The sequence below is a fragment of the Vibrio sp. 2092 genome, assembly GCF_033339635.1.
Lineage (GTDB): Bacteria > Pseudomonadota > Gammaproteobacteria > Enterobacterales > Vibrionaceae > Vibrio > Vibrio alginolyticus.
In genome coordinates, this window is the sequence record NZ_JAWOUY010000003.1 from 402,149 (window position 1) to 446,304 (window position 44,156).

General features: G+C 44.3%; 39 protein-coding genes, 1 tRNA gene and 1 pseudogene (1 of these 41 cut by a window edge). 14 read left to right on the forward strand and 27 right to left on the reverse strand.

Going from position 1 to position 44,156, the window contains the following annotated elements:
- From R7P80_RS08310 to gap, 3 genes are all read right to left on the reverse strand, one after another.
- Positions 1 to 1,889: the 5' portion of a methyl-accepting chemotaxis protein gene (locus R7P80_RS08310; protein ID WP_225491490.1), read on the reverse strand. It extends 148 nt beyond the left edge of the window; the window shows 1,889 of its 2,037 coding nt (coding positions 1–1,889); its start codon is at positions 1,887 to 1,889; its stop codon lies beyond the left edge, outside the window.
- 197 nt (positions 1,890 to 2,086) lie between these two features.
- A complete protein-coding gene (locus R7P80_RS08315) occupies positions 2,087 to 2,971 on the reverse strand; it encodes a D-hexose-6-phosphate mutarotase (protein WP_005384929.1) in 885 nt (294 codons plus the stop codon).
- Positions 2,972 to 3,126: 155 nt separating this feature from the next.
- Positions 3,127 to 4,122 carry a type I glyceraldehyde-3-phosphate dehydrogenase gene (gene gap / locus R7P80_RS08320; protein ID WP_005380697.1) on the reverse strand — a complete coding sequence of 332 codons (996 nt, stop codon included), beginning with the start codon at positions 4,120 to 4,122 and terminating at the stop codon, positions 3,127 to 3,129.
- Between the two features lie 337 nt (positions 4,123 to 4,459).
- Between gap and msrB the strand changes: the two genes are divergently transcribed.
- On the forward strand, positions 4,460 to 4,867 hold the full coding sequence (gene msrB, locus R7P80_RS08325; RefSeq protein WP_005380698.1) for a peptide-methionine (R)-S-oxide reductase MsrB: 408 nt from the start codon (positions 4,460 to 4,462) through the stop codon (positions 4,865 to 4,867).
- Between the two features lie 117 nt (positions 4,868 to 4,984).
- On the opposite strand, the gene R7P80_RS08330 is transcribed toward msrB, so the two are convergent.
- Positions 4,985 to 5,806: a DUF2989 domain-containing protein gene (locus tag R7P80_RS08330; protein ID WP_203345864.1), complete on the reverse strand. Its 822-nt coding sequence runs from the start codon at positions 5,804 to 5,806 to the stop codon at positions 4,985 to 4,987.
- 101 nt (positions 5,807 to 5,907) lie between these two features.
- On the opposite strand from R7P80_RS08330, the gene R7P80_RS08335 reads away from it, so the two are divergent.
- On the forward strand, positions 5,908 to 6,192 hold the full coding sequence (locus tag R7P80_RS08335; protein WP_005380700.1) for a YeaC family protein: 285 nt from the start codon (positions 5,908 to 5,910) through the stop codon (positions 6,190 to 6,192).
- A gap of 95 nt (positions 6,193 to 6,287) precedes the next feature.
- Here R7P80_RS08335 and ansA read toward each other — a convergent pair whose 3' ends face one another.
- Both ansA and sppA read right to left on the reverse strand, forming a co-directional pair.
- Entirely contained in the window at positions 6,288 to 7,301 is a 1,014-nt protein-coding gene (gene ansA, locus R7P80_RS08340) for an asparaginase (RefSeq protein ID WP_054577621.1), read from the reverse strand.
- 164 nt (positions 7,302 to 7,465) lie between these two features.
- Positions 7,466 to 9,316: a signal peptide peptidase SppA gene (gene sppA, locus R7P80_RS08345; RefSeq protein ID WP_064368684.1), complete on the reverse strand. Its 1,851-nt coding sequence runs from the start codon at positions 9,314 to 9,316 to the stop codon at positions 7,466 to 7,468.
- A gap of 224 nt (positions 9,317 to 9,540) precedes the next feature.
- Between sppA and R7P80_RS08350 the strand changes: the two genes are divergently transcribed.
- Complete coding sequence (locus R7P80_RS08350; protein ID WP_005380708.1) at positions 9,541 to 11,553, forward strand: NADPH-dependent 2,4-dienoyl-CoA reductase; 2,013 nt, start codon at positions 9,541 to 9,543, stop codon at positions 11,551 to 11,553.
- Between the two features lie 60 nt (positions 11,554 to 11,613).
- On the opposite strand, the gene R7P80_RS08355 is transcribed toward R7P80_RS08350, so the two are convergent.
- Positions 11,614 to 12,930, reverse strand: coding sequence for an MFS transporter (locus R7P80_RS08355; RefSeq protein ID WP_064368683.1), 1,317 nt, complete (start codon positions 12,928 to 12,930; stop codon positions 11,614 to 11,616).
- 173 nt (positions 12,931 to 13,103) lie between these two features.
- On the opposite strand from R7P80_RS08355, the gene R7P80_RS08360 reads away from it, so the two are divergent.
- Positions 13,104 to 13,652: an NAD(P)H nitroreductase gene (locus tag R7P80_RS08360; RefSeq protein WP_005380711.1), complete on the forward strand. Its 549-nt coding sequence runs from the start codon at positions 13,104 to 13,106 to the stop codon at positions 13,650 to 13,652.
- A gap of 103 nt (positions 13,653 to 13,755) precedes the next feature.
- Positions 13,756 to 15,723, forward strand: a complete 1,968-nt coding sequence (locus R7P80_RS08365) for a DNA topoisomerase III (RefSeq protein WP_225491489.1) — start codon at positions 13,756 to 13,758, stop codon at positions 15,721 to 15,723.
- 44 nt (positions 15,724 to 15,767) lie between these two features.
- On the opposite strand, the gene R7P80_RS08370 is transcribed toward R7P80_RS08365, so the two are convergent.
- Together R7P80_RS08370 and R7P80_RS08375 are read right to left on the reverse strand one after the other, a co-directional pair.
- The gene (locus R7P80_RS08370; protein WP_005380717.1) at positions 15,768 to 15,974 is read right to left on the reverse strand and encodes a hypothetical protein; all 207 of its coding nucleotides are present in this window, start codon (positions 15,972 to 15,974) and stop codon (positions 15,768 to 15,770) included.
- 183 nt (positions 15,975 to 16,157) lie between these two features.
- Entirely contained in the window at positions 16,158 to 16,847 is a 690-nt protein-coding gene (locus R7P80_RS08375) for an SDR family oxidoreductase (RefSeq protein WP_054575561.1), read from the reverse strand.
- Positions 16,848 to 17,118: 271 nt separating this feature from the next.
- Here R7P80_RS08375 and R7P80_RS08380 point away from each other — a divergent pair, with 271 nt between their 5' ends.
- The gene (locus tag R7P80_RS08380; protein WP_064368681.1) at positions 17,119 to 18,042 is read left to right on the forward strand and encodes a histone deacetylase; all 924 of its coding nucleotides are present in this window, start codon (positions 17,119 to 17,121) and stop codon (positions 18,040 to 18,042) included.
- 194 nt (positions 18,043 to 18,236) lie between these two features.
- On the opposite strand, the gene R7P80_RS08385 is transcribed toward R7P80_RS08380, so the two are convergent.
- The 3 genes from R7P80_RS08385 to R7P80_RS08395 all read right to left on the reverse strand — a co-directional run bounded on the left by R7P80_RS08385 (position 18,237) and on the right by R7P80_RS08395 (position 20,542).
- Positions 18,237 to 18,327: transfer RNA gene (locus R7P80_RS08385), tRNA-Ser, on the reverse strand.
- Between the two features lie 156 nt (positions 18,328 to 18,483).
- Positions 18,484 to 20,292, reverse strand: a complete 1,809-nt coding sequence (locus R7P80_RS08390; protein WP_005380721.1) for a DUF3413 domain-containing protein — start codon at positions 20,290 to 20,292, stop codon at positions 18,484 to 18,486.
- A 22-nt stretch (positions 20,293 to 20,314) separates the two neighbouring features.
- Positions 20,315 to 20,542 carry a YejL family protein gene (locus tag R7P80_RS08395; RefSeq protein WP_005380722.1) on the reverse strand — a complete coding sequence of 76 codons (228 nt, stop codon included), beginning with the start codon at positions 20,540 to 20,542 and terminating at the stop codon, positions 20,315 to 20,317.
- Positions 20,543 to 20,627: 85 nt separating this feature from the next.
- Here R7P80_RS08395 and yejK point away from each other — a divergent pair, with 85 nt between their 5' ends.
- The 3 genes from yejK (at position 20,628) to R7P80_RS08410 (ending at position 24,305) form a co-directional block, all read left to right on the forward strand.
- On the forward strand, positions 20,628 to 21,626 hold the full coding sequence (yejK, locus tag R7P80_RS08400; protein ID WP_005380723.1) for a nucleoid-associated protein YejK: 999 nt from the start codon (positions 20,628 to 20,630) through the stop codon (positions 21,624 to 21,626).
- 82 nt (positions 21,627 to 21,708) lie between these two features.
- Positions 21,709 to 23,037 (forward strand): Hpt domain-containing protein, encoded by a 1,329-nt coding sequence (locus R7P80_RS08405; protein ID WP_225491488.1) that lies wholly within the window; start codon positions 21,709 to 21,711, stop codon positions 23,035 to 23,037.
- Positions 23,038 to 23,141: 104 nt separating this feature from the next.
- Positions 23,142 to 24,305, forward strand: coding sequence for a chemotaxis protein (locus tag R7P80_RS08410; protein WP_182039060.1), 1,164 nt, complete (start codon positions 23,142 to 23,144; stop codon positions 24,303 to 24,305).
- Positions 24,306 to 24,395: 90 nt separating this feature from the next.
- On the opposite strand, the gene nhaC is transcribed toward R7P80_RS08410, so the two are convergent.
- Positions 24,396 to 25,829, reverse strand: a complete 1,434-nt coding sequence (gene nhaC / locus R7P80_RS08415; RefSeq protein WP_005380726.1) for a Na+/H+ antiporter NhaC — start codon at positions 25,827 to 25,829, stop codon at positions 24,396 to 24,398.
- A gap of 431 nt (positions 25,830 to 26,260) precedes the next feature.
- On the opposite strand from nhaC, the gene asd reads away from it, so the two are divergent.
- Positions 26,261 to 27,376 carry an aspartate-semialdehyde dehydrogenase gene (gene asd, locus R7P80_RS08420; RefSeq protein ID WP_005380727.1) on the forward strand — a complete coding sequence of 372 codons (1,116 nt, stop codon included), beginning with the start codon at positions 26,261 to 26,263 and terminating at the stop codon, positions 27,374 to 27,376.
- Positions 27,377 to 27,433: 57 nt separating this feature from the next.
- On the opposite strand, the gene R7P80_RS08425 is transcribed toward asd, so the two are convergent.
- On the reverse strand, positions 27,434 to 28,297 hold the full coding sequence (locus R7P80_RS08425; RefSeq protein WP_005380728.1) for an ion transporter: 864 nt from the start codon (positions 28,295 to 28,297) through the stop codon (positions 27,434 to 27,436).
- A gap of 35 nt (positions 28,298 to 28,332) precedes the next feature.
- On the reverse strand, positions 28,333 to 28,971 hold the full coding sequence (locus R7P80_RS08430) for a YchE family NAAT transporter (protein WP_005380729.1): 639 nt from the start codon (positions 28,969 to 28,971) through the stop codon (positions 28,333 to 28,335).
- A gap of 650 nt (positions 28,972 to 29,621) precedes the next feature.
- Between R7P80_RS08430 and adhE the strand changes: the two genes are divergently transcribed.
- The gene (gene adhE / locus R7P80_RS08435) at positions 29,622 to 32,324 is read left to right on the forward strand and encodes a bifunctional acetaldehyde-CoA/alcohol dehydrogenase (protein WP_005380731.1); all 2,703 of its coding nucleotides are present in this window, start codon (positions 29,622 to 29,624) and stop codon (positions 32,322 to 32,324) included.
- Between the two features lie 143 nt (positions 32,325 to 32,467).
- Here adhE and R7P80_RS08440 read toward each other — a convergent pair whose 3' ends face one another.
- The 3 genes from R7P80_RS08440 to sodB all read right to left on the reverse strand — a co-directional run bounded on the left by R7P80_RS08440 (position 32,468) and on the right by sodB (position 34,588).
- Positions 32,468 to 33,211, reverse strand: a complete 744-nt coding sequence (locus R7P80_RS08440; protein ID WP_005380732.1) for an SDR family oxidoreductase — start codon at positions 33,209 to 33,211, stop codon at positions 32,468 to 32,470.
- 134 nt (positions 33,212 to 33,345) lie between these two features.
- A complete protein-coding gene (locus R7P80_RS08445) occupies positions 33,346 to 33,849 on the reverse strand; it encodes a VC2046/SO_2500 family protein (protein ID WP_064368679.1) in 504 nt (167 codons plus the stop codon).
- A 154-nt stretch (positions 33,850 to 34,003) separates the two neighbouring features.
- Positions 34,004 to 34,588 (reverse strand): superoxide dismutase [Fe], encoded by a 585-nt coding sequence (gene sodB / locus R7P80_RS08450; RefSeq protein WP_005396533.1) that lies wholly within the window; start codon positions 34,586 to 34,588, stop codon positions 34,004 to 34,006.
- Between the two features lie 285 nt (positions 34,589 to 34,873).
- On the opposite strand from sodB, the gene R7P80_RS08455 reads away from it, so the two are divergent.
- Together R7P80_RS08455 and R7P80_RS08460 are read left to right on the forward strand one after the other, a co-directional pair.
- The gene (locus R7P80_RS08455; RefSeq protein WP_017635833.1) at positions 34,874 to 35,209 is read left to right on the forward strand and encodes a Grx4 family monothiol glutaredoxin; all 336 of its coding nucleotides are present in this window, start codon (positions 34,874 to 34,876) and stop codon (positions 35,207 to 35,209) included.
- 74 nt (positions 35,210 to 35,283) lie between these two features.
- Positions 35,284 to 35,913 carry a DsbA family protein gene (locus R7P80_RS08460; protein ID WP_047103466.1) on the forward strand — a complete coding sequence of 210 codons (630 nt, stop codon included), beginning with the start codon at positions 35,284 to 35,286 and terminating at the stop codon, positions 35,911 to 35,913.
- A 78-nt stretch (positions 35,914 to 35,991) separates the two neighbouring features.
- Here the strand turns inward: R7P80_RS08460 and R7P80_RS08465 are convergent, their stop codons facing one another.
- Both R7P80_RS08465 and rnt read right to left on the reverse strand, forming a co-directional pair.
- Complete coding sequence (locus R7P80_RS08465) at positions 35,992 to 37,317, reverse strand: Na+/H+ antiporter family protein (RefSeq protein ID WP_017821192.1); 1,326 nt, start codon at positions 37,315 to 37,317, stop codon at positions 35,992 to 35,994.
- A 28-nt stretch (positions 37,318 to 37,345) separates the two neighbouring features.
- Entirely contained in the window at positions 37,346 to 37,990 is a 645-nt protein-coding gene (gene rnt, locus R7P80_RS08470; RefSeq protein ID WP_005384888.1) for a ribonuclease T, read from the reverse strand.
- 341 nt (positions 37,991 to 38,331) lie between these two features.
- Between rnt and motY the strand changes: the two genes are divergently transcribed.
- Complete coding sequence (gene motY, locus R7P80_RS08475) at positions 38,332 to 39,213, forward strand: flagellar protein MotY (RefSeq protein WP_005384887.1); 882 nt, start codon at positions 38,332 to 38,334, stop codon at positions 39,211 to 39,213.
- A gap of 120 nt (positions 39,214 to 39,333) precedes the next feature.
- On the opposite strand, the gene R7P80_RS08480 is transcribed toward motY, so the two are convergent.
- The 7 genes and pseudogenes from R7P80_RS08480 to R7P80_RS08510 all read right to left on the reverse strand — a co-directional run.
- Positions 39,334 to 39,768, reverse strand: a complete 435-nt coding sequence (locus R7P80_RS08480) for a DUF2753 domain-containing protein (protein ID WP_005384886.1) — start codon at positions 39,766 to 39,768, stop codon at positions 39,334 to 39,336.
- A gap of 150 nt (positions 39,769 to 39,918) precedes the next feature.
- Entirely contained in the window at positions 39,919 to 40,335 is a 417-nt protein-coding gene (gene gloA / locus R7P80_RS08485; protein ID WP_017635317.1) for a lactoylglutathione lyase, read from the reverse strand.
- 32 nt (positions 40,336 to 40,367) lie between these two features.
- Positions 40,368 to 41,009: an endonuclease III gene (gene nth, locus R7P80_RS08490; protein ID WP_005380743.1), complete on the reverse strand. Its 642-nt coding sequence runs from the start codon at positions 41,007 to 41,009 to the stop codon at positions 40,368 to 40,370.
- 64 nt (positions 41,010 to 41,073) lie between these two features.
- Complete coding sequence (locus R7P80_RS08495) at positions 41,074 to 41,766, reverse strand: electron transport complex subunit E (protein ID WP_005380745.1); 693 nt, start codon at positions 41,764 to 41,766, stop codon at positions 41,074 to 41,076.
- Positions 41,766 to 42,398, reverse strand: coding sequence for an electron transport complex subunit RsxG (gene rsxG / locus R7P80_RS08500; RefSeq protein WP_005380747.1), 633 nt, complete (start codon positions 42,396 to 42,398; stop codon positions 41,766 to 41,768). Before rsxG ends, R7P80_RS08495 begins: the two co-directional genes overlap by 1 nt.
- Before the next feature lie 7 nt (positions 42,399 to 42,405).
- Entirely contained in the window at positions 42,406 to 43,452 is a 1,047-nt protein-coding gene (gene rsxD, locus R7P80_RS08505) for an electron transport complex subunit RsxD (protein WP_005390256.1), read from the reverse strand.
- Positions 43,452 to 44,156, reverse strand: a pseudogene (locus R7P80_RS08510) (electron transport complex subunit RsxC); the annotation flags it as partial. The pseudogene R7P80_RS08510 and the gene rsxD, both read right to left, overlap by 1 nt.

Here is a 44,156-nt window from a genome sequence, read left to right on the forward strand (position 1 = left end):
TGAGCTTGTTCTTCTGAAGTCGCTGCAATGGTGTCGGCTTGAGAGGCTATCGACTGCACTTGTACTGCGATGGCTTCTAATGCTGTGCCCGCGTCTTGTGCTTTGTCCAAGACCTGGTTTGCACTGCGTTGGCTGTCTGTCATCATATTAACTGCATTATGAGTCGACCCTTTTAGTTTCTCGATAATTTCCACGACATCTTGAACTGAGCTTTGGGTTCGGTGCGCAAGTGTGCGCACTTCATCTGCTACAACTGCGAAGCCACGGCCTTGCTCACCTGCTCGTGCTGCTTCAATGGCGGCATTCAAGGCAAGTAAATTGGTTTGCTCAGCAATTTCATCAATCATTTTAGTGACGGTTTGAATACTCTCGCTATCGCGATTTACTTGCTCGATAGCCGTTGCTGATTGATCCAATTGATCGTTAAGTTGAGCAACGTCGATACATACGCCTTCAACAATCGCGAGACCAGATTGACTATCAGTATTTGCTGAGCGTACGTTTTCCGCAATGCTTTCGACTTGTTGTGCGACAGATTGAGCGGAAGAGGCCATTTCTTCAATCGCTGTCACAACTTGCTCGACTTCTTGTTGTTGTCGGTCGGCTTGGGTCAAATTGCTATGTGCATCGTTGGCAACGCTGGTGGAGTTGCTCTCCACTAAGTCGCTTGTTGAACGGATCTTACCAACGAGCTCATTGAGCTGACTTGCCATACTGGCGACACCCGAGCTCAGGTTCGTAATTTCATTCTTTGATGCTTTACGAGACGCTGGAATGTTCAAGCTGACTTCGCCGCCCGCTAAGCGAGTCATGTATGAGTTTAGAGTCGTGAGAGGTTGTAAGCTGCGATTCAAGAAAAGCGTCAGTACAACAAAAGTAATGATTGCCGCTACCGAAGAAATGATGGCAATGAGTGTGAGAAGCGTGTCGCTACCTTTTGTAACTTCTTTGATAAACGTACCGCCTAGCAGTTTCCAATTCCAACCTGGAACCTCTGTGTAGACAAGATACTTTTCGCCTACGTTACCTTGGTACTCGAAAGGGTAGCGAATTAATCCACTAGATTGTTCGAAAATCTGACCAAAAGGCTTGTGACCATTGTAGTCGGTGACTTCTAGTATTGACGAATCTGAGCCGCTTTTTGCTGGATGAAGTAGGTATTTACCAAGATTGTTTTCGTCGTTATCAACGATAATGGTGTAACCAGTGTCGCCCCATTTTATCTCTGCGAGTGCATCGAACAAGGTTTGTGTCGCTTGGTCTACTGGTAAGCCAATAAACGATAGGCCTGCTACCTTTCCTGTCGCATCTTTGATTGGGGCATAGTAGGTAATGTAGCGCTCGCCATACAATTTAATTTGAGCGTAATACGGTTGTCCTGCTTTAAGTTGCTGATAACCAGGATGGTTGATGCCTAGCGTGGTTCCGACCGCTCGTTGACCTTGTGGATCTTTTAGGGAGGTGGACACCCGAATAAAGTCGTCACCCAATGGTGCGAATAGCGTTGCTATAGCGCCGGTATCACGTGTGAAACTGTCGACCAACTTGGTGTCATTAATTAAGCTTTCACTGTATTGAGTGATGTTTGGTACTTCATGTCCCATGAAGTCAACCGTGTAATTTTCGACATAGACACCGGCAAGGTAGCCATTGCGAAAAGTAGATTCGAGGACTTTAGCGGTGTGCAGGTAAGCATCGAATTGGCCAGCAATGGTTTTTGCCATTGATTCTACTTTAGATTGGTGTTCTTTCAGTGTGCTTTCCAATAGAACACCGGAAGCGTTGCGGTAAACAAGCGCTGCAATACTGCTGAAAGCAATGAATAGACACAAAGTGATCACCAGTTTCAACTGGAATCCGACACTTTGATTTCGGTATCTCTCTAACATAGACTAATTCCTGATATTTTTATTATTTATGAGTTTTGTATCGGTATGCTATCGGTTTATATGATCAATTTTTTTGATATTTATTAATGAAACCGTCAAAAGTGACCAGTAACCAATAAGTTAGTAAAGATAGGACCATCTAAGCAGAGCTTTTATTACAAAAAAGCCGGGTATCCCCGGCCTTTATATGGTGATTCTTACTGCGCTGAAATGACAGTGACAAGTTCATGTGTCTCACCTGGTTGGAGCGTTTGACCTTGCTCAATACTTGGTGCATGAACAGCAGACTCCACACACAACATGGTTTGATAACCATCGTCAGCCATGTCACCCATGCTTTGCGCACCTTCTGCCCAAGGGTTCCATAATACTGCTGAGTTGTGGCCTTGGTTGTGTACGCTTAGCGTACGATCCAATACCGGGTCTTTTACCAAAATTTTCGCTTCTGGTTGCGTGTAAACGCGATCAATGGTGTCAGTTAGTTGTAGAACATTACCACCTTGGCATACCGCATCAGCTTTCAAGCTATCAATGTACTCGGCACCCATGCCTGTCGTTTGTGCTTGCTTAATGTCTCCAACGTTTAGGTAAGTATGTAATGCGCCAGAGAAGGTCCAAGCCTCGTCATCGATGTTCATGACTTTGAGCGTCACTTTTAGCTCATCGCCCACTTCAATCACCAAACGAGCGTCAAACATATGGGGCCAAATATCGTGGATTTCTTCTGTCGGGAACAGAGCAAGTTCAACAATCACACCGTTATGGTTCTCACGATGTTCAACCAACTCCCATTCTGCGGTGCGGGCAAAGCCGTGAGCTGGAGCAGCAATACGCCCAAACCAAGGCCAACAAATCGGAATACCACCGCGAAGAGCAGCTTTACCATCGAAGACAGCTTTTTCGCTCATCCAGATCAGATCTTCTTGACCTTCAGGCGTGAACGACACGACATGACCACCGTGTAGCGAGATGCCTGCCGTTGCTTTGTCATGAATCACGCGGATGATTTTTATCTGATCAACTTCAACGATAGTGACGTTATCAGATAGCACCGTTAGGGCTGGGAGAGTTTTTAAATCCATGTATAGTTTCCTATCGCTGGGGAGAGCTTTTAGACGCGCTTCTCACATTAAATGCAACATCGAGCCTGCATTCTCTCAAATTCCAGATACAAAAAAGGCGACCCTAGAGCCGCCTTTTCTTTAACGAAGTTATTCGCTAATTGCTAACTTTCTAATTACTTAGAGATGTGAGCGATTAGGTCTAGAACTTTGTTTGAGTAACCGATTTCGTTGTCGTACCAAGATACAACCTTAACGAATTTGTCAGTTAGCGCGATACCAGCTTTAGCATCGAATACTGAAGTGCAAACTTCGCCGATGAAGTCTTGAGATACAACTGCATCTTCAGTGTAGCCTAGAACGCCTTTTAGTTCGCCTTCAGAAGCTTCTTTCATCGCTTTACAGATGTCTTCGTAAGAAGCACCGTTAACTAGGTTAACAGTTAGGTCAACTACAGAAACGTTAGCAGTTGGTACGCGGAAAGCCATACCAGTTAGTTTGCCGTTTACTTCTGGAAGTACAACGCCTACAGCTTTAGCAGCACCAGTTGAAGATGGGATGATGTTTTGAGAAGCACCACGACCACCGCGCCAGTCTTTAGCAGAAGGACCATCTACAGTTTTTTGAGTTGCTGTAGTTGCGTGAACTGTAGTCATAAGACCAGATTCGATACCGAACTTGTCGTTAAGAACTTTAGCGATAGGCGCTAGACAGTTAGTAGTACAAGAAGCGTTAGAAACGATGTCTTGACCAGCGTAAGTGTCGAAGTTTACGCCGTTAACGAACATTGGAGTAGCGTCTTTAGAAGGACCAGTTAGTACAACTTTTTTCGCTCCAGCAGTGATGTGCTTACGTGCAGTCTCGTCAGTTAGGAAAAGACCAGTTGCTTCAGCTACAACGTCAACACCGATTTCGTCCCATTTTAGGTCTTCAGGGTTGCGCTCTGCAGTAACACGTACAGTTTTACCGTTAACGATTAGGTTACCGCCTTCAACTTCAACAGTACCGTTGAAACGGCCGTGAGTTGAGTCATACTTAAGCATGTATGCCATGTAATCTACATCGATAAGGTCGTTAATACCTACTACTTCGATGTCGTTGCGCTCTTGCGCTGCACGGAATACGAAACGACCGATACGGCCAAAACCGTTAATACCTACTTTGATAGTCATTATAGTTGCTCCACAACTTAATTTCTGATTAAAGATAACTGGTAGTAAAATTACAGAATCCAGTAAACATCTGCAAGTGATAATCGGACTTAACTTGTTTAAAGTCAAAAAAAAGCGACGCTTTTTTTAACAATTCTTTGCAAATGTACGTTTTTTAAACTTTTAACTGATTCTTCTGTAGCCCAGTTGGCGTAATATAACTGGTGAGATAAGTGCTCTTATCAAATTAATTACGCATGGTGTCCTGGTGAGAAAGTATGTGCTACAACTGTTAAGAGAAGCAAGTTTTTTGCTAAAAAAGTCAATACCAAGAACAGTAAATAAGGAGCCGAAAGTCGTGGAACAAAGCGGGAAAAAAGTGACGAAGTCAGATGAACAGTGGCGTGAGCAACTGTCTGATGAAGAGTTCCGTGTTTGCCGAGAGCAAGGTACAGAGCCTCCTTTCAGCGGTAAGCTACTGCATAATAAGGAAACTGGTGTTTATGCTTGTACTTGTTGTAATGCCCCTCTCTTTGTCTCTGATAACAAGTATGACTCTGGCTGCGGATGGCCAAGTTTTGATGCGCCTATCAACGATCAAGCGGTGCGCTATTTAGAAGATCTAAGTCACGGAATGGTACGTACAGAGATTCGTTGTGCAACGTGTGATAGCCATCTAGGGCACGTTTTTGAAGATGGCCCACAGACCACAGGAGAGCGTTTTTGTGTTAATTCTGTGTCGTTAATTTTCAACAAATCAGAATAATAACGACAAAATTGTGCTCGAGATTGTTTTATCCTTTCAGGATGATTCATGCTCAACAGTGATCTGAGTGTCGCTCGACTTAAATAAAAACTCCCGCTCATTGCGGGAGTTTTTCGTTTATATCTCACTGGGTATCATTGCTGGGGAATAGATACCTTTCTCTATGGCTTTCGCCACCGATTCGGCTAATTCATCCAACTGCTTATATCGCTCTGGATGACTGAAATTGAACATACGTTGGAGCTGCTTTTCATCAGCAAGCGGTACGTCGAATCTCTTCGCGACCATTGCCCATAGATACGCTTGCTCTTTGTCTCCAAGCCCCTGATGAATACTTGCCATTGACTTGAGAATGACCGGATTGATGTTGTCTTCATCAGATAAAGACAACGCGTTATTAAGAAGATCCAGGGTTTTCTTGGTATCTCGGTTGGTATAAAAAGTGGCTAATGCATATTGCATCTCAGCATTATTTAATTGGGGAGACCCTTCCATTTGTAAAAATGCGCGCCGAGCTTGAGTATCTCCCGTTTGAGACCATAAGAAATACAAAGTAGCCGGGTCTTCTGAGCCTTTTAACTCGTTTACAATGCGCTCTAGCTCATCAATACTGTGTACCAATGCATTAAAGCGTTGTCTTTTGAGAGCACTTTGATCAATAGGGGTGATCTGGGAGGCGAGTTCTAAGCATTTCCTATATTCAGCGACCAGACCGTATTCGATGATTTGGTTTGCTTCCGATGGGTTTTTCAATTGCTCAAACCGATGCCAAACCAAATTTGTTCTTGGAATTCGACATTGGCCGTCATCCATATTGAGCTGCTCGCAACGCAGTTCTGGTGTTTTTTGGCACAACTCTTCGGTTGTCACGTTACCTTCAAAACAGCCCGATAGCACAAAACATGCGAGGCTGAGAAGTAACCAGTTTGTTCTTTTCATGGCTTTGCTTGTGATCCGTTACACCAATTCATTTTCGTATTCTTGACTCAGTTTCTTAACCCGTTATGTTCTGTAAATAGAATGTAATAAGAAGGTACACTATGGACGCAGAACAACTATTACAAGCGATGACTCCAGAAGTTTATGATCGCTTAGTCTATGCAGTAGAAACGGGAAGATGGCCTGAGGGTACAACACTTTCTAAAGAGCAGCGAGATTCGTGTATGCAAGCTGTGATGTTGTATCAATCAAAACATAATACTGATGCGCAGCATATGACGGTTGCAGCCGGTGGTGAAATCAGTTTTAAATCAAAACAAGAGCTTAAAAAACAATTCAGCGGAGAAGAGAGCGATATTGTTCGTGTCAATCCGAACATTGATTAATCCTTACGCCTTATTTCTCAAAATTTTATTATTTTGATTTTGAAAGAAAAAAGCCCAAATTGTATTGGGCTTTTTAGATCGCAGAAAGCTTGAACTTACAGGCTCATTTCACCACGCAGTACTTGTTGCATTCTCGCTTTTACTTCTTCGTAAGAAAGGTTTTGGCTTAGAAGGTAGTGTAGTTTTGCCAGCGCCGCTTCGGGCGTCATGTCAAAGCCACTGATAACACCAGAGTCTGCGAGCGCACAACCTGTGGCATATCCGCCCATATTCACTTTACCTGCCAAACACTGAGTTAGGTTTACGACAATAACGCCGCGCTCAGAGGCTTCTTTCAGGTGACCAAGCAGCTCAGGGTTTTGAGGAGCATTGCCGACACCAAAAGTCAGAAGAATCATCGCATTCACGGGCTGACGAAGCGTGTTGCGGATAACTTCGTGTGAAATACCAGGGTACATGGTGATCACACCGATTGGTTGTGGCGTGATGTTGTGAACCTTAAACTCACCTTCTGGTTGTGCACCAACGGTTACGCTGTTGCTAACTTGAATATTGATCCCAGCTTCCAATAGTGGAGGAAGGTTTGGTGAAGTAAAGGCATTAAAACCGTCAGCATGAGATTTTGTGCTGCGGTTACCACGCATCAATTGATTATTGAAGAACAAAGTTACTTCGTTGATCGGGTAGTTTGCCGCAATATGTAGCGCGTTTAATAGGTTTGCTTGGCCGTCAGAACGCAGCTCTGCGAGAGGGATTTGTGAACCCGTTACAATCACTGGCTTACCAAGGTTTTCAAGCATGAAAGACAATGCGGACGCTGTGTACGCCATGGTGTCAGTACCATGTAGGATAACGAAACCATCGTATTTGTCATAGTTGTCACGAATATCATTCGCAATCTGCTGCCAGTCAGCAGGTGTCATATCTGATGAGTCAATCAGAGGGTCGTATTCGTGGATGGTGTAATCCGGCATTTCAGGACGATGGAATTCGGGCATGCTTGCTAATTGCTTTTCCATAAAGCCAGCAACAGGCACATAGCCGTGGTCGGATTTTTGCATTCCGATGGTACCACCGGTGTAAGCGATGTAGATGTGTTTTCTAGTCATCGTTTTTTCTTTCGTGTAGGGGAACAGAGGCGGGGATTATATACCTAAATAACCTTGAGATGCGAGGCTATACGCACAGCATCAGAAAGTCATCTGAGGAGATGCAAAGCCTAATAAAAAGGGCACTTCAAGTAGAAGTGCCCTTTGTAATATTGATGGAAAAACTACTGCACTTGGCAGTTCAAACAAAATGCGTATTGACCTTTAGGATCGTTGAAGCTTTGGAGCAAGCTTGCGTCTTGTTCGAATTGTTGAGCTACGGGTTGAAGACTTTTTGGTAGCAAGCTTGTAGCATCAATACCTAGAGAGACTTTCACCTGTTTCATAAACTCTTGTAGAAATAGTTCAGTAGGTGAAAGAGGCTCTTCTACCCAGTAAATGCCATAATCGGTCACGTTCGCTAGTTTCGCCGCTAGCTCTACAGCATCATCAAAGTCACCCATTTGATCGACAAGACCAAAGGATAGTGCATCTTGGCCAGTCCAAACTCGACCTTGAGCAACTTTGTCAACTTCCTCTAGAGACATATCGCGATTCTCGCCAACTAGAGAAATAAAGCGCTTGTAACCGTGTTCGATACCTAATTGGAACACTTGAGACGCGCCCTCAGAAAGGCCAGTGGTAATACCGTCACCTGAGAACGGCGATGTGCCAACGCCATCAGTGTTAATACCTAACTTGCTAAAGCCTTTTTCAAACGTGGTGATGACACTAAATATACCAATGGAGCCCGTCAGGGTTGTTGGCTGAGCAACGATTTTGTCTGCGCTCATTGAAATCCAATAACCACCAGAAGCAGCCAAACTCGACATGGATACAACAACCGGCTTACCTGCTTGCTTCAGAGCTTCTACTTCGTTACGAATCACTTCAGAAGCAAAGGCACTGCCTCCTGGACTATCTACTCGTAATACGACCGCTTTCACTTTTTCATCATTGCGTGCTTGACGCAGCAAGCTTGCGACTGTGTCACCACCAACAGTTCCGCGAGGTTGTTGACCGTCCATAATCGCGCCACTTGCTAGAACAACGGCGATGTCGTGCTGAGGTAGTGTGTAATCGGGACGAATCGTTGCAAGGTAGTCGTAGTAACCAATCGCGTTGTAGCTGTCTTTGCCGTCACTGCCAAACTGTTTTGCAAATAGAGTGCGAATGTCTTGGCGTGTAGCAAGTTCATCCACTAGCCCCAATTTGACTGCGAGCTGAGCAATATCGCCATTTACAGACTTCATCTCGTTAATCAGCTCATCCATGGTTGGATTAAGCACTTTCGCATCAATGTTTCGGTTTGTTGTTACGTCATCAACAAAAGCACTCCACAATTGAGTAACCCAACGTGTTGCTGACTCTTTCGCCGCATCGGACATGTCATCACGAATAAAAGGTTCGATAGCGGATTTATAAGTACCTACGCGAAAAACATGAGTAGAAACGTCAAGCTTTTCAAGTAACGTTTTGTAGTACATTGAGTAAGCGCTGTAACCTTTAATCAATACACCACCATCAGGTGCCAGATAAACTTTGTCAGAGTAACTTGCCAAGTAATATTGGCTTTGGTTGTAGAAATCACCTACGGCGTAAACGGGTTTGCCTGACGCTTTAAATTCGTTCAACGCTTTCGCGATGTAACGTAGTTTCGTGAGATTTGTTTCTGGCATGTCTCGTAGTGCTAGCACTAATCCAGACACTTTAGGATCGTCTTTCGCGTAGCGAATAGTATCAACGATATCGAAAAGGACGTTTTCTTTCGGTAACTCATTACCCAAAAGGGAACCAGCAAAAGAGTCCATTGGGTTTACATAACGTCTTTGTTCGACAATTGGGCCTGAAAGGTTCATCACCAATGCAGATTCTTTTTCGACGACAGGTTGACCGTCTCCGGTATAAGTAAAGGCAAAGTAGAAAACGGCAATCATCAGCAAGAAAATTAGGTTTGCCAGTGCGAGTCTGATGAAAGTGATACTTTTCCATATCCCTTTAAATATCAAACCAATAAATTTGAAGAGTTTTTTCATCTTGTCTCCATAACGAGATAGTTACGCCGAGTCTAACAAAGTATGGGTTCTTATCTCTAAGATCTCAAAAGATAACATTTTTTTAGCTTATCACGACCACTCAACAATTGGCATATTTTCACACGAGATTGATCGGTGTTACAAAAATGTAAACGCTTGTTTGATTTTTTGGTTGAGCAGGCTTAATCTGGTCAGACCATGATAATAACAATGGATGTTAAGTGATGTCTGCCATGTACCCAAACCTATTAAAGCCACTGGATCTCGGTTTCACACAATTACGAAACCGAGTTCTGATGGGATCAATGCACACGGGCTTAGAAGAGCACAAAGAAGGATTACAGAAGCTCGCTGCTTTTTATGAAGAACGCGCGAAAGGCGGTGTCGGACTGATTGTAACCGGAGGTTTTTCTCCTAACTTACGCGGTCGTTTACACCCGTTGAGTGCTGAATTCAGCAAGCCAAAACATGCTAAAGCCCATAAAGTTGTGACAGAAGCGGTGCACAAGCACGGTGGTAAAATTGCGTTGCAAATTCTCCATGCTGGGCGTTATGCAATGCACCCATTCTCGCAAAGTGCATCTGGCATTAAAGCGCCAATTGCAAAGTTTGCTCCGAGTGAAATGAGCGACCGCCAGATAAAGAAAACCATCGACGCGTTTGCTAATAGTGCGGAGTTAGCACAGCTTGCTGGTTATGATGGCGTCGAGTTAATGGGCTCGGAAGGTTACTTGATAAACCAATTCTTATGTAAACGTACTAATATGCGTTACGACGAATGGGGTGGCAGCTATAAAAAACGTATGCGTTTTCCGCTAGAAATTGTTAAAGCGGTACGCAAGGCGGTAGGTGACAAGTTCATCATCATCTTCCGTCTTTCTATGCTGGATCTTGTCGAGCAGGGCAGCACTTTTGAAGACGTTATCGAATTGGCGAAAGCACTTGAAGAGGCTGGCGTCACGATTATTAATACGGGTATCGGTTGGCATGAGGCTCGAATTCCGACCATTGCGACTCAAGTACCACGCGGTGCGTTTACGTGGGTTACGGAAAAAGTTAAACCTCACGTTTCGGTTCCTATTATCACTTGCAACCGTATAAATACGCCAGATGAAGCAGAACGCATTTTATCTTCAGGTCATGCCGACATGGTTTCGATGGCGCGCCCTTTCTTGGCCGATCCTTACTTTGTTGCTAAAGCCGAACAGGAAAAAGCGCAGCTTATTAATACGTGTATTGGTTGTAATCAGGCGTGTCTAGATAACGTGTTTAAAGGTAAGCGCGCCAGTTGCTTAGTGAACCCTTTAGCGTGCTATGAAACCGAAATTGTTGTTGAACCAGCCTTTAAGAAGAAAAACATTGCAGTTGTTGGTGCAGGCCCTGCGGGCTTGGCTTGTGCGACCACACTGGCTGAACGTGGCCATAAGGTTGATTTGTTCGAAAAGAACGACCGCATCGGTGGTCAGTTCCGTCTTGCGATGCAGATCCCTGGTAAGGAAGAGTTTCGAGAGACGATACGATATTTCGCTAACCGTATTGATGAAACAGGCGTGAATCTGCACTTATCGACGGAAGCGAACTATGACTTACTCACAGAATACGATGAGATAGTGATGGCATCGGGTGTTGAGCCACGTAAAGTCAATATTGATGGAATTGATAACCCAGAGAAAGTCGTCGACTATCAAACTCTCATTCGAGACAAAACGCCAGTCGGTGAGAAAGTGGCTATCGTTGGTGCTGGTGGCATTGGCGTAGATGTCGCGACCATGCTCACAGAGCCAGTTGGACAAACGTTGGATGACTGGTTGCATGAATGGGGAATCGACAAGGAGATGTCTCAGCCGGGTGGTTTATATCCTTACCCTGATGCGGTCAGCGATAAAGAAGTCTGGGTACTTCAGCGTCGTAAAGGTCGTGTAGGTAAAGGTCCGGGTAAAACGACAGGTTGGATCCATAAACGTACCCTTGAAAAACGGGGCGTACATTTAGTCGGTGGCGTGTCTTACGATAAAATTGATGATCAAGGTTTGCACATTCATGTAGATGGAAGCGCGCAGGTACTTAATGCAGACAAAGTTATCATTTGTGCTGGGCAAGAGTCTGTACGTCCGTTTGAAGATAAATGGTCTGAACTTGGAGAGAAGATTCATATCATTGGCGGAGCTGACCATGCGGGTGAACTTGATGCTGTGCGTGCGATTCGTCAAGGTGTTAAATTGGCGGTAAAACTCTAGCTTTTTAATGTGTGTTTACCATGAAAGCTGCGCTTTGAGCGCAGCTTTTTTTGTATAGAACTAGTCACTGATATCTGGCAGTTGTTTGGCCATTACTACGCCAGCAAGAGTAATAAAAGAGAACACTAACACCACTGCTGAAAGGCTCAAAAAGTTCGACATAACACCAAGAGAACTCATTAGAAGCAGCATTATTCCAACCACCGTGTTACTCACGGCTACATAGCTTGTCCGCTTGTCACCTTCTGCGATATCAACTAAGTAGGTTTTTCGTCCGACTCGTATTCCGTCGTGGGCAATACACACACAAAAGTAGAGCAGAGGAATCACGAATAGGAAGCTTTGGCTAGCGGTGACCCACGTATCGTAAACAAATAAAACAACGCCAAGTAGCGCGCTCATCGTTGCGCCGATGACCATCACACTGCGGCTAGAGCGATCGGACATTCTTCCCCAGAAAGGACCTGACACAAAGGAGGCCAAGCCACTCGCAAACATAAAGAGAGCTAGCACCCAGAGTTGTCCACCGAGAGATTGCTGTGCCAGCACAACGTAGTACGGTGCACTCAGCGCAGAACATAAAAATAGTGTCCGCGTGATAACGAATCGACGAAAGGTCACGTCTGTTTTAAGTAACGCGAGTTGTTTAAATGCCTCAAGGACGCCATTTCGACCACCGTCTACCTCACCTGCATACTCATTAATTTGTGCATAAACTAATGCCGCAATAAGCCATATGGCGCCCGCTAAGCCTAAACTCAGACTGTAAAAGTGCTCCGTCGGCTCTACGTCCCATAGCCAGGCTAGTGCCAGAAGGCTAGCGAAAAGCAACGTAACAAGGCCAGCAGCGCTTGAAGACCAGCCGTTGACTTGACCTCGTTGGTTTTTAGGGATGGTTTTGCCCAATACATCTTTTGATGCGACGGAATTTAAACCGCGTGAGAGGCTGAAGATCACAAGACATGCAATTACACCATAACCCGCAGCAGCTCCTGTCAGAGTTAATGCGACCACTCCGATTGCAAATATGGAAAGAGCCTGCAAGATGCTGCCAATTACCCAGACCCATTTTCTTACTGGGATGCGTCGGATGTAGTGCGCGATGCTAAGTTGTGGGATAAGGGATCCTGACTCACGAATAGGAACCAGCCAACCAATTAAGTAAACCGGTGCCCCAATACTTTGTAGTATCCACGGCAACGTGACTTTAGGGTTGATTAACGCATCGCCGACCTTCGTTAAAAACTGAGCGAGAATGATTTTAAGAAAGTTGCCGGGAACTTGATGACAAGCTGATTCAGGAATCGCCTTACAGGCACGGGCATCTTCGTCATTAACGATCTTTTCGTAAATGCTGTTTTGTTTGTCCTTGTTCATCAACCTGCCTATGTTCAACTTATTCATTTCGCGAATAAATTAACATTAAACCCAGATTGATGTTAAGTGAAGCACGTTATCAAGCCCACAGAAAACCGGTTGTTATTCGCAGGAGCAGATTGTGCTAAAGTGGCGTAAACAAAATAACAACGATATTCAATAAGGATTCTTTCATGGACGCTCTCGATCTTTTGCTCAATCGCCGATCTATCGCGAAGTTATCCGCGCCTGCACCAGAAGGTAAAGCACTTGAGAACATCATTCGTGCCGGCCTTCGTGCGCCTGACCATGCGGGATTAACCCCTTGGCGTTTCGTTATCGCACAGGGCGATGGTTTGAAAAAACTGTCAGATATCTTGGTAAAAGCGGCAGAAGCTGAAAATAGTGATGAAGCGGTGGTCGAAAAGGTAAAGAATGCCCCATTTCGCGCACCAATGGTGATCACGGTGATTGCTAAAGTAACAGAACATGAGAAAGTACCAGCACTAGAGCAACACTTATCTGCGGGATGCGCTGTACAAGCGATGCAAATGGCAGCCGTAGCACAAGGCTTTCAAGGATTTTGGCGCTCAGGTAAGTGGATGTTCCATCCAGAAGTTCATCAAGCATTTGGTTTAGAAGGTGACGATGAGATTGTTGGTTTCTTGTACTTAGGCACGCCTGGTTGTACACCGATGAAAGTTCCTGAGCGTGACCTTTCTCAGTTTGTTGAATTTCTATAACTGAAAACTTAAATAAATTGACTGTTTATTTATACAGTTTTTCTTGATTTATTAGGGCTACATTCGATAATGTGGCCCTAATTATATTTATTTCCAAAACGTTATGTCTCGTCTGTTTATTGCTGAAAAACCAAGTTTAGGCCGTGCGATTGCCGCTGCACTGCCAAACCCTCAAAAGAAAGATCAAGGATTCATCCGCTGTGGGAACGGGGATATCGTTACTTGGTGTATCGGCCACTTACTCGAACAAGTCGAACCCGACGCTTACGATGAGCGTTATAAAAAGTGGAATATGGCAGATTTACCAATTGTTCCGCAGCAATGGCAGCTCAGACCGAGGAAAAGTGCAAGTAAGCAATTAACAGTGATTCGTAAATTGCTCAAAGAAGCTAACGAAGTCATTCATGCAGGAGACCCAGATCGAGAGGGTCAGCTGTTAGTTGATGAAGTTCTCGACTATTGCAAGTTATCTAAAACCAAGAAGGAATCTACACAGCGTTTGTTGATTTCCGACTTAAACTTACCTGCGGTTAAACGTGCTCTCAGTTCTATGCGCAGTAATCGCGAGTTTATCCCACTTTCAGTTTCAGCATTGGCCCGCTCTCGGGCTGATTGGCTGTATGGTATGAACATGTCTCGTGCTTATACCTTGCTTGGTCAAAAAGCAGGGTATCAAGGTGTTCTCTCGGTAGGGCGAGTACAAACGCCAGTTCTTGGCTTAGTGGTGCGTCGTGATGAAGAAATCGAAAACTTTGTCCCGAAGGACTATTTTACCCTACATGCTCTGATCCCATATCAAGATGCCAATGGTACTTTTGATATTCGTGCTCGTTGGAAGCCAAGTGAGGCATGCAAGCCTTGGCAGGACGAAGAAGGTCGAGTATTAAACCGTAAGTTGGTGGAAAATGTTGCAAACCGTATTGCAAATCAACCCGCAAAAGTGACAGAGTCGGAACAAAAGCAAACCAAGCAATCAGCACCATTACCCTATTCGTTATCTGCTTTACAGATCGATGCCGCGAAGCGCTATGGTATGAGTGCGCAACAAGTACTAGATACTTGTCAGGCATTGTATGAAAAGCACAAGCTGATCACTTACCCGCGTTCAGATTGTCGCTATTTACCAATGGAACACTACTCACAAGCAGGGATGGTGACAACTGCTATTGCGAATAACGCAAAAGAGTTGCAAGTTGCCGTTCAGGGAGCAGACTTAACATTAAAGTCCAAAGCCTGGAACGATAAAAAAGTGGATGCGCACCATGCGATTATCCCTACACCGAAGCAAGCTAATGTGAATGCGCTTTCCGGCAATGAGATGAGAGTGTATCAATTGATTGCGCGCCAGTACCTCATGCAGTTCTATCCGGCGGCGGTTTACGCAGAAGCGAAATTGGTTTTCGATATCGCTGGTGGTACGTTTGTCGCGAAAGGTCGTCAGTTAGTTTCGCCGGGTTGGAAAGCGCTAATGGGCAAAACTGACAAGGAAGATGAAGGTATTGATGCCGTGCCACCGCTACCCGAAGGCACCGTGTTAACTTGTCGTGAAGGGGAGATAAAAGACCGAAAAACCGAGCCACCAAAGCATTTTACCGAGGCATCGTTGTTGCAAGCGATGACCGGGATCGCCCGTTACGTTGCGGATAAAGAACTGAAAAAAATCCTTCGTGACACTGATGGGCTAGGCACGGAAGCGACTCGCGCTGGTATTTTGGACACGCTGTTCAAACGCCAACTGCTTACGCGTCAAGGTAAGTCAATTCTCAGTTCTCCTGCGGGAAGAGGTCTCATTCATGCCTTGCCAGAAGATTCAACATACCCTGATATGACGGCTCATTGGGAGCACCAGTTACAAGGTATGGCAGAGAGAAATCAAGCATATCAGCCGTTCATGCAAGCACTGGAACAACGCGTTGATAGCTTGATGGCACAAGTAAAAGCAGGGCCTATCCCTGATTCATTACGTCATCTACCCAAGGTGGAACGTCCTGCGTTTAAACGTAAAAAGCGCAGTTATTCAAAGAATGGTGGCGCGACTAAATCTCGTGCAACCAAAGGTAAGCAGGCATAGGACAAGCGCGGCGTAATTAAACTCCGCGCATGCTTGAAAATAGATTACTCGAACAGATCACCGTGGTTTTGGATCGCGCCTCTTACTTCACCTTGAGTTAACACGCGTTTGTCCAGTACCTCTTTCACCTGGTTGCCCAAGTCAACTAATGTATCTCGATTCGCTTGAGTTTGGCGTTTACCAGCACTTCTCAAGCAGTAATTTAGTTCGTGCTCTTCGCTAAAATTAACCAAATCCCTATCTGCTGCCATCGTGCTTTCTCCTTATTTGTTCTACTTTTTCCTAAGTCTGGATTGGATGTAGATAAATTCAAGTTAGATTGCGCGAATTATGCTGGTGGATCACTGATGAACATTATGTTTGCCAACCAAGTCACGATTATGAAGCCTGGCTTTGATGGTATTTGGTTTAGTGATGGTTGTGTCTTAATGCTGCTACCAAGGTAACTCAGTACCATCGTAGTTAATAAATCGACCAGAAAGCTGCGGTGTGCTCAGTTCTATCACGTTCGCTAGGCCTAGCGCGGAGGTTTGCGTATCTATCAAAGCATTTGGCCCGCCCATCGCCGTTTTTACCCAACCAGGGTGAAGCGCTAAAACGGTAAATCCTTCAGGTGTTAAATCATTACTCAAGCTTTTCACAACCGAGTTAAGCGCCGCTTTCGATGAGCGATAAATATAGCCGCCGCCGGACGTATTTTCGGTCATACTGCCGACTTTTGATGAGATACAAGCAATCTTTTTCATCTTGCCTTGTTGTAAGCGAGGGTAACAGTACTCAACCAGTTTTAACGGAGCAATGGTGTTTACTTCGAAGACTTTACGCCATGCTTCTACGTCAGTGTTTCCAAAGCCATATCCCTTGGGGCCGTAATATCCTGCATTATTGATGAGTAAGTCGATGGCAGGGAGTTTATCGGCAAGCTTAGCGACTTGTTCGTAGTGAGTGACATCCAGTTCGTGCAAAACCAGATTGCTGAATTGTGAGGCTAGAGTTTGTAGTTCTGAACTGTTCTCTAAGGAACGGCTAGTAGCATGTACTTGGTGGCCTTGCTTCAGGTACAGCTCAGTTAAGCTAAGGCCAATGCCGCGATTTGCTCCGGTAATAAAGACGGTTTGACTCATACAAACACCTATGTTTTTTTGATTTCAGTTGAAAGTCATTGTGTTAGCTAAGCACAATAAAATCAACCAACCACCACGCACCAACAACGAGAGATGAAAATAGGGACAGAGCACAAAGAGAGCCAAACAGTGCGCCGAGAATAGCAAAGAAAGTAGAATTCATATGTATATTAAATTTAATTGATATTGAAAATCATTATCAATTAAATTGCATTTTATTCAACCCTTGAAGTTGATACTATTTCGTTACCATTGTTATTAAGAATTTCTCATGCTGCCATTTATCTACCACCCGATTTATTCTCAACTTGAGTTGCCAGAGGGGCATCGTTACCCAATTATGAAATACCAGTACCTCTATGAATCGGTATTGGTGCACATAGAGAAAGATAACTGGAAAGAGCACGCGCAGTTTTTCCAGCCCGAAGCATTAACTGTTGGGGAAGTAAAACGTGTTCATGACGAGGAATACGTCGAGTTACTTGTTAGTGGAAACATGCCAGCTGCGAAGATGCGCCGAATAGGTTTTCCTTGGAGTGAGTCTCTCATTACCAGAACGCTAACTTCAGCAGCGGGCACGGCTCTGACCGCAAAAAAGGCACTTGAGTACGGTGTGGCCATTCATTTGAGTGGTGGGTATCACCACGCACACAAAGAGTTTGGCAGTGGTTTTTGTTTATTTAATGACTTAGTGATCGCGGCCAGGCAAGCGCTCGAAGTCGAGCATGTCGATAAAGTATTGATCATTGATAGTGATGTTCACCATGGGGATGGAACAGCAACTTTATGTGACGATGAGCCAGATATCATCACGCTTTCTTTCCACTGTGATAAAAACTTTCCAGCGAGGAAGCCTCAGTCTGACCTAGATGTGCCTTTGGTGCGAGGAACAGGTGATGAGGATTTTTTAATGGCGTTTAAAGAAGTGGTCGATATGGCACTTAATCTTCATCGCCCTGATTTAGTTATCTACGATGCTGGTGTCGATATACATCAGGACGATGAGCTTGGATATTTTGATGTGTCGACGCAAGGGATTTTAGAACGTGATAGATTTTTAATGCAAACAATGAAATCTCGAGGTATCCCTGTCGCAGCTGTCGTTGGAGGTGGATATCGAACGAATCATGCTGACCTCGTCCCAATTCATTTGCAGCTTATCAATGCCGCTAAAGAAGTCTTTATTGATGAGTAGATACAACTAGACGTAAATATCAAATTGATTCAACACTGGAACGAACGAAAAGGGCATTAATTTTTTGTGGGTTCTTTCTGAGTGTGGCGGAGTGCTTAGTTGCGTTCAAGAAGTGATAAGCGATTTGTACAAATCTTTTTAAGTCTGGAGATGCGAAAAAGCCCGCTAATTTCTTAGCGGGCTTTTTCTAAAAGTGGCGGAGAGATAGGGATTTGAACCCTAGATACGCTATTAACGTATGCCGGTTTTCAAGACCGGTGCTTTCAACCACTCAGCCATCTCTCCGTTGTTAAGGCGCATAATATAAGGCTTTGAAAATATTGTAAACCCCTAGTTGAACTGATTGGATGTTTATACTGCGCAAATTTGTGGTTTGTGTTGTTTAAATAAACAAAAACTCCCCAAAAAGGGGAGTTTGAATAGTATATGGATTGCTAGGTATTAATCGTTTTTAGAATAAAAACGCTGTAACTCAGTTAAACCTTGCATCAAAACTGGCAACTTCGGTGCATCATCTCGAAGTCGTTTGTAGTTTTTGTCATACAGCTTGTAGTTGCCAAACTTATCGATCACTGTGGTTTGCGAGCTAGTAATTAAGGCAAGCTCGCGAGTATCGCCCGCCAAGATCCAGCGACGACGACTTTCATCGAATAGGTTGCGACCACTACTGTAATCATATGGGTTGGAAGATACGCCGAGCATATCTTGCAACAGTGTAACTGAGAGGTCCAAGTGACTTGTGCTGTGATTAAATTCGCCAGCCAGCATTCCAGGCCAATGGATCACCATCGGAACTTGTAATTGATAACGGCTGTAGTTGCTGTTTGCTCCCCAGCTGTTCGTATTGGTTTCGTTAAATTCACTACCGTGATTAGAAGTGATGATTACGATGGTGTTTGTCAGTTGTCCCGTCGTTTCCAGTTCATCAATAATACCGGCGATAGTTCTATCCGCCGACTTCACTGCATATTCATAAGCTTTTTTGAATCGCTCACTTGCAGGCATTTCTTCGTCATTATTTGAAGGAATCGATTCAAAATTATCAACGGTGGTGACTTCGATGTAACTAAACCATGGCTGACTTGCTTTCTCTGCTAACCATGTATTCCAGTTTGCGATAGATTGTTTATCGGTATGAGCTTGCGTGCCATCTAGGTCTTCCGCTAAGTTCAAGTCGCGGAAAATAATTTCTGAGTAGAGATCATCTTCAAACCCACTGCCACTGAATAAACCAAAGTTGTAGCCCTGATCTTTCAGTACATCGAGCAATACTGGGGAAGCACCTTGCGCCTTGATGCTTGATGCATAACTGGTCGGTAAGCCATAGAACAAACCAAAGGCCCCGTATGTATCATTACTTGAGCTGTAATGATTACGGAAGTTCTGATTGTTTTCAGCAAACTCATAGAGGTTAGGCATCTCTTCTTGGTTCAGCGCATCCGCTCGTAAATTGTTTATGCTGATCATCAACACATTGAGCTTATTAACTCGGCGGTTAAACTCAAGCTTTTCAAGAGGGTAGTTGACTAACTCTACGTTGCCTTCGTTTTCTGCCAAACGTTTTAGGTATTCCTCACGGTCAAGTAGACCATGTTTTTCCATAAAACTCTTCGCCGTCATCGGGTAAGACAAAGGGAAGTTTGAACGCTGGCTAGTAATTGGGTTGTAAAAATACGCATCTGCCCAAATGTAAACCAAATGGCTGGTCATAAAGCTGAGGAAAAAGACGGCCGCGAGAGGGCGTCCTACGTGCTTATGAGATAGTTTGCGCTGTTTTCGCCATACCCATTCGGATAGTGCGAGTTGAATAAGGAAGATCAGCGGCATCACAACAAATAAATGTTGTAGGTCAGTGCTGAGCGCACTTTTGTCTTCGCTGAATAGTAACTCCCAGACAACGGGAGTTAAGTGCAAATTGATCGACTGATACGCTTGGGTATCAATTAATAATATGGTTTGCCCAACGGTTGCGAAAATCACTGCCACCAAACGGAACAATTTCCGCGATGGCAGGATAAACGTCAACGGGAATAGAACAAGCAAGTAAAGTGCGAAAACTAGAAAGCCAAAGTGACCAACCCAAGAAACCGCCAGATAAAACTGACCAAGTAACGTCTCGGGCCAAGGAGACTGAACAATGTAGCGTGTGCCTATCAACATCGAAGCAACGATATTGAAGAATGCAAACCAGTGACCCCAACCAACTAGTCGAGATACACGTTCGCCGTATGAGTTTCCGCTGTCTACCATGTATGTGTTCTATTGTCCGTGATTAGTGTGTTTTTGGTGTTTCTAAAGAAGACATCAGCGCCTGAGCAAATTTTTCAGCAATCGCTTTGCGTTGTGAAGCAGCAACACGTTGATTTAAGACATTGGTTGCGATATTTCCGGCAATCATTAGCGTCAACTCAGGAGAAGCAGCGTGTTTTTCAAGAACTGTTGCTACTTCAGCAAGAATTTTTTCTACTTGCTCGTCAGTATATTTAGATGTAATCGGCATAAAGACTCTAATAATGATAGTAAAAGCGGCTTATGATAACCTACAATGCCCATCAACTAAAACCTTGTAGCAAGATAAAATCACTATGAGTCTTCATCTTTCAAACGTTATTCTGCATCAACTGTGCAAAAACGATCAGGACGAGCTGGTTGTAAACTTTCGTCCAGCATCATTAGAGAACGATGCATCTACAGAAAACTTAGTCGCTGAGCTTCACCGAGTATTCCATTCTAAAGCTGGTAAAGGTTTTGGCGCTTTCCAGTCAGACAGCGAATTTCAATTTTGGCTTCAAGAAATGCGCAAAGGAGAGCGAGATTTTTACGACTTCTCACAAATTAGTGCAAATCGCTTGAAAGAAGAGTTGATTAAGTACCCATTTGCGGATGAAGGTATCTTGGTTTTCGCTGAGTATCAGAGTTTAGCAACGGACTACTTGTTCATCGGTATCTTACCAATGAATCAGAGTTTAAAAGTGACCGAAGGTTTGGACATCAGTGCGACAGATTACCTTGATATCACCAAAATGGATATTGCCGCACGCATCGACCTGTCGAGCTACGAGACCGACAAGGAATCCAATCGTTATCTGCAATACATTAAAGGACGCGTTGGCCGTAAAGTGGCGGACTTCTTCCTAGATTTTCTGCAAGCGGATATTGGCTTAGATACTAAACAACAAAACTTAGTGTTGATGCAGGCGGTGGATGATTTTTGTGCTGACTCGAAGCTAGAAAAGCAAGAAGTGAACGAGTACAAGAAACAAGTTTACGACTACTGCAATGAGCAAATTAAATCCGGTGATGAGGTTCAAATCTCAGAGCTTTCCGGAGAGCTTCCTCAAAGCCAAGATGGCACGAGCTTTATGGATTTCACCAAAGAGCAAGGGTACGAGCTTGAAGAGTCTTTCCCAGGTGATCGTGCGACGGTTCGCAAACTGACTAAATTTGTTGGAGCTGGTGGTGGTTTGAATATTAGCTTCGATAGTCTCTTACTTGGCGAGCGTATTTTTTATGATCCAGAGACGGATACCTTAACGATTAAAGGGACGCCTCCAAATCTAAAAGATCAGTTAAGTCGCAATTAAAATCATATCGTTAAATAAAGAGAGCAAACGGCTCTCTTTTTTTATGTGAATAAGAAACATCCATAGTATATGCTTGTAATTAATGGAGATATGCGAGGGGCAAGTGTTGCTGAAGCTAAAAGAAGGAATACGGCGGTTTGTTTGGTTCTGGTTCGTTTTGTGGTGTGTTTTAGCACTTGGCATTTGGCTGCAAGCCAAACAAACGATTCAAACGATTTCGACTGTAAATGAGTTAGGAAGTAAAGTTGAAGAAGTCAGGCACTTTTTTAACTTCGATCTGCCTTACCGTGTTAAACACGTCGACCAAATTTCACTGAAACTTCAGTTGGCTTATGCAGTTCGCTTACAGCTTGAAAGTGAGTTTTCTGAAGGGAAAATCACACCAGATATCACTCAATTGCTTTATACGACCGACCGATTTTTAGAAAGTGCTCGAGCTTTTGTGAGAAGTGACAGTGAATTGGTTTCGTTAGCAGAACAGTTACGAAGCAGCCGTGCTCGAACAGAAAACTCTGAGCAAATTCAGGCAATGTACTATCGCTTAGGTGCGCTTGTTTTTGAGTCTGTCTTTAGTGACTCTGCAACGAATAGCGATACTTACCGTGACTTAGACCGACTTTTTATTGAATCAGAGACGCTCTCTCCCGAAGAGCGAAGTGCTCTTCATCGCCAGCTTGCTCAAACCTCAAGCGCACTATCTGCTCAGGCACAGGGCAGTTATTTATCCAATCAACTGCTTAATCCAGATTTCCCGAACCAGTTAACTTCGATAAATGATCAGTTGGAACAGAAGCTAATGACTTTTATTGTTTGGTTGTCTGTAATCAGTGGTTTGCTCCTTTTCCTCATTTCATGGGGAGCCTTCTCCCCAAAAACGACTCAACCGATACCACTACCCAGAACCGATGATAAAAAGTCAGAGCAAGTTGGCGATGATGAAAATGGAGCTAACGCTGTTCCCTCAGCTCAGTCTGAAAATTTTCAAAACGTCCAAATGAACGAAGAAAGTTGTAATGAGGTGAATTCATCACAAGTGGAAGTAGTGGAACGTGAGCCGTACATAGATATCAATAAAATGTTAGATTCTCTGTCTGGTGACGAGGGCGCTGTGCGGATGTTACTGGAGGTCTTTATTCAGGATCACTCTGGCGATGGCACTAAAATGTATCAGCTGTTAGAAGAGGATAAAGAGCAAGCGCAAAGAGCCGCACACAGTCTTAAAGGGGTCTCAGGGAGTTTAGGTGCAATGCCATTGCACTGTATTTCGGGTGATATTGAACTGTTGATTAAACAAGGGCAAAAAGTGCCGGAAGAGAAGTTGGCATGTTTAGATGATGTCCTAAAACAAACCATACTTTTTGCTAATAATGTTCTCAATAGTGAAAAGATAACAGAAGCGCTAACAGATTGATATTGCTCTGACTTAATGTCATAAGAGTTGAGGTAATAAAGGCTCGAACTATATGACTTAGTTCGCTTTATTCCCGTTCTATACAATTTGTTAAAGGTGTTTTCATGTCCGTTCGCCGAATGTCTTCAATGATGTTGATAGGGCTGGTTATGATGCTTTCAGGGTGCTCCCTGCTCGAAGTCAAGATCGAGAGTCAAACCGTCCCTCTTACCAAACAAGAGCTCAATATGCGTCTTTTGACTCGTGAGTATGCGCAGCAGTTTTTTGCTCAGGTTGAGCAAGCAGCAGATGCACTACACGAACAATATGAGCCTCATGATAAAGTTCATCAATCTTATATTTTACTTTGGAAGATAAATGCTGAAGAAGGCATCCAAGCTTCTGCGTATCAAGTGTCCCCAATGGCTGCACTGATTGATACATGGACTTTCACGCTACAAATGGAACAGTTCTTTACTACCGCTTCTGGTAATGAGCTCTTTGCGTCTGATGAGGCCAAGTTAGTTTCCGTTTATTTAGCGAAAGAGGTAGATAAACTGGCTCAATCTTTATTGAAGAAAGAAGCATACATCAAGACACAAACGTTTGTTGCAGAGTTCGCCAAGCAGCATCCATTCGCTGATTTAAGCATGATTAGGACTCCGGCTTACCGTAAGTGGTTAGATGCAAACCAAATTAGCGAAGAGGAAGCCGTTACAACGTTAGGCACGATGCCAGAAGCACTTGGGGATGTCTCTGATCGTCTAAGTCTGGTATCAGAACAGACACCAAAAATAATGACGTGGAAAGCGCAGTTGTTGGCCTTGAATAGCTCTGCCAGCATCGAAAAAGTCAATGCGGCGCTCAATAGTTTGCAAGTTACCGCTGATTCGATGAGGGATTTTATCGATAACAACCCAGAGTACATGCGTTATTTGGCAGAACAAATGGCGCTGGAGTTACAACCTTTGGTTGACGATATCGATCAAAGGACGGAGGCGCGTTTATCTCAGTTGGGTGAAGAACGCCAAGCTATAGAGCTGATGGTTGCCAGAGAGCGCCAAGAAATCGCACAGATCATTACCCATGAGCGCGAGAAGTTTGCTCAAGATATGGATCGAGTGTCGCAAGAGGTTGTGAATCTCGCCATGACTAAGCTGATTGAACTTGTCAAAAGTACCATCATCTACTTTATTCTGTTCATTGCCGTTATATTCTTTGCACCGCTTGGATTGGGCTATTGGTTTGGGAAGCGTGCAGCCGTGAAAACGCCAGTCAAACAAAGCTAACGATTTGTTTTGGAAATAAAAAAAGAGCGCTTTAAAGCGCTCTTTTTTAGTATTGAATTCGGAAGGGAGGTTCTTCCTATCTCTGCGAAGTTAAGCGGTTTGCTGCTTTAATTCGCCTTCAGCTTCTTCAACTGCTTCTGCTGTTGGTTCGCACTTATCAACAAACCAACCCATGTAAGAAGTGAAGATCGTTACGATGATACATACAAAACTCAGCCACATGAACGGGGCATAAGACAGTGTAGCAACACCCAAAATACTGGCCATGTAGATACCGTTGTCACTCCAAGGGACCATACCTGAGGTTAGCGTGCCGCCAAATTCTGCGTTACGAGACAAATTCTTACGTTTGTAGCCTAGACGGTCATAGTTCTTCGCACAGATTTTTGGGGTCAGAATAAGTGAAACGTACATCGCTGAACCAAATACGTTGCCCATAAAGGCCGTACCAATTGTGCTTGTTGCCAATGAACCTGCACTTTGAACGCGTTTTTCAAACAGCTTCGCGATAGTCTCTAGCACGCCTACTTTATCTAGTAGACCGCCAAAACCAAGGCCGAATACGATAACCGCTACCGACCCAAGCATTGAAGACATGCCGCCACGGTTAAGGATTGAGTCAATGAAATCTACGCCAGATGAGATTGCAAACGGAGCCCAAGCCGTGTTGAACGCGGTTAGGAAATCGACATCTTGGATCATCACTGCCCAAATAATACCTAGCAGAGAACCAAAACTGATCACTGGGAATGAAGGCATACGCATCGCTAGAAGTGACAATACGATGATCACAGGAACAAATGAGTAAGGGGTGATGTAGAACTGCTGTTCCATCGCTTTAATGACAGAGTCTACCTGGCTCATGTCAACTTGACCTGCGTAGTGGAAGCCAAATGCAGTAAACATAATGCCTGTAATAATGTAGCTAATGAGTGCTATCGGCAACATGCCTTTAATATGTTCCATCACTTCAACGTTAGACATAGATGAAGCAAGGATTACTGAATCCGATAGAGGCGACATTTTGTCACCAAAGTAACAGCCTGACAGTACGGCACCTGCAGTGATTGGCGCAGGAACACCAAGACCTTGACCGATACCCATCATTGCAATACCTGCCGTGCCAGCCGCACCCCAAGATGTGCCAGTCGCTAGCGCAGTCAATGAACAGATGATCATGGTCGCGAGCAAAAAGATGGAAGGGTGGATTGCTTTAAGGCCGTAGTAAATAATGGTTGGAACAATACCACCAGAGATCCAAGTACCTACAAGCGCGCCAACGGCCAAAAGGATTAAAACGGCTCCAAGTCCATTGGAAATGCCATTTAGTGCTGCTTTTTCCAGATCTTTATACTGATGGCCAAGCTTTATGCCCAATATCATGACAATGAACCAACCTATGTATAGCGCTAGCTGAATCGGTAGGTCTAGCTTGGCTGTGAACGAAAATGCCAGCAGGAGAAATAAACCGAGCGAGATAAATACCTGTATCAAGCTTGGTAGGCGTGGTGTAACTTGCTTCATATGTGCCTCTGTCAATCTTGGAGCAATAGAGGAAGGCGCTCCTTGTTGTAATCGCGCATAACATACATTAACAAAAATTATATTTCGAACATTTGGTGTTTTATCTTGATGTTCGTCGGTAAAAACGTTTGCTTGTGAAATTAACTGTTAGTTTGTTTTAACTTTTTTGGTTTTAAATGTTGTGTAATGTGAAATTATTGTGCTTCATGTGTTATTTTCTCATTGAGTGGTAAGACCAATTAGGGGACTAAAGTGCTTTCCCTACTTGAAAAATGGTTAAAACCGCAAACCAAACACTAAAAAATCTCGTGTAACCCGGTTTTTCAGAGGAAAAGGTTAAAAAACGCGCTTATTTACAAAATAGGGGTTGAGATTTTGCTGTGAAAAATTAACTATGGGGTAGGTTTTTTAATACATGGAGAGTTAATACGATGAGAGTTGGTTTAGTTGGTTGGCGCGGTATGGTTGGTTCAGTCCTTATGCAGCGTATGGTTGAAGAGAAAGACTTCGACCTAATCGAACCAGTATTCTACAGTACTTCTCAAGTTGGTATTCCTGCTCCTAACTTAGGAAAAGACGCAGGCTTACTGCAAGACGCGTATGATATTGAAAGCTTAAAACAGCTTGATGCGGTAATCACCTGTCAAGGTGGTAGCTACACAGAAAAAGTTTTCCCTGCACTTCGTCAGGCTGGTTGGAAAGGCTACTGGATTGATGCGGCCTCTACGCTACGTATGGCTGAAGATTCGATCATCACACTTGATCCAGTGAACTTAAAGCAAATCCAACAAGGCATCCACGGTGGCACGAACACATTTGTCGGTGGTAACTGTACGGTTAGTTTAATGCTAATGGGGCTAGGTGGTCTATTTGAGAAAGGCCTTGTTGAGTGGACAAGCGCAATGACTTACCAAGCCGCATCTGGTGCTGGTGCGCAAAATATGCGTGAATTGATCTCGCAAATGGGCGTTATCAATGACTCTGTTAGCTCTGAACTTGCAAACCCATCAAGCTCTATCCTAGATATCGATAAGAAAGTCGCGGATACAATGCGCAGCGGCTCTTTCCCTACCGATAAATTCGGTGTGCCACTAGCTGGTTCGTTGATCCCATGGATCGATGTGAAGCGCGATAATGGTCAGAGTAAAGAAGAGTGGAAAGCGGGCGCCGAGGCGAATAAAATTTTGGGTTCTCAAAGTTCACCTGTTCCAATTGACGGTACTTGTGTGCGTATTGGCGCGATGCGTTGTCACTCTCAAGCACTTACTATCAAGCTTAAACAAAATGTACCAATGGACGAAATCGAAGAAATCATCGCCACTCATAACGATTGGGTGAAAGTGATTCCTAACGACCGTGACATCACTGCTCAAGAGCTAACGCCGGCAAAAGTTACGGGCACAATGTCTGTACCAGTGGGTCGTCTACGTAAGATGGCAATGGGTGATGATTTCCTAAATGCTTTCACTGTTGGTGACCAACTGCTTTGGGGTGCTGCGGAGCCATTGCGTCGTACTCTGCGAATTATTCTGTCTGAGAAAGCATAATCACATCAATCCTTTATTTGATGACAAAATAAAAGAGCTCCTTAGGGAGCTCTTTTTTCATGCGTCGTCTTCCGTTCGAACGACTCTTTTGTCTGGATCGGCCAGTTCACTACCACAATGTTTACAGTAAATTGCGTCAGAGTCGTGCCCTGCGTGGGAGCAGTTTGGGCATTTCACCAATACTTTGTGCGATTGCATCTCTTGGTGCAGTTCGGCAGTGAAAATACCTGTAGGTACCGCCAAAATGGAATAACCCAGTAACATGGTGAGTGATGCAAGCCCTTTACCTAGGTCTGTTTGAGGGACCAAGTCACCATACCCAACCGTTGTGATGGTCACGATCGCCCAATAAATACTTTTAGGAATGCTAGTAAATCCGTTTTCAGGCCCTTCAATGATAAAAATCAATGAGCCGAAAATCGTTACCATAATGGCGACGGAGCTAAAGAAGATAAAAATCTTTCTGCGCGCCATAAGCAGTGAACGTAAGAGGATATTGGACTCTTGGAGGTATCGGACTAACTTGAGTATGCGGAATATTCGCATCACTCGCAGCGCCCTGATCACACCCATAAACGAAGCGGATGGGAAGAAGAGTGCTAAATAAGTGGGCAAAATCGCAAGTAAATCGACGACACCATAAAAACTCTTTGCGTAGGCGGCAGGTTTAGGAGAGCAATAAAGCCTTAGAAGGTATTCAATCGTGAATAGGCCAGTAAATGTGTATTCAATAAACTTCAGCTCTTTTTCCCACTCGGCCCGAACGGAGGGTATCGAATCTAACACCAGTACGATTAACGAACTGATGATCGCGATAATGAGAGCAATATCGAACGTTTTACCAGCTTTGGTATGAGTACCAAAAATGGTGACATATAGAGTATGTTTAAGAGAGTCAGTCGTCATGACAAAGCGATCCATTGTTGAATCGCTCTATCATACAATTTTATAGAAACTCAGGCTAATCCTGGAAATAAGTTGCGTAAGCCATTCGCAATGAACTCTATGCCAAGCGCGCCCAATATCAAACCCATGATACGAGTAATGACGTTGATTCCAGTTTGACCTAAAAATCGTACGATCAATGGGGCAGAGCGGAACAATAGCCATGAACAAAGGCAGAACAAACCAATCGTAATACTAATGCCCACGGTATCGAACATGCTTGGGTAGCGTGCACCATAAACAATAGTCGAACTGATTGCACCAGGACCTGCCATTAAAGGCATTGCAAGAGGGACCACACCAATCTGTTCACGACTGACGTATTCCGTTTTCTCTTGTTTGTTCTGCTTATCTTCCCCCAGTTTACCGCTCATCATCGAGAATGCGATGCTAAGTAATAGCAACCCGCCAGCGACACGAAACGAATCCAGAGAAATACTGAACATGTCTAACAGTAACTGACCAGCAAAAAGCGAAATGATCAGGATGATCGCAACAGCCACATTTGCTGTTGTTGCCGTATTGCGCTTTTCGTCTGGAGTCATATGCCCGGTTAGTGACACAAACACAGGCATGATACCAACAGGGTTTACTGCGGCGACCAAACCGAGAAAAAACTGCAAGAAGATAGCAAGTTCAAAAGTTTGCATGTTGCGTACTCATCAAAGTTCACATTAGTGAAAAGGAGAAGGGGTAATTTGGGCGTAATGTAAGGCAAAAGTTAGGTTGTAAGAAATGAAAAAAACTAACGCATTCCCTGCCATTTAAGTGAGAAAAACTAATTCTTTAATAAACTGTATCTAATCTGGGAAGGAAATGTTACGTATAAAGTTGCTGATAAATTGCACTGTTTTACATAAACGTTAACATTCGCACATTTTTGATAAAAACCAAGGTGGTTTGTAGAGAGATGTATTCGGTTCGATATACTCTCAGTAGCACAAAGAATTGGGCCTACATGTAATTTTGTTGGTCAAAAATGAAACTTTTTTACAGGTTGTTGTAGTTTCTTTTATTTATTTGTCCATTTGCTTCTTTTTTACTCAATAAAAAATGAAAGTTAATTTATTTGTTTATCAGTGATTTATGTCATTTTGGTGTGATGAGGCACCACTTTGGTAGTATTTAGGTGGTGAGAACTGATCCAAGTCAATTTTTTTCACACTCTGAAATATTATACTCAGTCCTGAAAGCAATTTACTAAGACGTTTGTTTTCTAAGTGACTGATAAACAGTAAAAACGATAAGTAATAGCCTTAGTAAAAAGTTTTTAATATTTGTTAATTTTAGGAGATTCCCTATGCCTGTAACTAATATGGCTGAACTAGATGCAATGGTTGCTCGCGTTAAGAAAGCGCAAGAAGAGTTCGCTACTTACTCTCAAGAGCAAGTAGATAAAATCTTTCGTGCAGCATCGCTTGCAGCTAACCAGGCCCGTATCCCGCTAGCTCAACAAGCGGTAGAAGAATCTGGTATGGGTATTGTTGAAGATAAAGTAATCAAGAACCACTTTGCTTCTGAGTTTATCTACAACAAATACAAAGACGAACAAACGTGTGGCATCTTAGAAGAGGATGACAACCTAGGTACTATGACTATCGCTGAGCCTGTAGGCATCATCTGCGGTATCGTACCAACGACTAACCCAACATCTACAGCGATCTTCAAATCTCTAATCTCTTTGAAGACTCGTAACGGTATCATCTTCTCACCACATCCACGTGCGAAAAACTCAACTAACGATGCAGCTAAACTCGTTCTAGATGCAGCAGTAGCAGCAGGCGCACCAAAAGACATCATCGGTTGGATTGACCAGCCTTCTGTTGAGCTTTCAAACGCTCTAATGAAACACGATGACATCGCGCTTATCCTTGCAACTGGTGGTCCAGGCATGGTTAAAGCCGCTTACTCTTCTGGTAAGCCAGCAATCGGTGTAGGTGCAGGTAACGTTCCTGTTGTTATCGATGAAACAGCAGACATCAAACGTGCTGTTGCTTCTATCCTTATGTCTAAGACTTTCGACAACGGTGTAGTATGTGCTTCTGAGCAAGCTGCAATCGTAGTAGACGAAGTATACGACGAAGTGAAAGAGCGCTTTGCTTCTCACAAAGCGTATGTCCTAAGCAAAGCAGAAGCTGATAAAGTTCGTAAAGTGCTTCTTATCGATGGTGCGCTAAACGCGAAAATCGTAGGTCAGCCAGCAGCAGCAATCGCTGAAATGGCAGGCGTTAAAGTTCCAGCAGACACTAAAGTTCTTGTTGGTGAAGGTCTGGGCAAAGTATCTCACGATGACGCATTCGCTCACGAGAAACTATCTCCAACTCTAGGTCTATTCCGTGCTGACAACTTCGAAGACGCGGTTGCTCAAGCGGTAACTATGGTTGAGATTGGTGGTATCGGCCACACATCTGGTCTTTACACTAACCAAGATACTAACGCTGACCGTATCCGTTACTTCGGTGACAAGATGAAGACAGCTCGTATCCTAATCAACATCCCGACTACTCACGGCGGTATCGGTGACTTGTACAACTTCAACGTTGCGCCATCTCTAACGCTAGGTTGTGGTTCTTGGGGTGGTAACTCTATCTCTGAGAACGTAGGTCCTAAACACCTAATCAACAAGAAAACTGTAGCGAAGCGAGCTGAAAACATGTTGTGGCATAAACTACCTAAGTCAATCTACTTCCGTCGTGGTAGCCTTCCAATCGCACTGGGCGACCTAGAAGGTAAGAAACGTGCATTCCTAGTAACTGACCGTTTCCTATTCAACAACGGTTATGCAGATGACGTAGTAAGCCTACTAAAAGCTCAAGGCATGGAAGTTCAAACATTCTTCGATGTTGAAGCTGACCCAACACTGTCTGTAGTAGAAAAAGGTGCGGCTCAAATGGCTAGCTACCAACCTGACGTTATCCTAGCGCTAGGCGGTGGTTCACCAATGGATGCAGCGAAAATCATGTGGGTAATGTACGAACACCCAGAAACTCACTTTGAAGAACTAGCAATGCGCTTTATGGACATCCGTAAACGTATCTACAAGTTCCCTAAAATGGGTAAAAAAGCTGAGCTTGTATGTATCACTACAACTTCAGGTACTGGCTCAGAAGTTACTCCATTCGCGGTTGTTACTGACGACAAGACTGGTGCTAAATACCCACTAGCTGACTACGAAATCACGCCAAACATGGCAATCGTTGATGCGAACCTAGTAATGAACATGCCTAAGTCTCTAACAGCATTTGGTGGTTATGATGCAGTAACTCACGCTCTAGAAGCTTACGTTTCTGTTCTTGCTAACGAATACTCAGATGGCCAAGCTCTTCAAGCACTTAAGATGCTAAAAGAGTACCTACCATCAAGCTATGCGAACGGTGCAAATGACCCAATCGCTCGTGAGAAAGTACACAACGCAGCTACTATCGCTGGTGTTGCATTTGCGAACGCATTCCTAGGTGTTTGTCACTCAATGGCTCACAAACTGGGTGCTGAGTTCCACTTGCCACACGGCCTAGCTAACGCACTACTTATCTCTAACGTGGTACGTTACAACGCGAACGACAATCCAACTAAACAAACTGCGTTCTCTCAATACGACCGTCCACAAGCACGTCGTCGTTACGCTGAAGTTGCTGACCACCTAGGCCTAAGCCAAGAAGGAGACCGTACTGCTCAGAAGATTGAACGTCTACTAGCATGGTTGGATGAACTAAAAGTTAACCTAGACATCCCAATGTCTATCCAAGCGGCAGGTGTTGCTGAATCAGATTTCGTAGCGAAACTGGATGAGCTAGCGGTAGAAGCGTTCGATGACCAATGTACTGGTGCGAACCCACGTTACCCTCTAATCAGCGAACTTAAAGATGTGTTGATGGCTTCTTACTACGGTAAAGCATTTGTTGAAGGCGAAACTTTCGAAGGTACAACTGTTATCAAGAAGAAAGCAGACCAAGAAGCAGCAAAAGCAGCACCTAAAGCAAAGAAAGAAAAAGCTGACGCGTAATTAAAAAATCGAGTGAGCAAGGTTTTCGCTAGCACGGAACCTTAATCGGGAAAAGGTTAAAGCCCCAGTCAAATGACTGGGGCTTTTTTTATTTTGGTGCAGGAGTTACATCTGGCTTGGGAAAACAGAGTTGCTGTGTATGCTTACACTTCGGTCGCAACTACTCGGCCACTGAAGTATTCATTCGCGACGATGTATGCTGTGTTGCGGACTAGTTCGTCTTGGATCTCAGCCCAGTGCCTCTCGTTGAGCTCTTCTTTTGTATGATTTACCGAGGGAATAACGCCGCCCACTCGAATGTTGAATGGTGTGAGTTCTTTTGCCCAGCTGTGAGTAAAACCTGACACCAACGCCGCCATGCTTTCAACTCCCGTAAAGTCTTCATGGTTGTCATGAGAAATGACGTTAACAATGACGCCTTTCTTGTTTCTGGCTCGAAAGCGCTCTGCTCCTACTTGGCCGTAGGTATAAAGGAAGCGTGCCGCAGACGACAAGTGATCAATGTAAGTACTCATTGGTTCTGGCGCCATTAAACCAGGCATAGGAGAGCTGGTCCAGCAATTAACAATCACATCTGGTGTCGCACGTAGCTGTGATTCTATCTGGTCAAACAATAAGTTAATGGACGTTGTGTTATCACTACACACATTCATCGCATACACTTTGTCAGTGAAAGCGCTGATTTGCTCATAGCTCGCTCTCAAAGCGCTAGAATTTTGGTCACAAAGAATCAACGTTGCTCCAAGGTGAGCAAAGTGATTTGCGCAGGTTCTTCCTATAACCGAGCCTGCAGACGTGACGAGAATAATTGATTCTTTGATATCCATAGCACCTTCACTGTATCCATATGTGAAAAACAATACACCAGTGGTTTGTGCTAATAGCATGGTTGAAATTCGTTGGGTTCAGTGTGAAAGGCTTCAAACTAACGCTTTCGAGTGAGGACTATTGTGCGGTAATTTGTAAGATGTCACATTTCTGACGTGTAGGTATTGCAAGCTATTGGATAAAAAGCGGATCTCTATGCTTTAGCTTGAATTTGATGCTGACGTTGAGCCGTCACTAGCTGATTATATAGCCCAGCATCTGGGATGAGTTGTTTGTTGCGTTCGCCCAATCTGCGTCGCTCATGACCAGATAAGTTGTGATAAACCTCCTCTGGTAGGTTGAATGTGTCTTCAGGCAGGTAAGTCAGCGCATCTGGTTTTAGGTAATGGCTCAGCTTTGCGGAAGGCAATCCTGCATCGTGAAACTGTTTCGCTTGTTCAGCTGCGAGTTCATAGCTGCTGCTATCAGAACGAAGAGCTTGAGGTTGCGATAAACCCAATTGTTGGCGAAGAATGCTGTCACTGGTGATGACTTCCTGGACCTCTTCAACTGGGACCACATCGCGAACATCATTAGAGAACATAGACAGAATCAGCGAGAAATCCGCACGACGACCGTCGTGTACGGCATGGTTAATACCATTACCGAACTGAAGTTCGTTGATAATTGCAGCTTTGTCTAACGTATTAATTTGCATGATGTTCCTCGCTCGATGCTCTTTTAACGGCGTGGATAAGAAGAACTTTAGTAAAAGAGGGAATTATTTAAAGGTGCTAGGGAAGGCGAAACAAAAAAGCCCGCTAAATAGCGAGCTTTTGAATAAGACTAAATTGAACTTAGGGGGAAGTATATTACTTCGCTAGGTTCTCAGCTACGAAGTCCCAGTTTACTAGAGCCCAGAAGCCGTTCATGTAATCAGGACGTACGTTGCGGTAATCGATGTAGTACGCGTGTTCCCATAGGTCAACAGTTAGAAGTGGTGTTGTACCTTCTTCTGTTAGAGGAGTAGCAGCGTTAGAAGTGTTAACGATCTCTAGAGAGCCATCAGCTTTCTTAACAAGCCAAGTCCATGAAGAACCGAAGTTGTTGATTGCTGAATCAGTAAACTTCGCTTTGAATTCTTCAAAAGAACCGAATGCTGCGTTGATTGCGTCTGCAACTGCGCCAGTTGGCTCGCCGCCCGCATTTGGAGCAAGACAGTGCCAGTAGAACGTGTGGTTCCAGATTTGCGCTGCGTTGTTGAATACGCCACCAGTAGAAGTCTTGATGATCTCTTCTAGAGTTTTGCCTTCGAACTCAGTACCAGGGATAAGACCGTTAAGCTTAACAACGTAAGTGTTGTGGTGCTTACCGTGGTGGTAGTCTAGAGTCTCTGCTGAGATGTGTGGTTCTAGTGCGTCTTTCGCGTAAGGAAGAGCTGGTAGTTCAAATGCCATTACTCGATTCTCCATTGATTTGAAAGGATGACCTTTCGATTGCTTCCAGTGTTTTTTTATAGCTATGTCGCCTTTAAGGCTGACTTGCTAAGTATTTTAGCAAGTTTTTACTTTATTAAAACCCCGATATGAAAATATTTTAAGAGGTTAGCAGTGGTGAAGTGCTGCATTGCTCGCCAATGAGCAACCTAAAATTAAGCCTTATTAATTATATGGTTTTTATTCTGTCGTTATTGAGTAGAATGTGGCAAATAAATAAAGTTCAAACCCATGAATGAGGAAGCGATGGAAACTATCGACAAAATCAAACAGCAGATCTCTGAAAACTCAATCCTGCTGTACATGAAAGGATCACCGAAACTACCTAGCTGTGGTTTCTCTTCTCAAGCGTCACAGGCACTAATGGCATGTGGTGAGAAGTTCGCTTACGTAGACATTCTGCAAAACCCAGATATCCGTGCTGAGTTACCAAAGTACGCGCAATGGCCAACTTTCCCTCAACTATGGGTTGAAGGTGAGCTTATCGGCGGTTGTGACATTATTCTAGAAATGTTCCAAAAAGGTGAACTGCAGCCTCTAATCAAAGAAGCAGCAGCGCGCGCTGAAGATCAAGCTGAGTAATTCGTAAATACTCACATTTAGCGATAGAATACGAAGGAGCCGTACTGGCTCCTTTTTCTTTTTAGGTTAGTGGAATGAACATAAAGCTTTACTACGTGCATGACCCAATGTGCAGTTGGTGTTGGGGTTACAAACCAACGCTGGATAAACTAAAACAGCAACTGCCAGGTGTGATTCAGTTTGAGTATGTGGTTGGTGGTCTTGCGCCAGATACTAATTTACCGATGCCGCCCGAGATGCAACAAAAACTCGAAGGTATTTGGAAGCAGATTGAGCGCCAGTTAGGCACTAAGTTTAACTACGATTTCTGGAAGCTTTGTACGCCAGTAAGAAGCACTTACCAATCTTGTCGTGCGGTTATTGCAGCGGGCTTTCAAGATTCTTATGAGCAGATGCTAGAAGCGATTCAGCATGCGTATTACTTACGTGCGATGCCTCCTCATGAAGAAGCCACTCACTTGCAACTAGCGAGAGAAATTGGCTTGAATGTTCAGCAATTCAAGAATGACATGGATGGCTCTTTCTTAGAAGGTGTGTTCGAAGATCAATTGAGCCTTGCAAAGAGCCTAGGTGTGAGCTCTTACCCTAGCTTGGTTCTTAAAATTAACGACGCTTATTTTCCGATTGCCATCGATTACCTGTCGACAGAACCAACCTTGAAGCTGATGCGTGAGCGTATTATTGACAATATGCCAGCGCAATAACCACAGTTATGAATAACAAAAAGCCGCTCATTGAGCGGCTTTTTCGTAACTAAATGTATATCCATCCAAACAATAGTATTAAAGCACCATTGCTGCAATCCAACCAAAGATGATTAGAGGGATATTGTAATGGATAAAGGTTGGAACGACTGTTTCCCAAATGTGCTCATGTTGACCGTCGGCATTTAGACCAGATGTAGGGCCTAATGTAGAGTCAGAAGCTGGAGAGCCTGCATCACCTAACGCAGCCGCAGTACCTACCAGTGCAATCGTTGCCATCGGCGAGAAGCCGAATGCTAGCGCAAGAGGCACATAGATAGTTGCAAGGATTGGAATCGTAGAGAACGATGAACCAATGCCCATTGTTACCAACAGACCAACGATCAGCATCAGTAGTGCAGCTAAAGGCTTATTGTCACCGATGCTGGTTGATAGCGATTGTACTAGTGTTTCAACACCGCCAGTTTGCTTCATTACTGCTGCAAAACCTGCCGCTGCAATCATGATGAAGCCAATCATTGCCATCATGTGTACACCTTTAGTGAACACGTCGTGCGTCTCTTTCCATGCAATAACGCCGCCGAAAGTAAACACCATAAAGCCAGCTAGAGCACCGATAATCATTGAACCCGTGTAAAGCTGAACACCCAATGCAGCGACAATACCAAGTGCCGCAACTAAGATGTGCTTTTTATTGATGACATGATCGGTTTCGTCAACGACAGTCAACTCAGTTTCTTTGTAGACACGCGGTTTACGATAGCTAACAAAGATAGCCAGTAATAGACCAAACAGCATGCCTGCACCTGGCAGTAACATGGCGGTTGGGACTTGGCTTGCAACCACGTTTTCCAAACCGTTGTCATGTAGGTTCTTTAATAGAATGTTGTTTAAGAAAATACCGCCGAAACCAACAGGTAAGATCATGTAAGGTGTGATCAAACCGAAGGTAAGAACACACGCGACCAAACGTCGGTCGAGCTTAAGTTTCGCGAATACGCCCAAAAGAGGTGGAATCAAAATTGGAATAAAGGCGATATGGACCGGAATTACGTTCTGAGATGACATCGTGACAAGCACTAACGCCACCAACACGGCGTACTTTAAGCCAGTAGTGGAAGCGGAGTTTTCTTTACCATTTAAGCGCTTGATAACACTTTTGGCCAGTAGATCCGTGATGCCTGATTTCGAGATGGCAACAGCGAAAGTACCTAACATGGCGTAGCTTAGCGCGATAGTTGCACCGCCACCTAGACCACTTTCAAATGCGGCAACCGTATCCCCAAGGCTCATGCCTGCGACTAGGCCGCCTACGATGGCACTAAACGTGAGGGCAACCACCACGTTTACGCGCATCAATGCTAACACGAGCATGACGCACACTGATATAACGACAGGATTCATACTTTTCCTAATATGTTGTGTTTACTTATTATTCTTCGTCGACAAGCGGCCAACCGCCGAGGGCCTTCCATTTGTTGACAATACCGCAGAATAATTCTGCTGTTTTTTGTGTATCGTAAAGCGCAGAGTGTGCTTCACGGTTATCAAATTCCATCCCGGCTGTTTTGCATGCTTTAGCGAGAACTGTTTGGCCATAAGCAAGGCCACTTAATGTAGCCGTATCAAAAGTAGCAAAGGGATGAAAAGGGACTCTTTTTAGTTTACAGCGTTCATTTGCTGCATTTACAAAACCCAAGTCGAATGCTGCGTTATGAGCAACCATAATTGCACGTGAGCAATCTGCGGCTTTTTGTTCTTTGCGAATAAGCTTATAAATTTCCTTTAGCGCCTCTTGCTCAGAAACAGCACCACGAAGAGGGCTGAAAGGGTCACGAATACCATTGAATTCAAGCGCTTCTTTTTCTAAGTTAGCGCCTTCAAATGGCTCCACATGAAAATGAATGGTGGAGGCCGGATGCAACACGCCATGTTCGTCCATTTTCAACGTAACGGCACAGATTTCTAAAAGTGCATCAGTTTGAGCATTGAAACCAGCGGTCTCAACGTCTACTACCACAGGGAAATAACCACGAAAGCGTTTTTTCAAGGTTAGAGCTTCATTTTCTAGTGTCATGTTGGCTTATTTTTGTGTGACGAAGGCTGCATTATTGCAGATTATACCGATGAGAAAAACCGCAATTTAAGAGAAAACCGGAATTCTATTTTGCATCCAATCAATAAGTTTGTATTGCATATTATGTAGACGTTTATTCGCCATACTTTGCATCATGTAAACCGATAAAACATGAGGAAGTAAAACGCTAAGTGGCGGTTAAGGTGATTGGAACACGGTGGCTCACATTAATGGCAGTGTGACAGATATTCCGATATTGGCGAGATTTTTGCATGCCCGTTGAAGTGTTTTTATTGATGCAATTTGACGGCAACAGACTGCCGTTTAAGAGACAGTATTAGATGAAGAAATGGCTGATTACCAGTGGTGTTGTATTTTCGTTGTTTAGCACAAGCAGCTTCGCTTTGATGGGCAAACGTTATGCTGCAACTCCACAGCAATCTCAATGGGAAATGGTGGTCAATACACCATTAGAATGTCAGCTTGTACACCCCATTCCAAGCTTTGGAGATGCGGTATTTTCATCTCGTGCAAATAAAAAAATCAATTTAGACTTTGAGTTAAAAATGCGTCGCCCGATGGGAGAAACACGTAACGTCAGTCTCATTTCTATGCCGCCACCTTGGCGACCAGGTGAACACGCCGATCGAATTACAAACCTAAAGTTTTTTAAACAGTTTGATGGTTATGTCGGAGGGCAAACAGCATGGGGCATTTTGTCTGAGCTGGAAAAAGGCCGTTATCCGACTTTTAGTTACCAAGATTGGCAGAGCCGAGATCAGAGAATTGAAGTCGCATTGTCATCAGTACTGTTTCAAAACAAGTACAACGCGTTTAGCGACTGTATTTCCAACTTATTGAAATACAGTTTCGAGGACATTGCTTTTACGATTTTGCACTACGAAAGACAAGGTGATCAGTTAACCAAGGCTTCTAAAAAGCGTTTATCACAAATTGCAGATTATATCCGACATAATCAAGATATCGATCTCGTGCTGGTGGCGACGTACACAGATTCAACCGATGGTAAAAGTGCGAGTCAAAGTTTATCAGAGCGACGTGCAGAGTCACTTCGTGATTACTTTCAGTCTCTAGGGCTACCGGAAGATCGAATTCAAGTGCAAGGGTACGGCAAGCGTCGTCCTATTGCAGATAACGGTTCGCCAATAGGAAAAGACAAAAACCGCCGAGTCGTGATATCTCTAGGGCGAACCCAAGTGTGATGCATATAAAAACGCCGAAGCTGAAAGCTTCGGCGTTTTTGATTTACTGACGTTGTTAATAATATTTTAGTGGTATTTTGCCAAGCACGTTTCGGTGATTCCTGCTGTATAATTTGAATGTTAGTTTAAGCGGAATTTGGCAATGACTTCGCAATTGGTGGCGGTATCGATTTTTTCAACCTGTTTGGCAATAGCCGGATTAGGGTGACGCTTCATAAAGTCTATCAACGCCTTAGTACAGCATCCTATCGAGTCGATAAAGCTTGCACACTCTTTATTTGGGCATTGTGGGATAAGTGTTAAGACCTTCTCAGAGGCCAGTTGAAGGTATTTGAGTTCATAGTCAGTATCTCCAGCCCAACGCCAGAACTGAGCTAAGTTATGACAAGAAATCACAGAAATTAATAATCGCTCGTCCGCCTCAATTTCCACACATTCGCTGATATCTTCACTCAGGCTTAGGGCTTGCTGGTAATGAAGAATGCTGCGAACAGGGTCATCTAGTTGAAGTGCCGTATCGGCTAGAAGTGTGTGTTTTTCCCATTCACTGATCATTATCGTAATCCCGCATATCGAAGTTGCGGATAAATCTAAACGATAACTATTATCAAGTAAAGAGTTTTGTTTATAAAAGGACAGGCAGATCGCAGACCTGCCTGTAATCGGAGTTCAACTTGCAGTACAAGTGATTATTAGAAGTGCCGCTTAGCCTTCAAGACCTGATGAAGCTTGCTTGTTTTGAATAAGCTCAATCATATAACCATCTGGGTCTTTTACGAATGCAATGTGCGTGCTTCCGCCTTTTACTGGACCTGGCTCACGCGTCACATTACCGCCCGCCGCTTTGATAGCGTCGCAAGTTGTGTAGATATCATCAACACCAATGGCGATATGACCAAAAGCAGTACCTAGGTCATACTCAGTTTTACCCCAGTTGTAAGTCAGTTCGATCACTGCACCTTGGGATTCGTCACCATAACCAAGAAACGCTAGCGTGTATTCGTACTCTTTATTTTCGTTAGTACGAAGCAGCTGCATGCCCATAACTTCAGTGTAAAACTTGATGGATTTGTCTAGATCACCTACGCGAAGCATAGTGTGGAGAATTCGACCGTTTGACATTTTTTGCTCCTAGCTTTGATTTACAAATAGCGTTAGCTATCTGGGTATACTTTCTCTTTATATTCGCACAAATCTTCGATAATGCAGCTACCGCAGCGAGGCTTTCTTGCTACGCACGTATAACGACCATGAAGAATGAGCCAGTGGTGCACATCGAGTTTGAACTCTTTTGGCACAACTTTTAATAGCTTCTGCTCGACATCATCAACCGTTTTTCCCATCGCAAATTTAGTGCGATTCGACACGCGATAAATGTGCGTATCGACGGCAATAGTTGGCCAACCAAAAGCGGTGTTGAGCACGACGTTTGCGGTCTTGCGACCTACGCCTGGCAGCGCTTCTAACGCGGCACGATCTTCAGGAACTTCACCATTGTGTTTTTCCAACAAGATCTTACAAGTCTTGATTGTGTTTTCTGCCTTTGAGTTAAACAAACCGATGGTCTTTATGTATTCTTTTAAGCCATCGACTCCCAAATCAAGAATGCTTTGAGGTGTATTCGCTACAGGGAAAAGCTTGTCGGTGGCTTTATTGACGCTTACATCGGTTGCTTGAGCTGATAGTAATACAGCGATTAGCAGCTCAAAAGGGGAGCTCCAGTTAAGCTCAGTTTGAGGATTCGGATTGTTTTCTCGTAATCGCTCAAGAATTTCGATTCTTTTTATTTTGTTCATTGCTGACTTCCAATACCGTCTCTGCGGTTTATGAAAAAGGCTCCTATGACAGAGCCTTATCTTGTTATGCGTTAGTGACGCGAGCACGTTCTATGGTTGGTTTTTCTTCTTTTGGTTGACGTGCCTGAATTGAATTATCTATGACATTTTTGAGCGCTATCAACAGCCCAACACCGATAAATGCACCAGGTGGGAGAAGCGCTAACAGGAAGCTATTGTCAAATTGGAAAACTTGAATCCGTAGAGCTGAAGCCCAGTCTCCTAGGAGAAGGTCTGCTCCGTCGAATAGTGTGCCATTACCAATTAATTCGCGCATGGCACCTAAAACAACCAAGACGCTCGTCATACCAAGGCCCATCCACAAACCATCTAGCGCAGCGGGTGCAACATCATTTTTTGACGCGTAAGCTTCTGCTCGGCCAATAATAATGCAGTTCGTTACAATCAGAGGAATAAAGATACCTAGAGACAGGTACAAACCGTACGCATAGGCATTCATTAACAACTGAACGCAGGTAACGAGTGAGGCAATGATCATAACGAATACAGGTATACGGATCTCTTTTGGCACATAGTTACGGATAAGAGAAACTGTTACGTTGGATCCAACTAGCACGAGTAAGGTTGCAATACCAAGACCTAATGCATTGGTTATCGTGGAAGAAACCGCTAGCAGTGGACATAAGCCCAGCAGTTGTACGAGAGCGGGGTTATTACTCCACATACCGTTTTTCATCAGTAATTTATTCTCATTCATTACTGCTCTCCTTCACAGCCTAACGGCTGGCTAAGAATGTCTTCACGAGATTGGTTTACGTAGTTAACGGTATTTCGCACCACTTTTACGACGGCTCTTGGCGTGATCGTTGCACCAGTAAATTGATCGAAATCGCCGCCATCTTTACGAACTTTCCACGAATTCCAATTGTTTTCCGTGACTTGTTTTCCTGTAAAGCTCAGGATCCAGTCTGTGACACGAAGATCGATTTTATCGCCCAGACCAGGGGTTTCTTGGTGGTTTAGGACGCGTGTCCCCAAAATATTGCCCTGATTATCAATCCCAGTAATTACTTTTATCTCACCATTGTAGCCATCTGGCGCGATAGATTCTATTGCGATTGCTGTTGGTTCACCATTCTTCGTGGCGAGGTAGGCTGGCATCGCACGTAATGTCCCCAGATCTGGAGACGTGACCATTGTACAAGCTTGCGTGAGTGCGTTGTCATGCATATTTTCTGGAATGACTTGATTCAAAACAGAAAGTAATTGTTTTTGCTCTTGTACCTTGATTTGGTCTTTTGTTAGGTACTGAGTAAGGGCGACTAATCCGGTTGTTGCACAGGCAAATATCGCGAGTGTCAGACCATTTTTTCTAATAGCGGTTAACATGTTTACCTCAGTGACCGTAAGTTCTAGGTTTGGTGTAGTAATCGATCAGTGGCACACACATATTTGCAAGCAACACTGCAAATGCAACACCATCTGGGAAACCGCCCCAACTGCGAATGATAAAGACCAAAGCACCAATAAGCGCACCGAAGATTAAACGTCCTTTGACGGTGGTAGACGCCGAAACGGGATCGGTTGCAATAAAGAATGCGCCAAGCATGGTTGCACCAGATAACAAGTGTAAAACTGGCGACGCAGTTTCCCCTGGCGTCAGCAACGTGAACACTAGGCTAAACAGAGTCAGACTCGCAAGGAAACCTGCTGGAATATACCATTGGATGATACGCTTTTTGATCATGACTATGCCGCCAAGAAGGTAAGCAAGGTTTACCCATTGCCAACCAATACCACCTAAGCCATCAAATATTGGCTGCGACATTACTTCGCTTGGAGTGGCACCTGTAAGAATACCAGTCTTAAATGCATCAAGTGGTGTCGCCATTGTCACGCCGTCAACTCCTGAGCGAACTTGCTGAAGTGATAAGCCGTCGTAATCATAGCCCGTAAAAATTAAAGAGAGTGTATCTGCAAAATTTACATGATCAGGTATGAGTGATGTCGGTGCACTCCAACTCGTCATTTGTACTGGGAAAGAGATCAACAAGACCACATAAGCGACCATTGCAGGGTTGAATAAGTTTTGTCCAAGGCCACCATAGAGGTGTTTAGCGATTACTATCGCAAAAATAAGCCCGATCACCATAATCCACCACGGAGACCATGGTGGTATAGCAACGGCTAATAACCAAGCGGTAACTATTGCACTGTTATCACGTAGCGCTCTCATTGGTGAGCGTTTACGACAGATCATGACTAAGGCTTCAAGGGATACAGCGACTGCAATGGCAAAAATCAGCTGAATAAGCGTACCCCAGCCAAAGAAGTAGGTTTGAGCTACTAAACCTGGAAGTGCGCAAAGTGCCACCCATTTCATTAAGTCTGGCGTACTACGACGACTGTGGGTATGCGGTGAACTGGCAATAAAAAACGACACTACTCGTTCTCCTCAGTATTATTTTTATTAGCTTCTTGTTGCGCTTTGCGTGCCTTCGCGCGCGCAATTGCTGCGGCAACCGCGGCTTTCTTCGGATCCACTTCTGGTTCTTCGGAGGTTGCTTCTTCAACAGGCTCTGTTTGCGTTTCTTGCTTCGCTTTGCGCGCTTTGGCTCGAGCGATGGCAGCAGCCACGGCGGCTTTTTTCGGATCGTCGGTTTGCTCGGCAGGTGCTTCAGCTTCTTCCGCTTCAGTTGAGTCTGCTTGTTTCGCTTTACGAGCCTTCGCGCGCGCAATTGCTGCGGCAACCGCGGCTTTCTTCGGATCCACTTCTGGTTCTTCGGAAGTTGCTTCTTCAACAGGCTCTGTTTGCGTTTCTTGCTTCGCTTTACGCGCTTTGGCACGTGCAATGGCAGCTGCCACGGCGGCTTTTTTCGGATCTTCGGTTTGCTCGGCAGGTGCTTCAGCTTCTTCCGCTTCAGCTGAGTCTGCTTGCTTCGCTTTTCGCGCTTTAGCTCGAGCAATTGCAGCGGCAACTGCGGCTTTTTTCGGATCGTCGGTTTGCTCGGCAGGTGCGTCAGCTTCTTCCGCTTCGGTTGAGTCTGCTTGCTTCGCTTTGCGCGCTTTGGCTCGAGCAATTGCAGCGGCAACTGCGGCTTTTTTCGGATCGTCGGTTTGCTCGGCAGGTGCGTCAGCTTCTTCCGC

What these genes read in the sequence shown, in the direction of transcription:
- ansA (WP_054577621.1), bottom strand. Translation starts at nt 7,301, where the DNA reads ATGACTAGAAAACACATCTACATCGCTTACACCGGTGGTACCATCGGA.
- gap (WP_005380697.1), bottom strand. Translation starts at nt 4,122, where the DNA reads ATGACTATCAAAGTAGGTATTAACGGTTTTGGCCGTATCGGTCGTTTC.
- R7P80_RS08445 (WP_064368679.1), bottom strand. Translation starts at nt 33,849, where the DNA reads ATGCAAATTAATACGTTAGACAAAGCTGCAATTATCAACGAACTTCAG.
- R7P80_RS08455 (WP_017635833.1), top strand. Translation starts at nt 34,874, where the DNA reads ATGGAAACTATCGACAAAATCAAACAGCAGATCTCTGAAAACTCAATC.
- R7P80_RS08350 (WP_005380708.1), top strand. Translation starts at nt 9,541, where the DNA reads ATGTCTGCCATGTACCCAAACCTATTAAAGCCACTGGATCTCGGTTTC.
- sodB (WP_005396533.1), bottom strand. Translation starts at nt 34,588, where the DNA reads ATGGCATTTGAACTACCAGCTCTTCCTTACGCGAAAGACGCACTAGAA.
- R7P80_RS08480 (WP_005384886.1), bottom strand. Translation starts at nt 39,768, where the DNA reads ATGATCAGTGAATGGGAAAAACACACACTTCTAGCCGATACGGCACTT.
- gloA (WP_017635317.1), bottom strand. Translation starts at nt 40,335, where the DNA reads ATGTCAAACGGTCGAATTCTCCACACTATGCTTCGCGTAGGTGATCTA.
- R7P80_RS08410 (WP_182039060.1), top strand. Translation starts at nt 23,142, where the DNA reads ATGTCCGTTCGCCGAATGTCTTCAATGATGTTGATAGGGCTGGTTATG.
- R7P80_RS08430 (WP_005380729.1), bottom strand. Translation starts at nt 28,971, where the DNA reads ATGCAAACTTTTGAACTTGCTATCTTCTTGCAGTTTTTTCTCGGTTTG.
- asd (WP_005380727.1), top strand. Translation starts at nt 26,261, where the DNA reads ATGAGAGTTGGTTTAGTTGGTTGGCGCGGTATGGTTGGTTCAGTCCTT.
- R7P80_RS08330 (WP_203345864.1), bottom strand. Translation starts at nt 5,806, where the DNA reads ATGAAAAGAACAAACTGGTTACTTCTCAGCCTCGCATGTTTTGTGCTA.
- R7P80_RS08390 (WP_005380721.1), bottom strand. Translation starts at nt 20,292, where the DNA reads ATGGTAGACAGCGGAAACTCATACGGCGAACGTGTATCTCGACTAGTT.
- adhE (WP_005380731.1), top strand. Translation starts at nt 29,622, where the DNA reads ATGCCTGTAACTAATATGGCTGAACTAGATGCAATGGTTGCTCGCGTT.
- R7P80_RS08495 (WP_005380745.1), bottom strand. Translation starts at nt 41,766, where the DNA reads ATGAATGAGAATAAATTACTGATGAAAAACGGTATGTGGAGTAATAAC.
- rnt (WP_005384888.1), bottom strand. Translation starts at nt 37,990, where the DNA reads ATGACACTAGAAAATGAAGCTCTAACCTTGAAAAAACGCTTTCGTGGT.
- R7P80_RS08465 (WP_017821192.1), bottom strand. Translation starts at nt 37,317, where the DNA reads ATGAATCCTGTCGTTATATCAGTGTGCGTCATGCTCGTGTTAGCATTG.
- R7P80_RS08375 (WP_054575561.1), bottom strand. Translation starts at nt 16,847, where the DNA reads ATGAGTCAAACCGTCTTTATTACCGGAGCAAATCGCGGCATTGGCCTT.
- R7P80_RS08370 (WP_005380717.1), bottom strand. Translation starts at nt 15,974, where the DNA reads ATGGCAGCAGATAGGGATTTGGTTAATTTTAGCGAAGAGCACGAACTA.
- rsxG (WP_005380747.1), bottom strand. Translation starts at nt 42,398, where the DNA reads ATGTTAACCGCTATTAGAAAAAATGGTCTGACACTCGCGATATTTGCC.
- R7P80_RS08335 (WP_005380700.1), top strand. Translation starts at nt 5,908, where the DNA reads ATGGACGCAGAACAACTATTACAAGCGATGACTCCAGAAGTTTATGAT.
- R7P80_RS08380 (WP_064368681.1), top strand. Translation starts at nt 17,119, where the DNA reads ATGCTGCCATTTATCTACCACCCGATTTATTCTCAACTTGAGTTGCCA.
- nth (WP_005380743.1), bottom strand. Translation starts at nt 41,009, where the DNA reads ATGAACAAAATAAAAAGAATCGAAATTCTTGAGCGATTACGAGAAAAC.
- nhaC (WP_005380726.1), bottom strand. Translation starts at nt 25,829, where the DNA reads ATGAAGCAAGTTACACCACGCCTACCAAGCTTGATACAGGTATTTATC.
- motY (WP_005384887.1), top strand. Translation starts at nt 38,332, where the DNA reads ATGAAGAAATGGCTGATTACCAGTGGTGTTGTATTTTCGTTGTTTAGC.
- R7P80_RS08315 (WP_005384929.1), bottom strand. Translation starts at nt 2,971, where the DNA reads ATGGATTTAAAAACTCTCCCAGCCCTAACGGTGCTATCTGATAACGTC.
- R7P80_RS08395 (WP_005380722.1), bottom strand. Translation starts at nt 20,542, where the DNA reads ATGCCGATTACATCTAAATATACTGACGAGCAAGTAGAAAAAATTCTT.
- R7P80_RS08355 (WP_064368683.1), bottom strand. Translation starts at nt 12,930, where the DNA reads ATGAACAAGGACAAACAAAACAGCATTTACGAAAAGATCGTTAATGAC.
- R7P80_RS08365 (WP_225491489.1), top strand. Translation starts at nt 13,756, where the DNA reads ATGTCTCGTCTGTTTATTGCTGAAAAACCAAGTTTAGGCCGTGCGATT.
- R7P80_RS08360 (WP_005380711.1), top strand. Translation starts at nt 13,104, where the DNA reads ATGGACGCTCTCGATCTTTTGCTCAATCGCCGATCTATCGCGAAGTTA.
- R7P80_RS08460 (WP_047103466.1), top strand. Translation starts at nt 35,284, where the DNA reads ATGAACATAAAGCTTTACTACGTGCATGACCCAATGTGCAGTTGGTGT.
- R7P80_RS08425 (WP_005380728.1), bottom strand. Translation starts at nt 28,297, where the DNA reads ATGGATCGCTTTGTCATGACGACTGACTCTCTTAAACATACTCTATAT.
- sppA (WP_064368684.1), bottom strand. Translation starts at nt 9,316, where the DNA reads ATGAAAAAACTCTTCAAATTTATTGGTTTGATATTTAAAGGGATATGG.
- R7P80_RS08440 (WP_005380732.1), bottom strand. Translation starts at nt 33,211, where the DNA reads ATGCTATTAGCACAAACCACTGGTGTATTGTTTTTCACATATGGATAC.
- R7P80_RS08405 (WP_225491488.1), top strand. Translation starts at nt 21,709, where the DNA reads ATGGAGATATGCGAGGGGCAAGTGTTGCTGAAGCTAAAAGAAGGAATA.
- yejK (WP_005380723.1), top strand. Translation starts at nt 20,628, where the DNA reads ATGAGTCTTCATCTTTCAAACGTTATTCTGCATCAACTGTGCAAAAAC.